The sequence below is a fragment of the Streptomyces sp. NPDC052101 genome, from assembly GCF_040680235.1.
Lineage (GTDB): Bacteria > Actinomycetota > Actinomycetes > Streptomycetales > Streptomycetaceae > Streptomyces.
This window is the reverse complement of record NZ_JBFAWH010000034.1, coordinates 1-57671: the sequence shown is the minus strand read 5'-3', so window position 1 is coordinate 57671 and position 57671 is coordinate 1. Positions and strand designations below refer to the sequence as shown.

Below are 57671 nucleotides of genomic sequence, written 5' to 3'. Positions count from 1 at the left end.
CGGGGCCCAGGTGCGGGTGTGCGATCGGCTCGGCTCCGCTGCCGGACGTGGCAGCCGGGCCCGGCGCTCGCTGCCGTGCCCGTATCCCGGGCTGCTTTGGCTCAGCCCAGCGCATACATCAGGGCGGTGACATAGGAATTCAGCCGCTCCTCCACGGTTCGCGTCGTCAGCTCTGTCCTGCCGGCCTCCCGCCATGGTTGCGCCACCGACTGCACTTCTTCTGAGAACGCCAGCGCGTCCCGCACCCGCCAGTACAGCCGCTCGTTCGCAGTCGCGGCCAGTACCCCGCCGGCCTCCTCATACGCCTCAGGGAACCGCAGACCCCACGCCGGGCCGTGCAGCAGCGCGAGATTGGTGGAGCAGTGCGCCACATCGAGGTCCGCCGGGCCCCAGGAGGTCGCTGCCCAGTCAACAACGCCGGTGATCCGTGCGCCTGCCGGGCTTGGGGGTGGCACGTCGAACAGCACGTTGCCGGGTTGGAAGTCCCGGTGCAGGAATCGCCCCTCATAGGGCGGTGCAGGCCGGCGGATCACGTCGATCGCCGCGGCCCATGCCGCCGCGTCGGCGCCCTTCGGAACGACGACGGTGTCGGCGGTCGTCAACGCCGCATACTCCCGGGGCCGCTCAGCGGGTCGCAACGCGTGGATCGCCACGAGTTGCCGGGCCAGCAGAGGGACGCGCGTCTCCCATCCCTCATCGTCGAGGAACGTCCGTCCCGCCAGATGTGTCATCAGGAGCGACGGATACTCGCAATGCGCGGCGGTCGGATCAACCGCGACCAGTCCAGGAGCCGGCACGCCGGTCCCCGTGAGCAGGGTCAGGGCGTCGGCCTCCCTTTTCAGCCAGTCCTCGGCGTGCTCCACGTTGACGAAGGTCCGCAGCACCAGGTCACGGGTGCCTCCGTCCCGCGTGCCGATGGTCAGCCGCCGCATTTCGGCAGTGATGCCGCCCTGCAGCGCCTCGGTTCTGACGATCCGTTCGCCGGCCTCCAGGTGCCGGCGCACCCAAGCCAGGGTCAACGGTCGGACGGCCACCGCCTCATCGTGGTTGGTCACCGTGCCACCTCATCATCCGGACGTCGGCACCCGGTCACTGAAGCAGGATCATCTTGCGAAGCAGCTCGAATCCGGCTCGTCCGTACAGCTGCCTTTTGATCTTCTTGATGCGGTTCACGGCGCCCTCGGTGCCACCAGGGCTCCATTCCAGGGTGAGTCCGGCTGTCACAGCGCCAGTCGTCGGAGTACTCCATCGTCGCGGCCTCGAACGCGGCGAACTCCTCGTCCGCCGTGATCGCGGTCAGGATCTCTTGGCCTTCCTGGGCGCACGGGGGAGGGCCGTGCACCTGCGGCCCGCTGCCGCTCGATGCCGCCGGGGTGGGGGAGCCCTGGGGACGGACTGCCCGGCGACCGTGATGTTCAGTCAACTGCAGGACGCGCAGCGTGAGTACGGTAGAGAGCGCACGGCACCGTGAGTTCCGTGAATTGCGGGGAGCGTCATGGCGGCACCCAGTGATCGTTTGGCAGCGCTGTACGAAGAGACCGGCTGGACCAGGGGCCAATTCATCCGGCAGATCCAACGCATCGGGGCGGAGCGGCACCAGGCCGTCCGCTACGACGACTCCTCCGTCCCGAAATGGCTCGGGGGCACCGTCCCGCGCCGGCCGGTCCCTGAACTGATCTGTGGAGCCCCGTCACGTAGGTTCCGCAGACCGGTCACCTTGTACGACGCCGGTTTCACGGACAGCCCGGATTTCACGGGTGCCGACGGCGATCTGGTGACGCCGCTGCTGAAGATGAAGAAGGCGGAGGCGGCGATGGACAAGGCGGAGTCGAGGGCGAAGACGTTCGGGTCCTACGACCCGTCGTCGCTGAACTACCACACCGGACAGGTCCGCTTCGAACTCTCGATGCTTGCCGAGCGGAAGCTACAGATCGGCCGGCTCGAAGGGGCCTGCGAGGACTGGCATGGAGTGCTGGACGACTACCGGCACGTTCAGTCGGGGCGGTGTGACGACCGGGTCAAGAACATGGTGTCGTTGCTGAAGCCGCATCAGCGCAACCTGTACACCGGTGCCGTGTACGAACGCGGCCGTGAGATGACGAAAGGAACCGCCGCATGACAGTACGGACGAAGAACGCGGCCGGAGACGACCGCCCCCGCAAGGAACTTCCGTACCGGCTGACGCCTCCGGAGGTGACGTGGCCCGAACGCGAGAACCTGACGGGCCCCGGACAGGATGCCTACGAGTGCGAGTTCGAGCCAGAAGACGACGATCCGGCCAGCGATGATGCGTGAGTTGCGCCCGTTTGCCGGGGATCCTGTGTGCGGTAGCTGTGGGGTGCCTGTGTGCCCGTAGCGTCTCCTGCGTCCGCTACATCCCATTCGGATGGGGGAGATCACATGCGCAACAGTCTGCGCAAGATCACCGTGTTAGCTGCCTCTGCCGCCCTTGCGGCATTGGGGCTGGGAGTAGGAACAGCGGGGGCGGCATCGGCCGCACCGGTGAAAGGATCGCTGCCGCCTCAGGTGCGGCAGGAACTGAAGAAGATCGAGGCCCGGGGCGGGCACGTCGACAAGGTCACCGTCACGCCCTACACGAAGAAGGGTCAGCCCCGGGCGAAGACCCGGACGGTGAACACGGCCGCCCCGGCGCAGCTGCCCACGGGCTGCGGTCTGTACGTGGTCATCTACAACATCGACACCGACGTCTACAGCTCGAACCTGACGTCCTGCCTGACACCTCAGGCGAACATCGACATGTTCTCCCAGATCGGGGAGGACTACTGGATCCTGTGGTTCCACGAGTACGACACCGTAGCCAACGACGAGAAGTCCGCCGGGGCCACGGAAGATCTCTCCCTGGACTACGACTACGACTGTCACGGGGACGGAACCCACGACTTCCAGACCGTGACTGAAGGAACGATCCTCAACGAGGAAGGCAGCTCCACCGCCCAGGCGTACGACGATGTGTCTCAGGTGAAGTGCGGCTGAGCCGTTCCGCCTGATACTGGCCCTGGTTCCCCCAGTCGTCGGGGGTATCAGGGCTTTTGATCCGGATACGTGCGCCGATGGAATGTGCCACGCGCGTCAGCCACTCCTCCCACGCCGCGCCCGCAGCGGCGCACCGCTCGGCCAACTGGGCGTCGGACAGGCTTGAGGTCTCTCGGTCAACACCGGCCTGGACATCGGTAACGCCCTCGCAGCAGGCGCGGTGGCCCACAGACAGCAAGTCATGCAGCGTGTCCGGGTCGCTCATGCGCTGGGCCCGGGCCGCGAGGTCGAGCAACAGGGCCGTGGGGTTCATCTCCAGCGGCTGGCGCCTCCCGGCCACAGCACCCGCACGGGGACGCAGGTTTGTTCCGCGTAGGCCACGACGTCCGCCGTCCCGCCGTAACCCCGCGCTGGTTTCCCGTCCCATACGGCGAGTAGTTCGTCCACCAGGCCGACGAGGATCTCGCTGCCTGCCTGGTGTGCTTGCGATGTCGACTCGGTCATGCCGGTCTCATGGATGTCAGCGGCGTGGGACAGGAGCCGGTCGTCGACGGGGTGGTGCCAGTCCGGCAGGCTCTCGCGGTACTCGGCGGCCGGCACGACTACCTCCAGGCGGCCGCCGTGCCTCAAGACGGCTTCAGCGAACCAGGAGTCGGGTCCGTCGGCGATGCACGACACGGCGACCAGCTCGGTGGCGTCGAAGCTGTTCACGGCCTCATCGAGCAGGGCGCGTACGCGCTCTTCAACCTCCGTGCTGAGCCCACGGTGACCGGTGATGCCCACCCGCATGCCTGTCCTCCTACAGGTAGACGCCGTGTAGGCGCTCGTCAAAGTCCCGCACCGCCTTGGGCGCCGTGGTCGTCGTGAGGGTACGGCGCACGTCCCGGGCACGTTCCACGATTCGCCCCGACCGGTACTTGAGTCCGGTGTCTAGGGCGCGACTGGCGAGGGCGAACGCTGCCTCTACCCGTCCGCCGGCAAGATGTCCGGCCGCGATGTCCAGGACGAGCAGCGCCCGCTGTTCGGCGTGTCCGGTGGCCAGGGCTTCTGTGTCTTCACTGAGTACCCGGTCGGGCAGTCCCAGACGTGCGCCGCAGGCGACGCGGGCGGCGGACACCTTGGTTTCGGCAAAGGTGAACACCCACGGCCAGGGCGGCGGTTCCTCGGTGGGGATGGTGGCAACGGCTGCCCGCGATGAGGTCAGGGCGCGGTCGGCGCGGCGCTGGTCTCCGGCTGCCGCGTGGGCAAGAGCCTCCACGTTGGACAGCCAGGCGTCGGCGACGGCGGGGCGGCGGTCGCCGAGCGCGCGTCGTGCCCGGGTCGTGAGGTTGAGGGCCTGGACGCCGTTCCCGGCGTGGGCCTCGAACTGGGCGAGCGATCCGGCCTGGTAGGCGGTCAGCAGCGGGTCGCCGGCGGAACGGGCCGCTTTGATCGCTGTTCCGTACCAGGTGCGGGCGGAGCCGTTGTCGCCCATGTACCGGGCGAGCCATCCGGCGAGGCTCGCGGCCTCGCTGACGACGGCGGTGAGACGTGATCGGTCGCTGTCCGTGGCCTGGTGGGTGATGGTCTGGATCAGCCGCAGGTGGGTCTTTACGGGCTCGGACAGGTACCGGGATGGCGTCGATCCGTCCAGCCGCCGATATGCCGACGTGCTCAGTCGCAGCGCGGCGGCCTGGCCGCTGGTCGGGTCGTGTGTGTCGGGCGCGGCGGCCAGGACGGGGGCCGCCATCGTGGCGACCGCGCCGCCGAGGATGGTTCGTCGGTGCATGGGATCGTCGTCTCTCGCCTGCGCCTGCAGCATGCGCCCATCTGCGAGACCCACCACCACCGGCAAGAAGAAGGGCCAACACCCCTCGCCCGCGACCGCGATGCGCGTGCTGTGCGAGCACGACGAACAGGTGGCTACAGCGGCTGAAGGCGCCCGACCAGCCACGATTCCTCAGCGTTCAATCCTGGAGGAATACCGGCGGGACCCCGGCCCCGGCGCCGCGGACCTTGCGATGGCGAAGCCGGGTCGTCAGCCGGGTGCGGCCGGTGCGCCGCAGCGCGGCGGCCGTCTGGCAGCCGGTCAGCAGGACCAGCGGTCCTTGGTCGTCCAGGCCGAGGGAGTACTCCAACTCCTGGAAGACACCGGCGAGTTGACCTCGCGGGCGGTTGATCCGGCGCTCGGCGGTCTGGACCATCCAGGAGGTCCCGCCGTCATCGTTGTCCCTTTCCATCGGGTTGTCGGGAATCGGGGACATGGGGTCGAGGGATGGGGGCCGGGACCGCCCGGGGGTTCACAGTCGGCGCAGAAGGGCCGCCCGGTCGACCTTGCCCGTGCTGGTCAGGGGCAGCTCGTCGAGCGCGACGACGCGCGTGGGGATCATGTACGACGGCAGGATGGTCCGCAGGGCGCGTACGACCTCGGCCTTCGAAAGCGGCTCGGCCGTCGGCACGTAGAAGGCGGCCAGCGTTCGCCCGCCCGGCCCCGTGGGCGCCACCACCGAGGCGGCCCGGACGCCCGGGCACTGGAGGAGGGCGCTCTGCACCTCGCCCAGTTCGATCCGGTAGCCGCGCACCTTGACTTGGTCGTCGAGGCGGCCCAGGAACTCCAGGTCGCCGCTCGGCAGCCAGCGGGCACGGTCACCGGTGCGGTACATGCGCTCGCCGGGGCGCAGGGCTCCCGGGTCGGGCAGGAACTTGGTGGCGGTGAGACGGGCGGCCACGGCGTAGCCCAAGGCCACGCATGTGCCGGCGATGTACAGATCGCCCTCCTCGCCGAGGGGGCAGGGCCGCAGGTCGCCGTCGAGCACGTAGTAGCGGGCGTTCTGCATCGGTTTCCCGTAGGGGATGCTCGGCCACGCGGGGTCGACGTCGCTCACCCGGTAGTGGTTCGACCAGACGGTACACTCCGTGGCGCCGCCCAGCGCCACCACCTCGGCGTTCGGGAACGCGGCCCGGATCTGGTCCGGCAGCGGAACCGGGATCCAGTCGCCGCTGAGAAGGACCAGGCGGAGCGCGTCGCGCCCGGCGGGCTCGCGGGCCTGGACGAAGGGCATGACCATGGCCAGGGCGGCGGGCGCCGAGTCCCAGATGGTGATGGCCTCCCGTTCGAGCAGGTCCACCAGGGCGTCCGGCTCGGCGAGTTCCGCCGCCGACGCCAGCCGTACGGTCGCGCCGGCGGCCAGCACGCCGAAGATGTCGTAGACCGAGAGGTCGAAGCAGAAGGACGTGACGAAAAGGATCTCGTCGGCGGGCCCGACCCCATAGGCGCGGTTCATCCAGTCGATGAGGTTCACCGCCGACCGGTGGGTGACGACGACTCCCTTGGGCGCACCGGTAGAGCCGGACGTGAAGATGGTGTAGCAGACGTCCTCGGCCGTCGGACCGATGGCGAGGGGGGCGGCCGGGCGGAGGCCGACATGATGGCCCGTCCACAGCGGCTCGCGGCCCGGCGCTGCGCGGTCCCGGGACGGCTCGACGCGGATGACGGCGTCGTACCGCTCGGCCAGTTCGCCTGTGAACTCCTCGGCCCGGCGACGCTGGACGCTCGCGTGGGCCACCCCGGGCAGGAGTTCGGGGAGGCGCTCGACGAAGCGGGGCGGCACCCGAAGGCCGGAGCAGGTGCTGAGCCCGGGGTCGATGAGGTCGGCGAGGACGATGACGCCGTCGTCGGCGAGCAGCCCGAGAAGCGAGTCGAGGACGCCGGTCAGGTGGTCGAGGTCCGGCAGGAACTGCACCGTACTGGCCAGCACGACGACGTCGAACGGGCCGTGTACCCGCTCGGCGGCCTCATCGGCGAAGCACACCACGCCGTCGACCTCGCCTCCGGCGCGGACCCCGGTCTCCTGGCTCCGGGCCACGGACACCGATGACGGGTCGACGACGACGTAGCGGGACGCCCATGGCGCCAGGGCCTCGACGATCAGGCCGGACCCGCACCCGATCTCCAGGACCGAGGGCCGTTCGGCGGACGTCGCGGCCCGTACGAACCGCGCCACGTGGTCCTGGTAGCCCCGGACGTCGTCCTCGTTGAAGGGCCGTTCCGAGCGGCGCATGTTGAAGCCGGCCGCTTCGAGCGGGTCGGGGGAGCCCGACACGTAGTCGAAGAGGTCCTCGACCTGCTCGCGCCGGAAAGTGGCCGACCAGGAGAACTCCTCCGGGATGTCGGGGCACAGCACATGGCGAAGCGACGGCACCTCCCACCGGAACTCCTGTACGGAGGGCAGGTGTACGCGGTCGGTCAGCACGGCCGCCACGCCAAGCTGGTCGAGCAGCCCGACCACACGGGACGCGGGCCATGACGGGTCGAGCGGGACGTAGGAGGCACCGCACTTGAGCACCGCGAGCAGTCCGACGAGGGCCGACGCGTCGCGCTCGCCGTAGACGCCCACGGTGGAGCCCCGGCCAAGTCCCAGCTCGCGCAGCAGCCGCGCCAGCCGGTTGGAGTGGCGGTCCAGTTCGCCGTGGGTGAGGACCTGCTTGTCGGAGGTCACGATCGCCGGGCGGTCCGGGTACCGCCGGGCGGCCTCGGCGACCAGCCCGGGGATCGTGGCGTCGTCGCGGAACGGACGCGCTGTCTTGTTCCACCCGCTCCAGGGGGCGCCCGGAACGGACGCCGGCGGGGCGCTCACCGGGCCGGCGCCCGGAAAGCCCCATGGGCCGTCAGCGCGCCGGTCAGTTCGTTCACCGTCGGGTGGTCGAAGAAGAGCCGGAGCGACAGGCGCGTGCCGGCCAGGGCCCCGAGCTTGGCCATGATGCCGGCGACCAGCAGGGAATTCCCGCCGGCCTCGAAGAAGTCCTCGTCGTCGCCGAAGCGGTCGTGCTCCAGTGCGTCGGCCCACTGAACCCGCACGTGGGCGCGCAGCAGCTCAAGGTCCGGGCCGTCGTGGCCGGCATGGTCCGGGCTCGCCACCCCGACCGATCCGAAGTTGTTCACCACTTGCTCCTGCGTTCTCTCTCGGTGCTCTGCGTCTTCAGCTGGCGTTCACTGCTTCCCTGTTGCCGGCCACGGCTTGCATACCGCACCGGCGGCGGATTCTCGTCGGCACGAGCGGGGGTCCGCGCTCACCCGGTCGAGGGGTCCGACCGGGTGTCAGTCTTGCCGTGGCGAGCGGCCGTTGTCCGAGGATCTTTCAGAGGTCAGTCAGGGTTGACGCCCGTGGGCCGCGGCCACTGGTCATCCTTGCCTGCATGGGAACAAACACGAAAAGTCGCTGGTTCGTCGGTGTCCCTCACGATGGCCTCAAAGAGTGCGCGTTGTACGCCTTTCCGCATGCGGGCGCCGGCGTGACCTCGGTGCGTCAGCTGTGCATCGAACTTTCTGACGCGTTCGACGCCTTCGGAGTACGCCTCCCGGGCCGGGAGTCCCGGCTCGGGGATCCAGTGGAGACCGTCATGCCCGAACTCGCCGACAAGCTTGCCGGCGAACTGCTCCAGCACGCCGAGGGACGGCCGGTGGTGCTGTACGGGCACTGCGCCGGCTCGGCGATCGCCTACGAGGTGGCACGGCGCCTGGACCCCGCCCGGGTGCGGGCGCTGGTCGTCTCCTCGCACCCGGCTCCTGGGAGCGTCCGCCGCGAGCCCACCTGGGCGTTGCCGCGGCCGGACTTCCTCCAGCAGGTCGTGACGGACGGGTACCTCCCGTCGCAGCTCCTCGCCAACGAGGAACTGCTCGACATCGTCGAGCCCGCCCTGCGCGCCGACTACGAACTGGTCGACTCCTACGAGCTGGAGCTGTACGAGGGCGGGGCCAACGAACCGGTCCCGGTTCCGACGGTGGCCGTGTTCGGCCGCGACGACCACACCGTCCAACGCGCCCAGATCGACGCCTGGTCGGCGCTCACCACCGGGCCGTTCCGGGTCGTGTCGCTGCCGGGCGGCCATGACATGCCGAGCAGCCGTCCGGCGGAACTGGCGGCGGCCATCCGCGAGGCCCTGGCGGCCGGCGTCTGAGCACGGGCGCAGGCCCGTCGCCCAACCCGCACCCGCCGGCCGGCAGCTCGCGGAGTGTGCCGGCCGGTGAGCGGCACGAGGCCGTACCGTTGCGTGACGCCGTTCAGACCGCCTCCCGGTCCAGCACGTCCGAGACCAGTCCGGCGACGTCGGTGGACACGTGGAAGTGCCCGCCCGGCCGCACCCGCAGCGTGAACGCGCCCGAGGTGACACCGGCCCACTCGGTCATCTGCTTCTCGTCCACCAGCGGGTCGCCGTCGCCGTGGTAGCAGCTCAACGGGCACGCCAGTGTCGTGGTCCCAGCGCCGGGCCGGTACTGTGCGTGGGCCCGGAGGTCCGAGCGCAACGTCGGCGTGAACAGCTCACGCATCTCCGCGTTCCCGGCGATCCCGGGGTCGATGCCCCCCAGCGCGCGGAGCGCCGCCCAGAACTCGTCGTCGGCCGCCAGGTGGATGTCCCGGTTCTTCATGTGTCCCGGGGGGAGGCAGGCGGAGACACACAGCCTCTGCGGCTCCTGGCCCATGTCCCGCAGCAGCATGGCGGTCTCGTAGGCCACCAGGGCGCCCACGCTGTGCCCGAACAGCACTTGGTCGAGGGAGGGCAGCCGGAGCAGTTCCGCCACGGCGCGGCCAGCCATCTCGGCCACGTCGTCCACGAGTTGCTCGGCGAACCGGTTGCCGTGTCCGGGGTACTGGACGGCCACCAGTTCCACCCTGGGCGGCAGCGCGGCCGCCCAGTCGTGGAAGGCGGTCGCCGAGCCCCCGGAGTGCGGGAAGCACACCAGGCGGACGACGGGATCCTCGACCGTGGTCAGCGTCCGTATCCGCCTCATCGGTCTCCTCTCGATAGCGCGCCGTTTGAAACTGCATCGTTTGTCCTTCCGGCGCCCCTCAGGTGTTTCGCGAAAGAGTTCGGTAATACATGGGTGGCGGTGCGCTCGGCCCGCAGCGAATCACGATGGTGCGTACATCGACGGTCGGCCCGCTTCGGAACAGGTGCGCTTCGCCGGTTTCGACGGCCCGCTGGAGATGACCGGCTCCGAAATCGCCTGCTCGGCGACGACGACCGCAACCTGACGGCCCTGCTCGACGCACAGACGCCACGCCTGAGGGCGGAGCCGTCGCGGGACGACTGGCACCGGGCGCGCCCGTACACGCGAACCGCCACCGGGCTGCTGTGCTGCCACTTCTGGATGGCCGACACCTCATCCGCCCGCCTGGGACGGCTGCTGGGCCTGCGGTATTCCATGATGGCCGCCAACCTGCTCGCCCCTCGCCGAGCGGCCCCGCCCTGGTGCACGCCCATAACGGGCACCTCCAGCCGGACAAGAGCGGTATGCGGATGGGCGAGTGGCGGCTGGAGCGGTGGAGCGCCGGGGCGATCGTCAGCGCTCGGCCGGGCGAGGAGTACGCCTTCGTGGCCACCACCCCGGCACGATCCGCCACCGCGGCGCGCAGACCCCGCCGGCGGACACCGTCGAAGGGCTCCAGTACGCGCTCCCCGAGGACCGGTACGCCGTCGACGTCCGCCGGCCGGCCGCCCCAGAGGGGCCGACGTGGGGGCCGGTGCCCCGGCAGGCAACGTTTGCCCGTCAAGGAGCGGCGTCCGGTGCGTGCTCTGGGGGTCCCCCCGGCCGTGGCTGGGGGAGTGCCGGCCGGAAGTCCTCGTTGGGCGTACGTGCGCTTTCGGCCGGTGCGGCGAGAGAGCGTGCCGGGCGTCGCGACGGGACGAACGTTGCCAGCCGGGGCACCAGCTGACCGCCCGCAGGCCGTGACCACCCTTCACACGTGTGCTTCCTCCTGCCCGACGGCCCCGGAGCAGCGGCCGGGTCGGCCGTGTCCGCGGCGCCCGGTCGGGTCTGGCCAACATCTTTCAGGCGGTCGGATGACTCAGGAATCCCTTCCTAGGGTGGGCTCACGAGTGACGGCGGTTTCCGCCGGCCATGCGGGGGAGCTGCGCACCGGACGACCGAGCTGCCCTCCGACGCGGGCCAGTGACGATCGAGAGTTTCTTCGGGGAGTGTGCATGGGTTCTGGCGGCGGTGTTTCTTCGCCCCCAGCGGACACTCGCTGCCGGCCACCCGGCTCGCGGCTCGGGTCCGCTCCGACATGGGTGCCGAGATCCTGATCCGCACCCTCTTCGCCGCACCGACCATTGCCCAGCTCACCCGGCGGTGGAGCGGTGCTATCGACCTCCGTCCGGAAACCCCTGCGCAGGATGACCGAAAGGTAACAGGAGCATGGCGCCCCTCTCGTACGCGCAACAGCGCATGTGGTTCACCGACCGCGCCACCGGGACGATCCCCGGGCGCTTCGCCGCCGTCGCCGCCGAACGGCCGGACGCCGTCGCGCTCGTGGCGGCCGACGGCGCCGACAGCTGGACGTACCGCGAACTCGACCTCTGGGCCAACCGCATCGCCCACCACCTTCGCGCGCAAGGCGCCGGCCCGCACCGCCGGGTGGCGCTGCTCATGGAACGGTCCCCGCTGATGGTCGCGGCGGTACTGGGCACGCTGAAGGCGGGTGCCTGCTACGTGGCGGTCGACCCCACCGTTCCGCGCGCACGGATCGACCTCCTGCTCGCCGACCTCGACCCGGCCGTCGTCGTCGACGAACGGCTGGCCGAGGAGGCCCTGGACGGTCATCCGGCGTTGCCGCCGGACCTCGATGGCCTCGGCGGCGACCACCTTGCCTACGTCATGTACACCCCCGGCTCGACGGGGACACCGAACGGCGTGGAGGTCAGCCACCGGAACGTGCTCGCCCTCGCGGACCACCCGTGCTGGACCGACGGCGCCCACGAGCGGGTCCTCGTGCACTCCCCGCAAACCCTCGACGCGTCCGCGTACGAACTGTGGGTGCCGCTGCTGCAGGGCGGGACGGCTTTGCTCGCACCACCCGGGACGCTCGACGCGGCCCGGCTCGCGGCGCTCGTGGCCGAGCGGGAGGTGACCGCGCTGTGGGTCGGCGGCGATGTCCTGTCGCCGGCCGCCGTACGCCGTCTGAAGGACGGCGACGGTACGCCCACCGTCGTGAACGGGTACGGCCCCACCGAGACCACCGTCTTCGCGGCCACGTACCTGATGGCCTCGCCTGACCGCTGCAAGGACCCGCTGCCGATCGGCAAACCCATGGCGGGCAGCCGCCTGTTCGTCCTCGACGGCCGGCTGCGGCAGGTGCCGCAGGGCGTGGTGGGGGAGCTGTACATCGGCGGCGACGGGGTGGCTCGCGGCTACGCGAACCGTCCCCGTGCGACGAGCGAGCGGTTCGTCGCCGACCCGTTCGGACGCCCGGGCGACCGGATGTACCGCACCGGCGACCTGGTCCGGTGGAACCATGACGGACAGCTCGAGTTCCTGGGCCGCGCCGACGACCAGGTGAACCTCTGCGGCCTCCGCGTCGAACCCGGAGAGGTCGAGGCCGCGCTACGGAAGCGGGACGGCGTGGCGCAGGCGGCCGTGGTCGCCCGCGAGGACCAGTTCGGGGAGCGGCGCCTGGTGGCGTACGTAGTACCCGAGGTGCCGGACGCGGATGTGACCGAGCACGTCGAGAAGTGGCGGGCGATCTACGACTCGATGTACGGCGACACCGCGCCGGATCCCACCGGGATCGGCGACGACTTCACCGGATGGAACAGCTCGTACACGCGCGAACCCATCCCTCTGTCCGAGATGCGCCAGTGGCGCGGGTCCACGGTAGAGCGGGTGCGCGGTCTGGAGGCGCGCCGGGTGCTGGAGATCGGGGTCGGCTCCGGCCTCCTGCTCGGGCCACTGGCCCTGGAGGCCGAGGTCTACTGGGGCACCGACTTCTCGGAGCCGGTCATCGAGCGCCTCGGCGCCCAGGTCGGCGCGGATCCGCGGCTGAAGGACAGGGTGACGCTGCGATGTCAGCCCGCCGACGTCGCCGACGGACTGCCGGCGGAGTACTTCGACACTGTCCTCCTCAACTCGGTCGTGCAGTACTTCCCCGACGCCGCCTACCTCTCCGGTGTCCTGGACATCGCCCTCGACCGGCTCGCCCCGGGCGGCCGGATCGTCATCGGCGACGTCCGGAACTACGGCACCCTGCGGGAGTTCCTGACGGCCGTCCACCACGCTCAGCACCCCGATGACGAGCCGTCCGCCGTGCGGGCGGCGGTCGAACGCGCCGTGGTCGGCGAGACGGAACTCGTCCTCGATCCGGGCTTCTTCACCGAGTGGGCCGACGCCCGTCGCGACGTCGTGGCCGTGGACGTCCGGCTGAAGCCGGGCGTGAACGGGAACGAACTCACCCGTCACCGCTACGAAGTCGTCCTGCACAAGCAGTCGAGCCGGCCGACGCACCTCGCGGACGTCCGCACGGTCACCTGGGGCTCGGACGTGCACCAGCTGTCCGGCCTGGAGGCTGAGCTGGCCCGGCACGGCGGCCGCCTCCGGCTGGCCCGGATACCGAACGCCAGGCTGGTGAGCGAGGCGGCCGAGTGCGGGGTTCCCGCCGCAGCGGAAGGGACGCCGCTCGACCCGCACGCGCTGGAGACCTGGGGCGAGGAGCACGGCTGCGCCGTCCTGTGCACCTGGTCGGCCGAGGCACCCGACTGGTTCGAAGCGGTGATCGTGCCCGCGGGGGGCACGCACTGCTACGGCGGTGTGTACCGGCCCATGGACACCCGGGCCAGGCAGCTCGCCAACGCGCCCGCAGTCTCCCGCCGGGTGTCGAAGCTGCCGGCAGCGCTGCGGCAGGACCTGGCGGCCGAACTGCCCGACCACATGGTGCCGGACGACATCGTGGTCATCGCACGCATGCCGATGACCGCCCGCGGCAAGGTCGACCGCGCCGCGCTCCCTGAACCGACGCTCGCCGTCCAGCGGTGATGACGGCTCGCCGCGCACGCCCGTCGAGGCGCAACTGGCGGCCGGCACGGACGTCGTCGAGCTCGGCCGGAACGTCAACGAGATCCCGAAATCGGCACGCTGAGCCGGCTTCCGCCACGAACCGGACCTGAAAGCAATGGAGGACAAATGACAGTGAACCCGTTCGACGACGAGAACGGCGAGTTCTATGTGGTGGTCAACGACGAGGAGCAGCACTCGCTGTGGCCCACGTTCGCCGACGTGCCCGACGGCTGGCACGTCGTGGCCGGACCCGCGGGGCGGGCGGAGAGCCTCGCATACGTCGAGGAGAGCTGGACCGACATGCGGCCCCGCAGCCTGCGTGAGGCGACGCCGGCGTCCTGAGGTGTGACCGCCGGCCACAGCTCACGGCGGCTGGCGTCCCAGCGACACGCGCCCCGGCCCCTGTGCGGCGCCAGGGCCGCAGGGCCACAGGCAGCCTCGCAAGGAACCACGCGCTCTCGAAGCACGACTCGACCGAGGCTCGTCCGTGACGACAGGGCCATGGGCTTTCGTGGCACGTACCGGGACGTACGTGGGGTATACAAGGAGGACGTGCTGTGGGCGGTCGAAATTCCGACGTCGTCTTCGTCCGATGGCCGGCGCAGGCGGATCTGAGGACCCGCTGCCGGAAAGAAGGGGTGCCGCGACTACTCGTCGTGGAGGCAGGTGCGCAGCCGCCGACCAGCAACGACCCGGTGGAGGACTGGGTACGCCCCCCGGTGTCCCGGGACGACCTGGAGGCCCGGGTCAAAGCCTTGCAGAACCGTTTCGACAGCTACCGGGCACCAACGATCGACTCGACCGGAACCCTGAGCTTCGGCCATCACTCCATCACCGTCTCCACCACGCAGACCGGGCTGATGCGGCTGCTCATAGACCGCTTCGGCGACGTTGTGCACCGCACCGAGTTCGTGCAGTGCTTCGCCAGGCGGACGCCCACACTGAACAGGAACTCGCTCGATCTGCACATCATGCGGCTCCGCCGCCGGCTCCTGCCCATCGACCTGTCCATCCGGACCGTGTGGGGACGGGGCTACATGCTGGAGAACGCGGTCCCCGCCGAGGCCGTCCCGGTGACGAATGCCTGCGGTATCTGACCGGCACGAGCGGAGAGCGGCGCCTCCGGGTGCGGTCAGCCCCGATCAGGAAACCGAAGATCTACTGCTGGCTCGCACACAGGGATCGAGTCAGATGCGAGAGGCACACCGCACGCTGTCGGGGTTACCGGCGACATCCTCTCGCGATCATGCGGGCTCCCTGAGCATCTGTTCTCAGGAGATGACGTCGTGCGGCACACGACAGGGCCCTGGGATCAGCCGACCACTCGACACCGGAGGTTTCATTGGACTCCTCGACGACCAGCACTCTTTACGAGGTGGGAGACCTGCCCCCGATCGGGACTGTCCCCAGTTCGATGTACGCGTCGGTAATCCGCCCGGAACGGTACGGGGATCCGGCAACGGCCTTCCGGACGGAAGTCGTCGACACACCTGAGGTTCCCCCCGGGTTCGTTCTCGTTGCGGTCATGGCCGCCGGTATCAATTACAACAACGTCTGGGCCGCCAAGGGGCATCCCGTTGATGTGGTGGCGGCACGTCAGCGACAAGGCAGCCCAGAGCCCTTTCACGTCGGCGGATCAGATGCCTCCGGAATTGTCTGGAAATTGGGAGCCGGTGTACGGCAAGTCAAGGTGGGCGATGAGGTCATCGTCTCGGCCGGCCTATGGGACGAGGACGATCCTGACATCAGGCTCGGCGTCGATCCCATGCTCGCGGCATCACTGAAAGCGTGGGGGTACGAATCGAATTGGGGCTCGTTCGCCCAGTTCGCCCTGGTAGCCGAGTTTCAGTGTCTACCCAGGCCTGCCAGGTTGAGCTGGGCAGAATCCGCGGGATTTCTGCTGACCGGTGCGACCGCGTACCGGCAGCTCAATGGCTGGGCACCCAACACGGTTCAACCTGGGGACGGAGTCCTCATCTGGGGTGGTTCCGGCGGCCTCGGCTCCATGGCCATATCCCTGACCCGGCAAATGGGAGGCAGGCCCATAGCCGTCGTGTCTTCGCCGGAGAAGGCCAAGTACTGCCTCGACCTGGGTGCCACAGGGGTGATCGACCGAACCAAGTACAGCCACTGGGGACGCGTGCCTCCGGCCGGCAGTGAAGAGCACAAGCGGTGGACTGCCGAACTCCGGGCCTTCGGGCGGGAGATCTGGGACATCCTCGGCGAAAAGACATCGCCCAAGATAGTTTTCGAGCATCCTGGCAGCGACACGATCCCCACGTCGGTCTACGTGTGCGGTACGGGCGGAATGATCGTGATCTGCGGGGCCACATCCGGCTTCAACGTTGACGTCGACCTCAGATATCTGTGGATGAGGCAGAAGCGGCTTCAGGGATCTCATTTCGCCAATCCGCGCGAGTGTCACGCCGTAACCCGTCTAGTCGACATGGGTCTCCTGGACCCGCACCTGGGACACACGTACACCTTCGAGGAAATCGGCCAGGCCCATCAGGACCTGCTTGAGGGTGTACAGGCACCTGGCAACTCGGCCGTACTGGTCGGTGCGAGCAACAGCCCTGGCGCCAGGTACTCCTGACAAGACTGCGCAGCTCGGCCGCCCTGGACTTCTCCCGGGCGGCCGTCGTCGTCTCCCCCCATCCGCATCGGTGTGCGGGTCATTGCGACAGGAGTCCTAAGAGAACGCTCAAGACGTGGTCGTGCCGCAATCGCGAGAAAGCTGCACACGACATGAAAAACGGATCGAGATCCGGGTTGTCTGGCACGATCGAGTCACGCCGGCCCGCGGTTCTTCCCGAAGTCGCAGGGAATTCGCTTCCGTGGCCGGGCGTGAACGAATCTCCTCCGAGCGGGGGTTCCGCCGGCCGGACGAACAGGCCCTGACAACCACGGAGTCGACGTGACCAGCACCGATCTGAAACCAGTGGAATTTCCCACCGAGCGCACCTGCCCGTTCAGCCCTCCCCCGAAGCTGACCGAGCTGCGTGACGAGCACCCGGTGAGCCGGCTGGCCTATCCGGACGGCAGCACCGGATGGCTGGTCACCGGGCATGCCGCGGCGCGGGCCGTGCTGAGCGATCCGCGGTTCAGCTCACGCGGTGAACACCGCAGGATGGCGGTCGGGGAGTGGGTCCCCCAGCCGACACGGCCGGGAGTTTTCATCTTCATGGATCCGCCGGAGCACACCCGTTTCCGGAAGCTGTTCACCGGCGAATTCACCGTACGGCGGATGAAGAATCTGGAACCACAGGTGGAGCGGATCACCGCGAACCGGATCGCGGCGATGCGGGAAAAGGGATCTCCGGTGGATCTGGTGCAGGAATTCGCCCTGTCGATTCCTTCACTGGTGATCTGTGAACTGCTGGGTGTCCCCTACGAGGATCACGAGTTCTTCCAGCGGCATTCGGAAACCATGCTCGACCACGAGCGCTCGATGGACGAGGCCTTCGAATCCTTCACCCTGATGGCGGAGTTCCTCACCGAGCTGATCCACAAGAAGCGCAGCAAGCCGGAGGACGACCTGCTCAGCAGGGTGGCCGCATCCGATCTCACGGATGAGGAGGCCGCGGGTTCGGCGATGCTCCTCCTCACAGCGGGACACGAGACCACCGCCAAGATGCTGGGCCTCGGCACCTATCTGCTGCTGTCCCGTCCGGAGCAACTGGCGCTGCTGCGGGCGAAGCCGGAGCTGATCAACGGCGCGGTCGAGGAGATGATGCGCTACCTGAGCATCGTCCAGTTCGGGATCGTCCGGGGAGCCACCGAGGACATCGAGCTGGAGGGTCGGCAGATCCGTGCGGGCGAGGTCGTGACGGTGGCGCTGTCCACGGCCAACCGGGACCCCGAGTTCTTCGACAATCCGGATGTGCTCGACCTGAGCCGCAACGCCGGAAGGCACCTCGCCTTCGGCTACGGCGTGCACCAGTGCGTGGGGCAGCAGCTCGCCAGGATCGAGATGCGCGTGGCGTTCAGCCAGTTGATCCGTGAGTTCCCCGGTCTGCATCTGGCCGTGGCGCCCGACGAGATCGAGACGGTCCACCTGGCGTCGATGTACGGCGTGAAGCGTCTTCCCGTCGGCTGGTAGCGGCGATGCGCGTTGATGTCGACCGGAACAGGTGCTGTGGTGCGGGCATGTGCACCCTGACCGAGCCTCAGGTGTTCGATCAGGACGCGGAGGACGGGACCGTCGTGCTGCTCTCTCCGCATCCGCCCAAGGAGTTGTGGGACAGCGTCGAGGAATGCGTACGGCTGTGCCCTTCCCAGGCGATCAGCCTCGACGGGAACGCGGAGTGATCCGGACGGTCGGTTCGTGAGCGACCGAAACAGCAGGCTGCGTGGGCGGGAAGCGCCCGCGCCGCCCGCGGACCGACCGTCCTGACTCCGGCGCCCTGTCGGCGCATCTCCCCTCGAATCTGCTCCCGCCGTCGGCCTCCTCTGCGGACCGCCGTGCCCTTCACCTGCGCGAATTGAGGATGCGTGATGAACGCTGACGACATTGCCATTATCGGACTCGGCTGCCGCCTCCCCGGTGGAATCGACTCCCCGGAAGCCCTCTGGCAGGGCCTGCTGGACGGGATCGACGCCGTCAGCGAGGTCCCCCCGCAGCGGTGGAGAGCCGACGACTGGCATGACGTCGACCCCTCGGCACCGGGCAAGATGACGACCCGCTGGGGCGGGTTCCTCGACGACGTCGCAGGATTCGACGCCGAGTTCTTCGGCATCTCGCCCACCGAGGCCCACCAGATGGACCCGCAGCAGCGGCTGGCGCTCGAGGTCGCCTGGGCCGCCGTCGAGGACGCCCGCATCCGTACCGACCGGCTCGCCCGGTCGGCCACCGGGGTGTTCTTCGGGACCATGTGGCAGGAGTACCACCTCGCGACCGGGGCCTCCGCCGGCGAGATCCGCACCCACACGGCCATCGGCACGGACACCTCGATCATTCCGGCCCGCATCGCGTACGCCCTCGGCCTGTGCGGTCCCGTGATGTCCATCGGCACCGGCTGCAGTTCCTCCCTGGTCGCCGTGCACCAGGCGGTCCGAAGCCTGCGGTCGGGGGAGTCGAACCTGGCGCTGGCCGGCGGCATCAGCCTCATCCTCCACCCCCACACCACTGTGGCGATGGACAAGTTCGGCACGCAGAACCCCGAGGGACAGTGCCGCGCCTTCGACGCCGACGCCAATGGATACGTCCGGGGCGAAGGCTGCGGCGTGGTCGTCCTGCGCAGGCTCGCGGACGCCCGGGAGCACGGTGACCGGATCTACGCGGTGATCCGGGGCAGCGCCGTGAACAACGACGGCACCACCGACGGCCTGGCCACCCCCGGCGCCGAGACACAGGCCGAAGTGCTGCGCTCGGCCTGGCTGGAGGCGGGAACCGCCCCGAGCCTGGTGTCGTACGTGGAGGCCCACGGCACCGGGACCCGCCGGGGCGATCCGATCGAGGCGGCGGCGCTGGGCCGTGTGTTCGGCCGGGACCGGAAGGACCCGCTGCGGATCGGCTCGGCCAAGACCAACTTCGGCCACCTCGAACCGGCCGCCGGAGTGCTCGGAGTGCTCAAGACCTCCCTGGCGCTGTTCCACGGCGAGCTGCCCGCCAGCCTGCACTTCCGGCGTCCGAACCCGGACATCGACTTCGCCGCGGCGAACCTGGCCGTGGTCACCGAGCGGCAGCCGTGGCCGCAGGGGCCGCGCCTGGCCGGCGTCAGCAGCTTCGGCTACGGCGGCACCAACGCCCACCTCGCACTGGCCGGCCCGCCGGAGCGGACCCCCGAGGCCCCGGAGCCCGCCGGGCGGACGCGCCTTCCCTGGGTGCTGTCGGCACGCTCCGCACCCGCCCTGCGGGAACAGGCCCGCCGACTGCGCGCCCACCTCGCCGCGCACCCCGGCCTCTCCCTCGCCGACGTCGGCTTCTCCCTGGCCACCACCCGTGCCGACCACGAGCACCGGGCCGTCGTCCTGGGGCGGGACGACGCGGAGCTGATCGGCGGGCTGGAGGCGCTCGCGTCGGGAGCCCAGGCGCCGAACCTGGTCGTCGGATCCGGCGGCGGGCGCAACCCGGTCCTGATGTTCGCCGGGCAGGGTGCCCAGTGGCCGGGAATGGCCGCCGAGTTGCTCGCGTCGTCCCCGGTCTTCGCCGAGCGGTTCGCCGAGTGCGAGAGGGCTCTCGAACCGTACGTGGACTGGAAGCTCAGCGAGGTGATCGGGGACGCCGACGCCCTGGAACGCGTGGACGTCGTACAGCCCGCCCTGTGGGCGATGATGGTGTCGCTGGCCCGGCTGTGGAACCACTTCGGCGTCGAGCCGACGGTCCTGCTCGGGCACTCGCAGGGTGAGATCGCCTCGGCGTGCGCGTCCGGAGCGCTGTCGCTCGCGGACGCGGCAGCCGTGGTGGCGCTGCGAGCCCAGGCCATCCGCCGGGGTCTGGCGGGCCGGGGCGGCATGGTCGCGCTGGTGTGCTCGCGGTCCGACGCGCAGCGGCTGACCGAGCGGTGGCCGGGCCGGCTGTCGGTGGCCGCGGCCAACGGGCCCGGGAGCACCGTGGTCTCCGGCGATCCGCAGGCTCTCGCGGAGCTGGTCGCGCACTGCGACTCCGAGGGGATCCGGGCCAAGCGGGTCCCGGTGGACTACGCCTCGCACTCGGCACAGGTGGAGGCGATCCGCGAGGACATCCTCACCGCCCTGGCGGGGATCCGACCGCGTCCCGGCGTGGAGGGCTTCTTCTCCACCGTCGACATCGGCCGGATCGACACCGCCACCCTGGACGCGGGCTACTGGTACCGGAACCTGCGCTCCACGGTCGAACTCGACGCGTGCGTACGCGAGCTGGCCGCCGAGGGCCACCGGGTCTTCATCGAATGCACTCCGCACCCCGTGCTCACCATGGGCGTGGAGGAGAGCGCCGACGTGCAGACCGTCGGCACGCTGCGCAGGCGGGAGGGCGACCGGTTCCTGACGGCTCTGGCCGAGGCGTACACCAGCGGGGTGGACGTCGACTGGAGCCGCGCCTTCGGGCGGGCGAACGCCGTGGACCTGCCGACGTACCCCTTCCGGCACCAGCGGTACTGGATCGACGCCGAGGCGGCGGGCGGCGGGTCGACCGCGGACGCGCCGTTCTGGGACGCGGTGGGCCGGCAGGACGTCGACGAGGTGGCCCGGACCCTGGGCCTCGACCGGGACGCCCTCGCTCCCGTGCTGCCCGCCCTGGCCTCCTGGCATCGGCGGCGCACCTCGGATTCCGTCCTGGACGACTGGCAGTATCGGATCGGCTGGAAGGAGGTCCGCGGAGCCGCGGTCCGCGAAGGTGTCTGGCTGGCCCTGGTGCCCGCCGGCGACGCGTGGGCGCACTCCGTGGTCCAGGCCCTGACCGGGCAGGGGCTGCACGTCACCGTCATGGAGGTCGAACCCGGCGTCGACCGGGACGCCCTGGCCGCCCGTCTGCGGGGCGCGACCTACGACGGCGTGCTCTGTCTGCCGGCCGCCGAGGACGGTCCGCACCCCGCGTACCTGAGCGTTCCCGCCGGCTACGCCACGACGCTGACCGCCGTACAGGCACTGGGGGACGCGGGGGTGACCGCCCCGCTGTGGTGCGTCACGCGCGAAGCCGTCGCGGTCGCGGACGAAGCGGTCGCGCCGGACATGAGCCTGGTGTGGGGGCTGGGCAGGGTCGTCGCCCTGGAGCACTCCGCGCGCTGGGGCGGTCTGATCGACGTGTCCCCCGCTTACGACGCCGAGGTACTGGCCGGGACGCTCACCGGCGGGCACGGCGAGGACCAGGTGGCGATCCGGGGTTCCGTCGCGTACGGCCGCCGCCTGGTGCGCGCCGTCGGCGGCCCGGCCCGCGACTGGAGTCCCCAGGGGACGGTTCTGATCACCGGCGGCACGGGCGCGCTCGGCGCCGCGGTCGCCCGCCGGCTGGCCGGGCAGGGCGCCGAACACCTGGTGCTGGTCAGCCGGAGCGGACCGGACGCCCCCGCGGCCGAGGCGCTCGCCGCGGACATCCGCCGGCTCGGGGCCGGGGTCGAGATCGTCGCCTGCGACGTCGCCGACCGGGAGGCGCTCCGGAAGCTCGTCGAGCGGACCCGGCCCGGAGCCGTGGTGCACGCTGCCGGGGCACTGCACGACGGACTCGTCGAGGACCTCACCCTCGACCAGGTCGACGCGGCGCTGCGGGTGAAGGCCCAGGGCGCGTGGAACCTGCACGAACTCACCACCGGACTGGACGCGTTCGTGCTCTTCTCCTCATGGGGCGCGACCGTCGGCGTCCCGGGACAGGGCAACTACGCGCCCGGCAACGCGTACCTGGACGGTCTGGCCGCGCTCCGGCACGCCCAGGGACTGCCCGCGACCTCCGTGGCGTGGGGTCCCTGGGACGGCGACGGCATGGCACAGGGGCCGGTGCGGGAGGTCCTCGACCGCCACGGCGTACCCCCGATGGCGCCGGACCTGGCCCTGCTGGCCCTGGACCGGGCCGTGGCGGCCCCGGATCCCTGCGTGACCGTGGCGGACGTGCACTGGGACCGGTTCCGCACGGTGTTCACGGCGACCCGTCCGAGCGCCCTGCTCGGCGATCTGCCCGATGGCGCGGAGGCGTCGTCCGTGCCTGCGGCCCCCTTCCGGCAGCGCCTGGCCGAACTGCCCGCGGACAGCCGGCCGCACGCCGTACGGGAGGAGGTCAGGGCGCAGACCGCCCTCGTGCTCGGGCACGCGGCGGCCGACGCGGTGGACGTCGAGCGCACCTTCAAGGAACTCGCCTTCGACTCGGTCCTCGGGGTCGAACTGCGCAACCGGCTGGGGGCCGCCACCGGGTTGCGGCTGCCCGCCACGCTGATCTTCGACCACCCCACCCCCGCGCGGCTCGCCGACCACATCCTCGACGAGTTCCTTCTGGACGGCTCCCTTCCCGACGCACTCGCCCCGGCCGCCGCCGACTTGACCCCCGCCGACCCGGCCGTCGGCGATCTGGCCGGCGGCGCAGCGGAACCCGCCCCTGACGGTTCGGCGGAGCCCATCGCCATCGTCGCCATGAGTTGCCGGTTCCCCGGCGGAGTACGCGATCCGGAGGGCTTCTGGCGGCTGCTCGCCGACGGTGGGGACGCCATCACCCCGTTCCCCGAGAACCGGGGCTGGGACCAGTCCGCGCTGTACCACCCGGATCCGGACCACCCCGGCACGAGCTACGTCCGCCAGGGCGGGTTCGTGGCCGCAGCCGAGTTCGACCCGGAGTTCTTCGGGATCAGCCCCCGGGAGGCGCTGACCATGGATCCGCAGCAGCGGATCCTTCTGGAGGGGTCCTGGGAGCTGCTGGAACGGGCCGGCATCGCCCCGGGCACGCTGCGCGGCAGCGACACCGGCATCTACCTGGGTACCAACGGCCAGGACTACGCCTTTCTGGGCACTCCCCACGGCTCCGAGGGGTTCGGGCTCACCGGAAGTGCCGCCAGCGTGGTCTCCGGCCGTGTCTCCTACGCACTCGGCCTGGAAGGGCCCTCGGTCACCGTGGACACCGCGTGCTCGGCCTCGCTGGTGGCCGTCCACCTCGCCGCACAGGCCCTGTCGAGGGGTGAGTGCGCGATGGCCGTCGCCGGCGGTGCCACCGTGATGGCCACGCCGCGGCTGTTCGTCGGGTTCAGCCGTCAGCGCGGCCTCGACCCGGGCGGCCGGTGCCGCGCGTTCTCGGACGACGCATCCGGCACTGCACTGTCCGAGGGCAGCGGGCTGCTGCTCCTGGAGCGGTTGTCGGACGCGCGGCGCAACGGGCATCCCGTCCTGGCCGTGATCCGCGGGTCGGCGGTCAACCAGGACGGCACCTCCAACGGTCTCACCGCGCCCAACGGCCGAGCCCAGCAGCAGGTCATCCGCAAGGCCCTGGCCGCGGCGGGGCTCGAAGCCTCCGACGTGGACGTCGTGGAGGCCCACGGCACCGGCACGACGCTGGGCGATCCCATCGAGGCACACGCCCTGCAGGCCACGTACGGCGCCTCCGGCAGGCCGGTGTGGCTGGGCTCGGTGAAGTCCAACATCGGACACACCCAGGCGGCGGCGGGCGTGGCCGGCGTGATCAAGATGGTGCTGGCCATGAACAACGGGGTGGTGCCGCGCACCCTGCACGCCGACACCCCCTCCCGCCACGTCGACTGGTCGACGGGCTCCCTGCGGCTGGTCACGGACGCCGTCGCCTGGGACGGTGACGGCCCGCGGCGAGCGGGCGTCTCGTCCTTCGGCATCAGCGGCACCAACGCCCACCTGATCCTGGAGCAGGCCTCCGAGGCCGAGGAGCCCGTGGCGGGCCCGCGTCCCGACGTGCTTGCCTGGCCCCTGTCCGCGCGGAGCCCACAAGCCCTGCGCGAGCAGGCGTCCCGGCTGGCCGTCCACGTCGGGACGGACCCCGGCACGGAACCCGCCGACCTGGGGTTCTCCCTGGCCACCTCGCGCACCTCCTTCCCGGAACGCGCCGTCGTCGTCGGCCGGGACACCGCGGATCTGCTCGCCGGACTGCGGGCGATCACCGAGGGAACGCCCTCGGCGTCGGTGGTGCAAGGGTCGGCGGACGACGGCCGGACGGCATTCGTCTTCGCCGGGCAGGGCACCCAGCGTGCGGGCATGGGAGCCGAACTGCGCGAGGCGTACCCGGTGTTCGCCGCCGCATGGGACGAGATCTGCGCCGCACTCGACCAGCACCTGCGCCTTCCGGTCGCCGAGATCATCGACGACCCGGACGCGCTGCGGCGTACCGAGTTCACCCAGCCCGCGCTGTTCGCGTTCGAGGTGGCGCTGTTCCGGCTCCTGGAGAGCTGGGGCCTGAAGCCCGATCTGGTGCTCGGTCACTCCGTCGGTGAACTCGCCGCCGCGCACGTGGCGGGCGTGCTCGGCCTGGAGGACGCCTGCGCGCTGGTAGCGGCCCGGGCCCGGCTGATGCAGGCCCGGCCGGACACCGGCGTGATGCTCGCCGTCCAGGCCACCGAGCACGAGATCGCCCCGCTGCTGTGCGGCGGGCGGGTCTCTCTCGCCGCGGTCAACGGGCCGCGGTCCGTGGTTGTCGCCGGTGACGCGGATGCCGTGGACGAGGTGGCCGCACGCTTCCCCGGGCGCCGCACCAAGCGGCTCGACGTGTCGCACGCCTTCCACTCCGCGCACATGGACGGCATGCTCGACGAGTTCCGGAGCGTGGCCGAGAAGCTCACCTTCCACCCGCCACGGATCCCGCTGGTGACGAACCTGACCGGGCGGATCGCCACCGCCTGCGACGCCGGCCACTGGGTGCGGCAGGTCCGGCAGCCGGTCCGGTTCGCCGACGGGATCCGCACCGCACTCGCCGAAGGCGTCACCCGGTTCCTCGACATCGGCCCGGACGGAACGCCCGCCGCCATGATCGGGGACTGCCTGGAGCGCGAGGCCGTCGTGGTCGCGACCCAGCGGCCGGACCGGCCCGGACCCGAGGCGCTGGCCCTGGCGGTCGCCCGGGCGCACACGGCGGGTGCGGAGGTCGACTGGCCCGCCTTGTACGGCGGCCGACGTCGCCGCGTCGGCCTTCCCACCTACGCCTTCCAGCGGCAGCGGTTCTGGCTGGACACCCCGAGCGCCGTCCATGCCTGCAGCACGGGACACGCTGGCGGCGCCGGGCACCCCTGGCTGACCGCGAGTACCGAACTGGCCGACGGGGGCTGGGTGTTGTCGGGCCGTGTCTCGGTCTCGTCCCAGCCCTGGCTGGCCGACCACGTGGTCTTCGGCACCGTGGTCGTCCCCGGCACCGCGCTGCTGGACCTGGTCCTGGCCGCGACCGGCCAGGCCGGTGCCGCCGGTGTCGGCGAACTGACCCTGGCACGGCCGATGGTGCTGGAGGACACGGCACACGTACAGGTCAGGGTCGGCCCCGCCGAAGACGGACGGCGACCGGTGACCGTGCACAGCAAGGTGGACGGCACGGGTGCCTGGAGCACCCACGCCGAGGGGGTGCTCGTGGACGCGTTCGGTGCGGAGCCCGTCGACTGGTCGATGCCCGAGCTGCCCGCGGTGGACCTCTCCGGCTTCTACGAGGGCTTCGCCGCCCAGGGCGTCGACTACGGCGCCGCCTTCCACGGTGTGGCCGAACTGCGCGGGCAGGACCGGACCGCCTCGGGCACGGTCCGGCTCCCGGTCGGTGAGGCGGGTGGCTTCGGTGTGCACCCGGCGCTGCTCGACGCGGCGCTGCAGGTGATGCGCGCGGTGGTCCCGGCATCCGTGGAGGCCCAGCTCCCGTTCCAGTTCACCGATGTGCGCCTGTACGCCACGGGCGCCACCGAGCTGCGCGTCCGGGTCGATGTCCGGGACGACGGGATCCGGGCCGCGATCACCGACAGCGCCGGGGCTCCGGTGGCGTACATCGGCGCCCTGGGGCTGCGTCCAGTCAGCGCCGACCAGTTGCGCGCCGCCCTGTCCGTGCCCGATCTCTACCGTGTGGTCTTCCGGCCCGTGCCGGACGTGCCCCCGGTGACCGAGCCGGTGCGGGTCCTGGGCCGTGGTCCGGTGTCCGAGGCCCTCGGGGTCGCACCGGCCGAGGCGGTCACCGGGGACGGCCCGCGCCGGATCCTGGTCGACGCCACCGGCTACCCCGACAGCGTCGCCGCCGCCCACGAGGCGACCGCGCACGCGCTGGACCTGCTGCACCGGCTGCTGCCCCGCAAGGACGCAGAGCTGGTGTGGATCACCAGGGACAGCGTCGCCGCCCGCCCCGAGGACCAGGTGCGCGGCCTCGCGGGGGCACCCCTGTGGGGTCTGCTGCGGGCGGCGCGGCGCGAGCACCCGGAGGCCGCCCTCCGGATCGTCGACTGCGACCGGATCGACGCCGCGACCCTGCTGTCGGCGCTGTCCGTGACCGGCGAACCGGAACTCGCCGTCAGGGACGGGGCGATCCTGGCCCCCCGGCTGACCGCGGTGGGCGCCCCCGGTGCGCCCACCGCCGCGGTGGCCGACGGAACGGTGCTGATCACCGGCGGAACCGGCGAACTCGGCAGGGCCGTCGCCCGGCACCTGGTGACCGAGCACGGGGTCCGCGACCTGGTCCTGACCTCGCGCAGCGGCCCCGAGCATCCGGAAGCCACGGGCCTGATCGCGGAACTGACCGGAGCCGGTGCACGCTCGGTCCGGCTGCTGGCCTGCGACGTCACCGACCGGACCCAGGTGGCCGACGTCCTCTCCACGGCGGACGACTGGTCGGCCGTACTGCACCTCGCGGGCGTGCTCGACGACGGCCTGCTGGTCGACTACGACCAGCGGCGACTGCGCGGGGTACTGGCCCCCAAGCTGGACGGAGCCGCGCACCTGGCGGAACTCACCGCCGGACTGGGCCTGTCGGCGTTCGTCCTGTTCTCCTCGGTCGCGGCGACCTTCGGTTCCGCCGGACAGGGCGCCTACGCGGCGGCCAACGCCTGCCTGGACGCCCTCGCGGCCCGCAGCGGCGGGACCAGTCTGGCCTGGGGGCTGTGGGAGCAGGCGGGCTCGGGCATGACGGCCCACCTCACCGAAGCGGAGCTGGGGCGTCTGCGCAGGCAGGGAATCGCTCCGCTGCCCGTCGACAAGGCCCTGCGGCTGCTGGACCGCGCGCTGCGCTCGCCGGACGGCAACCTCGTCCCGGTCCGGCTCGACCTCGCCGCGTTGGAAGGGGAGCCTCCGGCGCTGCTGCGCGGTCTCGTCCGGCCCTCGCTCCGCCGGGCCGGCGACACCCCCGCAGGCGGTTCGCTGCGCGAGCGCCTGAGCGGGCGGACGCCCGACGAGCAGGCCGTCTCGGTCACCAGGCTGGTACTGGAAGAGGTCGCCGTCGTCCTGGGGCTGCCCGGTCCCGGAGCGCTCAGGAGCAAGGCCGTGCTGAAGGACCTCGGCCTCGACTCGCTGATGGCCGTGGAGCTGCGGCGCCGACTCGCGAACGCCGCCGAGGTCCCGTTGCCCGCGAGCCTCGCCTTCGACCACCCGACACCGGCCGACATCGCGGATCTGCTGATGCGACGCATGGGGATCACGCGCCCGGAGGCCGCGACAGCACCGGAACCGGGGTCCCCTGCGGACCCGGAGGCACCGGCGCCGGCCCGGTCGGTCGCCGAGATCGGCGCCGAGCTCGAGGCCCTCCTCGAACTCTAGAAGCTTCCATACCTTGCACTTCCTGGAAGGAATTCCTGATGCCTGAACAGAATCGGTTGGAACTCGCCCTGCCCGCTATCCGGGAGCTGAAGCGGCGGGCGACCGATCTGGAGGCCCAACTGACCGAACCGGTCGCGATCGTGTCGATGGCGTGCCGGCTGCCGGGCGGCGTGGGGACTCCGGAGGACTTCTGGGAGCTGCTGTCCTCGGGCGGGGACGCGATCGAGGGGTTCCCGTCCCGGTGGGACGACTGGGACGTGTACGACCCGGATCCGGAGGCCGTCGGCAAGAGCTATGCGCGCGAGGGCGGGTTCCTGCGGGACGTCGAGGAGTTCGACGCCGCGTTCTTCGGGATCCCGCCGCGTGAGGCGCGGGGCATGGACCCGCAGCAGCGGGTGGTCCTGGAGACCTCCTGGGAGGCCCTGGAGCGCGCCGGCATCCGCTCCGAGGCCCTGGAGAACAGCAACACGGGTGTGTACCTGGGCACGATGAACGGCGACTACGGCAGCCTGGGGCACGGTCTCGGCGACCAGGACGGGTACGTCAACACCGGCCGGGCGAGCAGCGTGCTGTCGGGCCGGGTGTCGTACTCGCTGGGGCTGCGGGGCCCGGCGGTGACGGTGGACACGGCGTGTTCGTCGTCGCTGGTGGCGCTGCACCTGGCGGTGACGGCGCTGCGCCAGCGGGAGTGCGACGTGGCGCTCGCCGGTGGTGTGACGGTGATGTCGACGCCCTCGGTCTTCGTGGAGTTCTCCCGGCTGCGGGGCACCGCTGCGGACGGGCGGTGCAAGAGCTTCTCCGCCGACGCGGACGGTGCCGGGTGGTCCGAGGGCTGCGGAGTCCTCGTCCTCAAGCGCCTGTCGGCCGCGCAGGCCGACGGCGACCGGGTGCTGGCCGTGATCCGCGGGTCGGCGGTCAACCAGGACGGCCGGTCCCAGGGGCTCACCGCCCCGAACGGGCCCTCGCAGCAGCGCGTCATCCATGAGGCCCTGTCGCGCGCCGGGCTGTCCCCGTCGGACGTGGACGCGATCGAGGCCCACGGCACCGGAACCCCCCTCGGCGACCCGGTCGAGGCCGGGGCGCTCAGTGAGGTCTTCGGGCCGGGCCGCCCCACGGAACGACCGGTGTGGCTGGGCTCGTCGAAGTCGAACATCGGGCACGCCCAGGCCGCCGCCGGTGTGGCCGGTGTCATCAAGATGGTGCTCGCGCTGCAGCACGAGCAGCTGCCCCCGTCCTTGTACTCCGAGCGGCCCAGCGAGCACATCGAGTGGGACGGCAGCGGGCTCGCCCTGCTGGGCGAGGCCCGCTCCTGGCCGCAGGAGGAATCCCGGGTACGGCGAGCGGGTGTGTCGTCGTTCGGCCTGTCCGGGACCAACGCCCACCTGATCCTCGAAGAAGCCCCGGCGCGCCCGGAGCTGGCACCGGAGCCCGCGGACTCCGCCGGGCCCGCCGCCGCGGGCGTGTTCCCGGTGGTGGTCTCGGGCCGGGACGCCGGTGTGGTGCGGGCGCAGGCCCGGCGCTGGGCCCACTGGTGGCGCAACCACCCCGACATACCCCTGGACCGGGTCGCGTCCACCGCACTGTGGCACCGCAGTTGGTTCGACCGCCGCGGCGCCGTCCTCGCCACCACCCGGGAAGAGGCCATCGAGCGCCTCGAAGCCCTCGCCGAAGGCACCGATGCCACCGGCGTCATCGCCCCCCTCGAAGCTGCGGGCGAGGACATCCTGCAGACCGGTGACGGCAGTGTGTGGGTGTTCCCGGGCCAGGGCTCGCAATGGGAGGGCATGGGCCAGGCCCTCTACGAGCAGTCCCCCGCCTTCGCCGAAGCGGTGGCCGCCTGCGACGCGGCCCTCCTGCCCTGGACCGGGACATCGGTCACGGACCTCCTCACCGGCCGTCGCCCCCTGACCGGCGTCGAGGAAGTCCAGCCGGCACTCTTCACCATGAGCCTGGGACTGGCCGCATGGTGGAAGTCCATGGGCATCACCCCCGAGGCGGTGATCGGACACTCCCAGGGCGAAGTCGCCGCCGCAGTCGTTGCCGGCATCCTGACCGTCGAACAGGGCGCACGCATCGTCGCCACCCGTTCCCGAGCCGTCGCCACCCGCGACGGCCAGGGCGGTATGGCCGTTGTCGAACGCGCCCACGACTGGATCACCGAACGCCTCACGGGCACCACCCTGTCCGTCGCCGCCGTCAACACCCCCACCTCCACCGTCGTATCCGGCGACAACGACGCCCTGGACGCGCTCCTGGCCGACCTGCACGCCGAGGGCGTGTTCGCCCGGCGCGTCCAGGTCGACTACGCCTCCCACAGCGCCCACATGGACGCGCTCCTGCCCGGCATCGCCGAGAAACTCGCCGACCTGGAGCCCCGGTCCGGACACACTCCCCTCTACTCCACCGTCCACGGCCGCAAGATCCACGGCACCGAGATGAACGCGGACTACTGGTGCGCCAACCTGCGCCGGCCCGTCCGCTTCGACCAGGCCAGCCAGGCGGCCGCCGCCGACGGCCACCACACCTGGGTCGAGATCAGCCCCCACCCCGTCATGGCCATGGCCCTCGACGACATCACCCAGCAGCACGGCGGAACCAGTCACGCCACCGCTCACCGCCACCACGCCGACACCACCGACATCCTCACCTCATGGGTCCGCGCCGGAATGACCCGGGGCACCGCATGGCCGTGGGAGCGGGCCGTCCCGCGCACACCCGTGGAAGCCACGCTGCCCACCTACGCCTTCGACCGTCGGCGCCACTGGCACGCCGCGCCCACCGGCACCGTCGATCCGTCGGCGTGGGGCGTCGACGGCCTGGACCACCCGTGGCTCACGCTCGCCACCCCGCTCGTCGGCGAGGACGGGCTGGTCCTCACCGGAAGGATCGACGCCACCGCCCCCGGACAGCGCTGGCTGAACGACCACCATGTGTTCGACACCGTGGTCCTGCCCGGCACCGCGATCCTCGACATGGTCCTCACCGCCGCCGAACGCGTGGGCGCCACCGGGATCGACACCCTCACCCTGACGGCTCCCCTCGTCCTCCCCGAAACCGGCGGGCTGCGAGTCCAGGTCGCCGTCACCGGCATCGACGGCGACGGCCGGCGCCAGGCCTCCGTGCACACCCACCCCGACCCCGGCACCCACCCCGACACCCCCTGGACCACCCACGCCACTGCCCGACTGACGCACCAAGCCCTCTGCGCCACCGACGACGGGTTCCGGGAACTGCGCGACTGGCCGGTGGCGGGCAGCACACCGGTGGACCTGGAGGGGTTCTACGACCGGCTGCGGGAACGCGGCATCGACTACGGACCCGCCTTCCGCGGCCTGGTGGAGCTCTCCCGCAGCGGCGACACCGTGTACGCCGTGGCCCGCCTGCCCGAGGCCGAGGCCGAGAACGCGGCGGCGGGCGGCTTCGCGGTGCATCCGGCCCTGCTGGACGCGGCGCTGCACGCGATCTCAGCACTGGACTCCGACACGGACCGGGTGTCGCTGCCCTTCGAGTGGGCCGGTACGGAGGTGTACGCCACCGGTGCGACCGAACTCCGCGTAAGGATCGAGCGGGAGACCGGGTCCTCCGACACGGTCCGGGTGTGGATGGCCGACGCCCACGGCGAGCCGGTGGCCCACGCGGACGCGCTCGTCCTGCGGACGGCGACCGCACAGCAGCTGCGGCAGCGCACCCCCGGCCACCTCTACCGCGTCGAGTTCCAGCCTCCCCGGACGATCCGTGAGGTACTCGCCGAGACCTGGGTCCTCGGCGGCTCCGGTGACCTCGCGCCCATGGCCGGCGGACGGTCCGTCACCGGCGTGGACGCGCTGCACACCCGGCTCGACGCCGGCAAGGAGCCCCCGGCACGGCTCGTCCTCGACCACACCGCGGACACCGCGCGGGACCCAGGCGACCTGGCGGACGCGGTACGTGCGGCCACCACGGCCGCACTGCACGAGGCGCAGAGCCTGCTGGCCGACTCCCGGCTGGACGGGACGGAGCTGGTCTGGGTGACCCGCCAGGCCGTGGCGGCCGATCCGGGGCAGAGCGCGGACGGCCTCGTCCAGGCCGCCCTGTGGGGTCTGGTCCGTGCCGCGCGCGCCGAGTACCCGCAGCGATCGCTGCGCCTGGTGGACGTCGGCTCCGCAGCCGAGGACGAGGCCGCGCTCGCCCGGGCCGTGTCCGTGGCGGACGAGCCCGAGATCGCCGTACGGGAAGGCGAGATCCGGGTCGCACGGCTGGTCGCGGTCGAGGCGGAGCCGGAAGACGTCACCGCGGGACCGGCGTCGCGGGGCACGGCACTGCTCACCGGCGGAACCGGTGAGCTGGGCAGGGAGCTGGCCCGGCATCTGGTGCGCACCCGTGGGGTCCGGCGTCTCGTGCTGACCTCGCGTCAGGGTGACCAGGCCCCGGGAGCCGCCGACCTCGCCGCCGAACTCACGGAGGCGGGGGCCGACAGCGTACGGATCGTGACCTGTGACGTCACCGACAGGGAAGCCCTCGCCGGTCTGATCGGTTCCATCGACGATCTGGACTCGGTGTGGCACCTGGCCGGAGTCCTGGACGACGGCCTGCTGCCGGATCAGAACGCGGAGCGGCTGGACCGCGTACTCGCTCCGAAGCTGGACGCCGCGCTGCATCTGCACGAACTCACCCGAGACCACGCGCTGTCCGAGTTCGTCATGTTCTCCTCGCTCGCCGGAGTGCTCGGCAGTGCCGGTCAGAGCACGTACGCCGCGGGCAACGCGTTCCTGGACGCCTTCGCCGTATGGCGTGTGCACGCGGGCCTGCCCGCCAGGAGTCTGTCCTGGGGTCTGTGGGAGCAGGCCGGGACGGGGCTGACCGCGCATCTCGGCCAGGCCGAGCTGACCCGGATCCGGCGCATGGGCGTCGAGCCGCTGTCCGTGGACGAGGGGCTTCGGACCCTGGACGCGGCGCTGGCGACGGACTCGCCGGGGCATCTGGTTCCCGTGCGGCTCGGGCTGGCCTCGCTGCACCGTGGCCAGGACGAGGTGCCGGCACTGCTGCGCGCCATGGTCAGGACACGCCTGCGTCGGGCGAACGCGAGTGAGACCCCGTCGGGCCTGCGCGGCAGGCTCGCGGCGCTCTCCCCCGACCAGCGGCGGGAGTCGGTGACGCTGCTGGTGCGGTCGGCGGCGGCGAGCGTGCTCGGCCTACCGGACGAGGGTGCGGTCTCAGCACAGCAGGTGCTCAGGGACCTCGGCCTCGATTCGCTGATGGCCGTGGAACTGCGGCGCCGGGTCTCGCAGGAGACCGATGTTCCCCTGCCCGCGACGCTGGCGTTCGACTACCCGACCCCGTCCGCCATGGCGGAGTTCCTCCTGGAACGGATGGACCTGTCACAGGCGGCGCTGTCCGCCGCGGCCGTGGTCCGGGCTGCGGACGAGGACGACGATCCGGTCGCGATCGTGTCGATGGCGTGCCGGCTGCCGGGCGGGGTGGGCACCCCGGAGGAGTTCTGGGAGCTGCTGTCCTCGGGCGGGGACGCGATCGAGGGGTTCCCGTCCCGGTGGGACGACTGGGACGTGTACGACCCGGACCCGGACGCCGTGGGCAAGAGCTATACGCGTACGGGCGGATTCCTGCGGGACGTCGAGCAGTTCGACGCGGGGTTCTTCGGAATTCCGCCGCTCGAGGCGCAGGCGATGGATCCGCAGCAGCGGCTTGTGCTGGAAGCCTCGTGGGAGGCTCTCGAGCGCGCCGGGTTCCGCCCCGAAGCCCTTGAGGGCAGCAACACCGGCGTGTACCTCGGTGCGATGGGGTCGGACTACGACCGTTTCCACAGGCGGGACCTGAGCGCGCTCGACGCGTACGGCTCGATGGGCAGCGCGGGCAGCGTGCTGTCGGGCCGGGTGTCGTATGCGCTGGGGTTGCAGGGTCCGGCGGTGACGGTGGACACGGCGTGTTCGTCGTCGCTGGTGGCGCTGCACCTGGCGGTGACGGCGCTGCGCCAGGGGGAGTGCGATGTCGCGCTCGCCGGTGGTGTGACGGTGATGTCGACGCCGTCGTTGTTCGTGGAGTTCTCCCGGCTGCGGGGCACGGCTGCGGACGGGCGGTGCAAGAGCTTCTCCGCCGACGCGGACGGTGCCGGGTGGTCCGAGGGCTGCGGCGTGCTCGTCCTGAAGCGCCTGTCGGCCGCGCAGGCCGCCGGGGATCGGGTACTCGCGGTGATCCGCGGGTCGGCGGTGAACCAGGACGGCCGGTCCCAGGGGCTGACCGCCCCGAACGGGCCCTCGCAGCAGCGGGTGATCGAGCAGGCGCTGTCGCGTGCGGGGCTGTCCCCGTCGGACGTGGACGCGATCGAGGCGCACGGCACCGGGACCCCGCTCGGCGACCCGATCGAGGCGGGCGCTCTGGCGGCGGTCTTCGGGCCGGGGCGTTCCGCGGAGCGGCCGGTGTACCTGGGGTCGTCGAAGTCGAACATCGGTCATGCCCAGGCCGCCTCGGGCGTGGCCGGGGTGATCAAGATGGTGCTCGCGCTGCAGCACGAGCAGCTGCCCGCGACCTTGCACGCCGAGCAGCCCAGCGAGCACATCGCATGGGAGGGCAGCGGGCTGGAGCTGCTGGGCGAGGCGCGCTCCTGGCCGCGGGACGAGACCCGGGTGCGGCGCGCGGGTGTCTCGTCGTTCGGCCTGTCCGGGACCAACGCCCACCTCGTTCTCGAGGAGTCCCCCGCCGTCGAGGCCGTCACTGAGCAGCCGGTGGCGGATGGTGTGTTCCCGGTAGTGGTGTCGGGCCGGGACGCGGATGTGGTGCGGGCACAGGCCCGGAGCTGGGCCGCGTGGTGGCGCAAGCACCCGGAGGTCTCGCTGGACCGGGTGGCGTCCACCGCGCTGTGGCACCGCGGCTGGTTCGGCCACCGGGGCGCCGTCCTGGCCACCACCCGCGACGAGGCCATCAGCCGACTGGAAGCTCTCGCCGAGGGCACCGACGCGGCCGGCGTGATCGCCCCCGTCGAGGGACTCGGCCAAGAGGCCCTCCACGGGGCCGGCTCCGGCGGTGTGTGGGTGTTCCCGGGGCAGGGGTCGCAGTGGGAGGGCATGGGCCGGGTGCTGTGTGAGCACTCCCCGGTGTTCGCCGAGACCGTCGCCGCCTGCGACGCGGCCCTCCTGCCCTGGACGGGGTGGTCGGTCACCGAGGTCCTCACCGGGCAGCGCCCCCTCTCCGGCGTGGAGGAGGTGCAGCCGGCGCTGTTCGCGATGAGCCTGGGCCTGGCCGCCTGGTGGGAGTCCATGGGCATCACCCCGCAGGCCGTGATCGGGCATTCGCAGGGCGAAGTCGCCGCCGCCGTGGTGGCGGGCATCCTCACCGTCGAGCAGGGCGCGAAAGTCGTCGCCGTCCGCTCCCGGGCCGTGGCCACCTGCCGGGGCCAGGGAGGCATGGCCGTCGTCGAACGCGGCCATGAGTGGATCACCGAGCGCCTGGCGGGCACCGGCCTGTCGATCGCCGCGGTCAACACCCCCACGTCCACGGTGATCTCCGGGGACAGCGACGCCCTGGACACCCTGCTGGCCCAGCTGCGGACCGAGGCGGTGTTCGCCCGCCGGGTGCAGGTGGACTACGCCTCCCACAGCGCCCACATGGACCCGCTCCTGCCCGCTCTGGCCGAGGAACTGGCCGGCCTGCGGTCCCGGTCCGGACGGATCCCGATGTACTCCACCGTCCTCGGCCGCACGGTCCAGGACGGCGAGCTGGACGCGGACTACTGGTGCGCCAACCTGCGCCGGCCCGTACGGTTCGACCAGGCCGGCCAGGCGGCCACCGCCGACGGCCACCACACCTGGATCGAGATCAGTCCCCACCCCGTCATGGCCATGGTCCTCGATGAGATCACCCGGCACCACGGGGGAATCGCCTTGGCCACCGCCCACCGGGACCGGGCCGACACCACCGACGTCCTCTCCTCCTGGGTCCGCGCCGGTCTCGCCCACGCAGACGCCTGGCCGTGGCACCAGCTGGTCCCCCGGGCGTCGCCGGCGAGCGAGTTGCCCACCTATGCCTTCGACCGTCAGCGCTACTGGCACGCCGCCCCCGTCACCACTCCGGCGGATGCCTCGGGCTGGGGCGTGGACGGGGTGGACCACCCGTGGCTGACGCTGTCGACACCGCTGGCCTCCGGCGACGGACTCATCCTCACCGGCACGATCGACGCCACCGCCGGCGGGCAGGGCTGGCTGGGCGACCACCGTGTGTTCGGCACAGCGCTGCTGCCGGGCACCGGGATCCTGGACATGGTCCTCACCGCCGCCGAGCGGGTCGGAGCCGGCACGGTGGACACCCTGACCCTCGCCACCCCCCTGGTGCTGCCCGAGACCGGGCCGCTGCGCCTTCAGATCGCCGTCACCGACATCGACGGCAACGGGCGCCGCCAGGCCACCGTCCACTCCCATCCCGACCCCGACAGCCACCCCGACACGCCCTGGACCACCCACGCGATCGCCCAACTCACCCAGGGCGCGCCCGTGCGCGCCCCCGAACCCGTCGACTGGGCAGCGGTGGTCGAGTCCGCGGAGCACGTGTCCCTGGACGGGTTCTACGAGCGCTTCCGCGAGCGCGGCCTCTACTACGGCCCCGCATTCCGGGGCCTCAGCGAGCTGTGGCGTGAGGGCGACGAGCTCTACGCCGTCCTTCGCCTTCCCGAGAGCCTGCGGCCCGAAGGGTTCGGGATCCACCCCGCCCTCCTGGACGCCGCGCTCCACACGATCCTCACCGCAGAGGAAGCCGACGACGAGATCACCCAGCACCGCGACTCCGCTCGGGGCGGCAATTCCGTTCCGCACCGCGGGAAGCGCGTCCTGCTGCCGTTCGAGTGGAGCGACGCCCGGCTGTACGCGACCGGGGCGTCGGTCGTGCGGGTGCGCGTACGCCTCGACAGCACGCGCGAGCAGGCCGAGCTGTGGGTGACGGACGAGAACGGTGACCTGGTCGTCACCGCGGGCCTTCGCCTCCGGGAAGCCGACGCGGAGAGCCTGCGCACCGCGGCGGAACGGCACCTGTACCGGCTGGAGTTCCAGGAGTGCGCGTCGCCCGCCGCCGGGCCGACGGACACCGTGATCACCGGTGGCCCCCTCGCGGCCGCGCTCGGACTGCCCACGCTGGACCTGGAGACCGGGCCGGTTCCCTCCCGCATCGTGGTCGATGCCACGCAACCCTCCGGTATGCCGGAGGAGTTCACCGCGGCGGCACTGCTCCGTGCGCGTGACCTGCTGGCCGATCCACGGCTGGTCGGCACCGAACTGGTCTGGGTGACCCGTCAGGCCATGTCCGTGGACGAGGGCGAGACCGTCGACCTGGCCTCGGCACCCCTGTGGGGTCTGCTGCGTGCGGCGCGCGCCGAGGGACATCCGGTGCGGCTGGTGGACGTGGACACCGACGCCGATCCGGACACGGTACGGGCGTCGCTGACCGTCCCCGAGCCGGAACTGGTGGTCCGCGGCGGAACGCTACGCGTCCCCCGGCTGGTCCGGTTCTCCCCGCGCGACACGGCATCCGCGGACGATGGAGCGGCATCCGCCGCCGACACCCGTGACGCGGCCCAGGGCACGGTGCTGATCACCGGCGGCACCGGTGAACTGGGACGGCAGGTCGCACTGCACCTGGTGGACACATGGGGCGTGCGCAAGCTGGTGCTGGCTTCCCGCCGCGGTCAGGCGGCGGAGGGCGTCGACGAGCTGGTCGCCGAGTTGACCGCCGCCGGGGCCGACCGTGTGAGCGTGGTGGCCTGCGATGTCACCAGCCGCGACCAGGTGGCCGGACTCGTGGAGTCCGTCACCGATCTCAGCGGCGTGTGGCATCTGGCCGGTGTACTCGACGACGGGCTGCTCACGGACCAGACCCCGGAGCGTCTGGAACGGGTCTGGGCGCCGAAGGCCCGCGCGGCATGGTGGCTGCACGAGCTGACCGCAGACCGTCCGCTCACCTGGTTCGTGGTGTTTTCGTCCGCCGCGGGTGTCCTTGGCAGCGCCGGGCAGAGCGGCTACGCCGCGGCGAACGCCTTCGCGGACGCGGTCGTGCTCGAACGACGCCGGCGGGGACTTCCCGGACTGACCCTGTCCTGGGGACTGTGGGAGCAGGCCGGTACGGGGCTGACCGCGCACCTCGGCCAGGCGGAACTGGCAAGGATGCGCAGGCAGGGAGTGACCGCGCTGACCGGCCCGCAGGCGCTGGGCGCTCTCGACACCGCGTTGACCAGCCGGCGAGCGCATCTTGTTCCCCTGCGGATCGATCTGTCCGGCGCCGAGGACGCCCGCTCGCCGCTGCTGCGGGGCAGGACCCGGATGCGCAGGCTGGCGGACACCCGGGCGGACAGCGTCGACACCGGTTGGTCCGGTCTGCCGGAGCCGCAGCGCATCAGCGCGCTGACCGATCTCGTGCGGCGCGAGGCGGCCGTGACCTTGGGCCGCTCCGACGGGATCCACCCCGAGGCGGCGTTCACCGACCTCGGGCTGGACTCCCTGATGGCGGTGGAACTGAGGCGGAGGCTGTCCGCCGAGACCGGACTGTCCCTGCCCGCGACGGCCGTCTTCGATCACCCGACGCCCGCCGGCCTGGCGGAGTACCTCAACGACTGCCTTCGAGGCCAGGGGGACGACACGGGTCGTGCGCGCGTGGAACGCGTGGAGCGACGCGATCTCCATCCGGCGACCGAGGGGCAGCGCAGGCTGTGGTTCCTGGAGCAGATGCGTCCCGGCACGGCCGAGTACAACGTGACGATGCCGGTCCGGGTCGCCGAGCCGTTGGACCGCGCGGCGTTCGCCTCCGCCGTCGACCACGTGGTGCGGCGGCACGAGGCACTGCGCACCGGCCTGGAGAGCCGCGACGGTGAGCTGGTCCAGGTGGTGCACGAGGAGTTCTCCACCCCGCTGCGCTTCGAGGACGTGGCCGGTTCCGAGGAACTGGCCGACCGGATCCGCGGCGAGGCCGAGACGCCCTTCGACCTGTCCGGCCCGGTGTTGTTCCGCTGCCTGGTGCTGACCGGCGCGGACGAGCAGGTGGTCTCCTTCACCCTGCACCACGCGATCGTCGACGCCTGGTCGCTGGTCATGATGCTGCATGAGCTGTTCGCCGCGTACGGGGAGTTCCGCACGGGCCGCATTCCCGACAGCGGGAACGAGTCGCTCGCGCACCTCGGCGACTACGCCGCCTGGGAGCGGGACTCCCTCGAGCAGGGCGCCTTCGAGGCGGGACTCGGCTTCTTCCGCAGCGAACTGGCCGGGGCCCCGCGTCTGGAACTTCCCCCGAGCGACCTGGACTTCGGTGCGGGTAGAGTCAATTTCGCCGTGCCCGACGCCCTTCGGGGCGAGCTGGAGGCCCTCGCCTCCGATGCGGGGGTCACGCTCTACACGGTGCTGGCCGGCGCGTTCGCGGTGCTGCTCTCCCGGTACAGCGACCAGCGGGACTTCAGCATCGGCACGGTGTGGTCCGGGCGCGGTCTGGCCGGGTCGGCGGAGATCGTGGGATTCCTCGCCAACACCCTGCCGCTGCGCTGTGATCTGTCCGGCGACCCGAACGTGCCCGAGCTGCTGTCGGCGATGAAGTCGCGCGTGCTCGGCGTGATGGAGCACCAGAACGTTCCCCTGTCCGAAGTGGTCAAGGTCGCCGACGCCGAGCGCAACGGCGAGGAGAACCCGCTCTTCCGGGCGGTGTTCAACTACGGCCTGGGCGCGGAGCCGGACGACGGCACATGGCAGCCGTTCGCCGGGTCCTTCACCGGCAACGTCGCGGGAACCGCCAAGTTCGAGCTGACCATGAGCCTCGCACCCGCCGCGGAGGGACTGCGCGGGGAGCTGGAGTTCCAGTCGCACCTACTGGACCAGGAATCCGCACACCGCATGGTCGCGAACTTCGAGACCCTGCTGAACTCCTTCGTCCGGGACGGCGATCTGCCGGTCAGCCGACTGTCCTTGCTCCACGCCGAGGACGAGGGCTGGTTCCGGCGGCACGGCGACACCGTGACGCCGGAGCCGACCGCGCTGCCCACGTCACGGCCGGAGCCCTCCGCTCCGGCCGCCCGTGACGACCGGGTGTGGGAGACGGTGCTCTCGGCCTGGTCGCAGGTGCTGGAGCTGGAGCCGGCCGAGGTGGACCCGGACAGCGGCTTCTTCGACCTGGGCGGAACGTCGTTGACAGCGGTGCGGGTCCACGAGCTGATCCGCACCGGCCTGGACCGCGAGTTCCCGCTCTCCACGCTGTTCCGCCACTCCACCGTGCGGGAGCTGACCACGTTCCTGCGGGGCGACTCCACCCGTACGGTGACCGCGGCGCCGGCGCCGGCCGAGGAACGTCCGGACGAGGACGCCGTGGCGATCGTCGGCGTGGCGCTGCGTCTGCCGGGCGCGAACGACGCCGAGGAGTTCTGGGCGAACCTGCGGGGCGGTGTGGAGTCGATCCGCCGCTTCACCGACCAGGAACTGCTCGACGCCGGCGTACCCAGGAACGTACTGGAGGATCCCGCGTTCGTCCCGGCCAAGGGTTATGTGGAGGACGCCGATCTCTTCGACGCCGAGTTCTTCGGCTACTCGCGGTCCGAAGCGGAGAACATGGATCCGCAGCACCGGCTCTTCCTGGAGACGGCCTGGAAGGGCCTGGAGAACGCCGGCATCAAGCCGGGTTCCTACCCCGGCCGCATCGGAGTTTTCGCGGGTGCCGGATTCGGCGGCTACAACAGCGGAACGGTGCGCGGCGACGAGATCACCGAACTGCACGAGTTCTACCGCAACCTCCTCGGTAACAAGTCCGACTTCGTGTCCACGAGGGTGGCGCACAAGCTGAATCTGCGCGGTCCCGCGCTGACGGTGCAGACGGCGTGTTCCACCGGGCTGGTGGTAGCCCATCTGGCCAGGCAGAGCCTGCTGCGCGGGGAATCCGACGTGGCACTGGTCGGCGCCTCCGCTCTCACGTTCCCGCTGGAGTACGGCTACTACCACCAGGAAGGCTTCGTCTTCTCACCGGACGGCTCCTGCCGTGCGTTCGACGCCGACCGCCAGGGCACCGTGGTGGGCAACGGCGTGGTCGCTGTGGTGATGCGGCGGCTGTCCGACGCGGTCGAGGCCGGGGACCGCATCTACGCGGTCGTCCGCGGCAGCGCCATCAACAACGACGGGTCCGACAAGGTCGGCTTCACCGCACCCAGCGTCAGCGGCCAGGCCACCGTCATCGCCGACGCCCTCGCCGACGCCCGACTGTCGTCCGCCGACATCGGCTACGTCGAGGCTCACGGCACCGCCACCGCGATGGGCGACCTCATCGAGGTCCAGGCCCTGCAGGAGGTCTTCTCCTCCGACCGCGACGAGCCCTGCGCGGTCGGCTCGGTGAAGTCCAACATCGGCCATGTCGACGTGGCCGCGGGCCTGGCAGGGCTGGTCAAGGCGGCGCTCTGCGTCTACCACGGAGAACTGGTACCCACGGTGAACTTCGAACGCGTCGACCCCGAACTGGGCCTGGACCCGGCAATCCTGCGGATCAGCGACGACACCCGGACCTGGCCGGGCACCCGACGCGCCGGCGTCTCCTCGTTCGGCATCGGAGGTACCAACGCCCACATGGTCCTGGAACAGCCGCCGCAGCCGCCCACGCACCCCGCCCCGGCACAGGCCGCGGCACCCGTGGTCGTCTCCGGACGGACCCCGCAGGCCTTGAGGGACCAGGCCAGGCAGTGGGCCGACTGGCTCACCCGGCACCCGGACACCCCCCTCGCCGACCTGGCCCGGACCTCCACACAGCACCGCCAGCACTTCGAGCACCGGGCCGCCGTCCTCGCCCATGACCTGGACGAGGCGGTGCGCGGGCTGACCGCGCTCGGGGACGGACACGGCGACGACGCGGTGTGCACCGGGGTCGCCCAGGAGCATGGCAAGGTCGTGTTCGTCTTCGCCGGCCACGGTTCGCAGTGGCCGGGCATGGCCCAGCGCCTGCTCACCGAGAGCCCGGCCTTCGCCGACACGGTCGACCGCTGCGACGAGGCGTTGCGCCCCTGGACCGGCTGGTCGATGCGCGAGCTGCTGGAGGACCCCGAGGCGAGCGGGCGGAGCCTGGACGACGTCGAGGTGATCCAGCCCGCGCTGTTCACGGTCGCGCTCGGCCTGGCGGCGGTGTGGCGGTCCGTCGGTCTGGAACCGGAGGCCGTGGTCGGACACAGCCAGGGCGAGGTGCCCGCCGCCGTGGTCGCCGGAGCGCTGACCCTGGAGGAGGGCGCCAGGGTGGTCACCGTCCGCAGCCAGGCGTTCCAGCGCATCGAGAGCGGCTCGGGCGGCATGGCCCTGCTCGGCCTGCCGCTGCCCGAGGTGGAGGAACTGCTCGCCGGGTACGGCGGATCGCTGTCGGTGGCCGCGGTGAACACCCCGGGTTCCGTGGCGGTGTCCGGCGCGGCGGATGCGGTGGGCGGCCTGCTCGCGAAGCTGGCGGACCGCGATGTGTTCTCCCGCCGGATCAAGGCGGACCGGGCCGGACACTGCAGCCTGGTCGACCCCATGCTGCCCGAGGTGGAAGCGGCGCTGAGCGGACTGCGCCCCCGCGCGACGACCGTGCCGATGTACTCCTCGGTGACCGGTGCGCCGATCGGCGGGGAGGCCCTGGACGCCCGGTACTGGTGCCGCAACCTGCGTGAGCCGGTGCGCATGGACCTGGCGCTGGACGCGCTGAGCGCCGACGGCTTCGGCGTGTTCACCGAGGTCAGCCCGCATCCGCTGCTGGCCATCCCGCTGACCACGTTCACCGCCGACCGGGGCGGAGTGGTCCTGGGCAGCCTGCGCCGCGATCACGGCGGCCTCGAACAGATCGTGCGCGGCCTCGGCGAACTGCACGTCCACGGCCGTACGGTGGACTGGACCCGGGTCATCGACGGGCCCGGCCGCCGGGTCGACCTGCCCGGCTACGCCTTCCAGCGGCAGAGCTACTGGATCGACGGCGGAGCCCGTATCCGGCAGGAACGGCAGGCACCCCCCGCGGACCTGGCGTCCCGGCTGGCGGCACTGCCCGAGTCGGCCCGTGCCCTCACCGTGATGGAGGCCGTGCAGGACGTCGTCCGCGGCGTTCTCGGACTCGGTGAACCCCTGCCCGTGGACGAGCGGTTCCAGGACCGCGGGCTGGACTCGATGATGGCGCTGCAGCTGCGCAACCGGCTCAGCGAGGTGACTGGCACACCGCTGCCGTCCACGCTCGCCTTCGAACACCCCACGCCTCAGGCGGTCGTGGACCATCTGCTGGCCCATGCCTTCTCCGAGCTGCCGCCTCCTGGTCCGTCGATGGAACGCGCCGAGCGGCGCGACGTCCATCCGGCGACCGAGGGCCAGCGTCGGCTGTGGTTCCTGGAGCGGATGCGCCCGGAATCCGCTCAGTACAACGCCGTGTTCCGGCTAGAGGTGCGGACCCCGCTGTGTCCGGAGACGTTCGGCCGGGCCCTGCGCGCGGTGATGGGACGTCACGAGGCGCTGCGCACCGGACTGGAGGTCCGGGACGGCGACCTGGTCCAGGTGGTGCACCAGGACTTCACCGTTCCGCTGCGGCACGAACGGATCACCGACGCCGGTGAACTGGACCGGACGCTCCGTGCGGAGGAACGGACCCCGTTCGAGCTGGACGCCGAGACCCTGTTCCGCTGCCTGCTGGTGGACTCCGGCGATGTGTGGACCCTGTGCCTCACCCTGCACCACGCCATCACCGACGGCTGGTCGCTGTCCCTTCTGCTGAACGAGCTGTACGAGACATACCGGGCCCTGGCCGGGCAGGACACCCTCCAGCTCCCCGAAGTCCGGTACCACCTGGGTGACTACGCACGATGGGAGAAGCAGTCCATCGAGGAGGGCGCCTTCGAGCAGTCGCTCGACTACTTCGCGTCCGAGCTGGACGGTGTCCAGCGGCTGGAACTCCCCGCTCGCGACGGCGCCGAGGACGACGAGGGCGACGCGGTGCACTTCACCGTGCCCGCAGAGCTTCGGGCCGCCCTGGACGAGCTGGCCACCCGCAACTCCGTCACCGGATACACCGTGTACGTCAGTGCCTTCGCGGTGCTGCTCGCCCGCTACACCGACCAGTACGACTTCAGCATCGGCACGATCTGGTCGGCGAGGGAACTGCCGCAGGTCGCGGAGACCTTCGGGTTCCTGGCGAACACCCTGCCGCTGCGATGCGACCTGACCGGGGAGGTGTCCTTCGAGGACGTCCTCGCCCGCACGCACACCCGTGTGCGGGGGGTGTTCGAGCACCAGAGCGTCCCGCTGACCGAGGTCGTGCGCATCGCCGGCGGTGACCGGACCGGTGAGGAGAACCCGCTGTTCCGGGCGGTGTTCAACTACGGCGGCACGGCCTTCCCCGCGATCGGAACGGGCGAGGCGGCCTGGCGGCTTCCCACGACGGGAAGCGTGTCGGGCAACGTCCAGGGCGCGTCGAAGTTCGAGCTGGGCCTCACGTTGACCGCCGACGGTGATGTGCTGCGCGGGGAGCTGGAGTTCCAGTCCCACGTGCTGGACCGGGACTCGGCCCGCCGTATGGCCGCCAACTTCGAGACCCTGCTGGCCTCGCTGGCCGCCGACCCCGCCGGTCCGGTCCGGGAGACCGAACTGCTCTGCGCCGCGGAGCGCGGCTGGCTCGCCGAGCACGGCGGTGACGTCGGGGCCAGGCCTGCCGGGGAGAACGCCTGCCGGCGGATCCTGGATCAGGCGGCGCGGACGCCCGACGCGGTGGCCGTCGTGGCTGACGAGGGCGAGCTGACCTACCAGGAGGTGACGACGAGAGCCCTCGCGCTCGCCCGCGAGCTCGCCGGACTGGGCGTCGTACGCGGTGATCTGGTCGGTCTCTGCCTTCCCCGCACGGTCGATCTGCCGGTGGCGATGCTCGGCACCTGGTTCGCCGGGGGCGCCTACGTTCCGCTGGACCCGGAGTACCCGAAGGCGCGTCTGGACCATGTGGTGTCCGACAGCGGCATCGAGGTGGTGATCTCGAGCGGCTCCCTGGCGGACGTACTGCCGGCCGGCCTGCGGGTGCTGTCCGTCGAGGAGAGCACCGACCCCGGGCGACCCGGACGGCCGGACAGCACTGTGCCGGCCCTGCCGGAACCGTCCGACCCCGCCCTTGTCATCTACACCTCGGGCTCGACGGGCACCCCGAAGGGCGTGGTGGTCGAGCACGCGCAGTTCACCGCCTTCTGCGCGGCGATGGACGAACGCGTCGGCGGTGGCGCCGACGACAGCTGGCTCGCCGTCACCAGCGTCTCCTTCGACATCTCCTGTCTCGAACTGCTGTGGACCCTGACCAGGGGATACCGAGTGGTGGTCACCAACGGAGAGGTCGGCGGCTGGGCCGACTACCGGACGTACCGGCCGACGCACCTGCAGTGCACCCCGTCGCTGGCCAGGATGCTGCTTGCGGACGCGGGCGGCCGTGAGCTGCTCAGCGGGCTGCGGCTGCTCATCGTCGGTGGCGAAGCGCTCGATCGAGGCCTCGCCGACCGGTTGATGCGCACCTGCGGCGGCGACGTGATCAACGGGTACGGGCCTACGGAGACCACGATCTACGCGACGACCTGGCGGGTCGAGCCCGGGCCGGTGTCGCTGGGATCGCCCGTGCCCGGCACCCGGCTGGCCGTCCTCGACCGGCAGCGGCAGCCGGTACCGCGAGGCTGCCGTGGTGAGTTGTGGATCGGCGGGCGTGGTGTCGCGCGAGGCTACTTGAACCGGGCCGCGCTGACGGAGGAGCGGTTCGTGGTGGACCCGCTCGAGGGTGCGGGGCGGATGTACCGCACGGGGGACGTGGTCCGCTACCGCGAGGACGGTTCGCTGGAGTACTGCGGCCGCGTGGACAACCAGGTGAAGCTGGCCGGACACCGGATCGAACTCGGCGAGATCGAGTCCGTGGTCTCCGAGTGCACCGGCGTGCGGGAGGCTGCTGCGGTCGTACGTGCGGACGCCGGTCCCGCTGCCCTGTGGGTGTACTACTCCGGGGACGCCGACCAGCGGGTCCTGGCCGAGCACGCCGCGTCGCGGCTGCCCGTGTCGATGCTGCCCGCGCGGTGGATACGGCAGGAGAGTCTGCCGCTGACGCCGAACCGCAAGATCGACCGGCTGGCCCTGGCCGCCCTGCCGGCGCCGCAGCCCGGGCCCGTGCAACCGGCCGCAGGAGGCGACCGGGTGTGGGAGACAGTGGTCTCGGCATGGTCGCAGGTGCTGGGGCCGGACGAGGTCGACCCGGACCGGGGCTTCTTCGAACTGGGCGGCACGTCGATGGGAGCCCTGCAGGTCCACGAGCTGATCCGCACCGCCCTGGACCGCGAGTTCCCCCTCTCGACGCTGTTCCGCTACTCCACGATCCGGCAGCTCACCGCGTTCCTGCGCGGCGACACCACACGCGCGGTCACCGCGGCGGCGCCCCGGGAGCGTACGGACGAGGACGCCGTGGCGATCGTGGGCATGGCCCTGCGTCTGCCGGGCGCGAACGACGCCGAGGAGTTCTGGGCGAACCTGCGCGGCGGTGTGGAGTCGATCCGCCGCTTCACCGACCAGGAACTGCTCGACGCCGGCGTGCCCAGGAACGTACTGGAGGACCCCGGGTACGTCTTGGCCAAGGGCTATGTGGAGGACGCCGATCTCTTCGACGCCGAGTTCTTCCGCTGCTCTCCGTCCGATGCCGAGAACATGGATCCGCAGCACCGGCTCTTCCTGGAGACGGCCTGGCAGGGCCTGGAGGACGCCGGCATCGTGCCCGGTGCCGACCCCGGCCGCATCGGAGTCTTCGGCGGAGTCGGCTTCGGCGGCTACGACCAGGGCGATCCCGAGGACGTATCGGAGGTCTTCCGTTCGGCGATCGGGAACAAGAACGACTTCCTCGCGACCCGCCTGGCGCACCTGCTGAATCTGCGCGGTCCCGCGCTGACGGTGCAGACGGCGTGTTCCACGGGGCTCGTGGCCACGCACCTGGCCCGGCAGAGCCTGCTGCGCGGGGAATCCGACGTGGCACTCGTCGGCGCCTCCGCGTTCACCTTCCCCCTGGAACAGGGCTACCAGTACCAGGAAGGCTTCGTGGCCTCGCCGGACGGGCACTGCCGGCCCTTCGACGCCGACGGCGCGGGCACGGTCCTCGCCAACGGCGTGGTGGCTGTGGTGTTGCGCCGCCTGTCCGACGCGGTCGAGGCCGGGGACCGCATCTACGCGGTCGTCCGCGGCAGCGCCATCAACAACGACGGGTCCGACAAGGTCGGCTTCACCGCACCCAGCGTGAACGGCCAGGCCACCGTCATCACCGACGCCCTCGCCGACGCCGGACTGTCGTCCGCCGACATCGGCTACGTCGAGGCTCACGGCACCGCCACCGCCATGGGCGATCCGATCGAGATCCAGGCCCTGCAGGAGGTCTTCACCCCCGACCGCGACGAGCCCTGCACGGTCGGCTCGGTGAAGTCCAACATCGGTCACACCGACGTCGCCGCGGGCCTGGCGGGACTGGTCAAGGCAGCACTCTGCGTCTACCACGGGGAACTCGTCCCCACGGTCAACTTCCGGCGCGTCAACCCCGAACTCGGCCTGGACCCGGCGGTCCTGCGGATCAGCGACGACACCCGGGCCTGGCCGGGCACCCGACGCGCCGGAGTGTCGGCGTTCGGCGTCGGAGGGACCAACGCGCACCTGGTGCTGGAACAGCCACCGCAGCCGGCCGCACAGGCCGCCCCGGCACAGGCCGCCCCGGCACAGGCCGTGGCGCCGGTGGTCGTCTCCGGACGGACCCCGCAGGCCTTGAGGGACCAGGCCCGGCGGTGGGCCGACTGGCTCACCGAACACCCCGACACCACCCTCGCCGACCTGGCCCGGACCACCACGCGGCACCGCAGGCACTTCGCCGAGCGCGCGTCGGTGGCCGGAGCTGATCTGCCCGCGGTCGTCGAAGGACTGACCGCCCTGGCGGCCGACCGGCCGGACCCGTCGGTCACCCTTGGCACCGCACGGCCGGGCAAGGTCGTGTTCGTCTTCCCCGGCCAGGGTTCGCAGTGGCCGGGCATGGCCCAGCGCCTGCTCTCCGAGAGCCCGGCCTTCGCCGACACGGTCGACCGCTGCGACGAGGCGTTGCGCCCCTGGACCGGCTGGTCGGTCCGCGAGCTGCTCCAGGACGAGGACCGCATCGCGTGGGACCGCCTGGACATCGCCCAGCCGGTGCTGTTCACCATGTATCTCGGCCTGGCGGCAGCCATGCGGGATCTGGGCCTGGAAGCGCAGGCCGTGGTCGGACACAGCCAGGGCGAGATCGCCGCCGCCGTGGTCGCCGGGGCCCTGACGCTGGAGGAGGGCGCCAGGATCGTGGCCGAACGCAGCACGGCCCTCGCCGCGCTGTCCTCCGACGGTGAGATGGCCACGGTGGAACTCCCCGTCTCCGAAGTCGAGGCGACACTGGCTCCGTACGGGGACGCCGTCTCGGTCGCCGTGGTGAACACACCGGGATCCACGGTCATCTCGGGGGACCGCACGACCGTGGAGGAGCTGCTCTACGCGTGGGACGACCAGGACGTGATGTGCGGCTTGCTGAACGCCGCCTGTGCGTCCCACAGTTCGCACATGGACGCGCTGCTGCCCGGCCTCCGGGAGAAGCTCGCCTCGCTGCGTCCCCGCCCGTCCGACATCCCGCTGTACTCCACGGTGCTGGGCCGCCGGGCCGCGGGTGAGGAGCTGGACGCCGGCTACTGGTGCCGGAATCTGCGCGAACCCGTACGGCTCGACCTCGCACAGCAGGAGCTGCTCGCCGACGGATACACGGTGTTCGTCGAGATCAGCCCGCACCCCGTGCTGGCCATGCCGCTGGCCGATGGCGGCGCGGAGCAGGACGCGGTGGTCCTGGCGGCCATGGAACGCGAACGGGGCGGCCTGGACCGGCTCCGGCGCACCCTCGGCGCCCTGCACGTGCACGGTGTCGAGATCGATTGGTCGGCGGCCGTGCCCGACGGCCGCTTGGTCGGTCTGCCCGGCTACGCGTTCCAGCGGCAGCGCCACTGGAAGGAGCCCGCTCGCCGCAGGACGACCGACCAGCGGTTCTGGGACGCCGTCGGTGCGGGCGAGGTGGACTCGCTCGCCGAGTTGCTCGGAGCGTCCGGACAGCACCGGGACAGCGTCGTGGACCTGCTGCCGTTGCTCCGGCGCTGGTACGAGGGCCGCGACGACCACGCCGAGATCGCCGACTGGCTGTACGAGGAGACCTGGCAGCCCAGCGAGCCCGACCCGGCACCGGCGGACGGGGTCTGGGCCGTCCTCGGGGACCCCGCGTCACCCGCTGCGGAGCTGGTGACGGCCCTGCGAGAGGCAGGAGCCGACACCCACCGGGCCGGCACGCATCCTGACGGCCTGGCCTCCCTGCCGGCGGCGTTGCAGGGTGTGATCATCCTGACGCCACTGGACGAGGACGCCGGCGCACGGCAGGGCTTCCTCCGCACCGTACGACTGCTGCAGGAACTCGGAACACGTCACCCGAGGACTCCGGTGTGGCTGGTCACCCGGGGCGCTGTCGGTGTGGACGAGGCAGATCCGGTCACACGTCCCGAGCAGGCTCTGATCAGCGGGCTGGGCCGGGTCGCGGCACTGGAACGCCCCGAAGGCTGGGGCGGTACCGCGGACCTGCCCGAACTGCCGCACCCCGACTGGGCCGGGCAGCTCGTCCGCGCCGTTCTCGCCGGTGACGACGAGGACCAGATCGCGCTCCGCGCCGACGGCCGTTATGTGCGAAGGCTGCGTCGCACCACGCTCGCACCGCGGGCGCCGTGGACGACGAGCGGCACCGCCCTGATCACCGGCGGCACGGGAGCCCTCGGCCGCCGGCTCGCCCGTCGGCTGGTGGAACGCGGCACGCGACGCGTCGTGCTCGCCTCCCGCTCCGACGAGGTCTCCGCACAGTTCCGCCAGGAACTCGAGGCGACCGGGGCGCAGGTCGTGACGGCGGCCTGCGACGTCGGTGACAGGAGGCAGGTCGCCGACCTGATCGACCGGATCGACGCCGACGGCCCGCCGCTGACGGTCGTCGCGCATCTCGCGGGAGTCTCCGGGACGGCACTCCTGGCAGAGCTCGACGGTGCCCGGGCCGCCGAGGAACTCTCCGCGAAGGTGTCCGGCGCCTGGCACCTGCACGAACTGCTCGGCGACCGGCCACTGGACGCGTTCCTGCTCTACGGCAGTGGTACCGGTCTGTGGGGTGCAGGCGGCGGAACGACCAACGCGGCGGGTGACGCCGCGCTGGATGCCCTCGCCCGTCACCGGGTGGCGGGCGGCCGCACGGCCACCGTGGTGCACTGGGGTGGCTGGGCCGACGGAGGCATGGTGACGGAGGAGGCCGCGGAGCAGTTCCGGGCACGGGGTCTGCGGCTGATGCCACCGGACCGCGCACTGAGCGCACTGGACCTGGTGCTCGGAACGGATCGGGTGGCGCTGGGGGTGGCCGACATCGACTGGGCCCGCTTCACCCCCACGCTCTGCGTCGCCGGGCGGCGTCCGCTGCTGCTGGGCGTCCCGGAGGCGCGCGCGGTGATGACCGGCGAGCGCCAGGAGAGCGGACTCGCGGAGCGGCTGGCGGGCCTGGGACGGGAGGCGCAGTTCGACGCGGTGCTCGAACTGGTCCGCGTCGAGGCCGCGGCTGCTCTCGGGGTGGCGGAGGTCCCAGTCGAACAGCCGCTCCAGCAGCTCGGGATGGACTCGCTGATGGCGGTCGGCCTGCGCGCCCGGCTCGCCAGGCGAAGCGGCCTGCCGCTCAGCACGGACGTGCTGTTCCGGCACGGCAGTTGTGCGGGCATCGCGCACCACCTGGTCGACCGACTCACCGGGCGGCAGCCCGTCGCCGAGCCCGCGAACGACGCGTTGGTGCGGGTGCTCAAGCCGGCGCGAAAGCCCAGGGCACGGATCCTGTGCATGGCGGGAATGGGGGGCACGACCACCTCCCACGTCCCGCTCATCCCGCACCTTCCCGAGGACGTGGAACTGCTCGGTATCCGGGTCCCCGGCCGTGAGGGACGCAACGGGGAGGCTCCGGTGAGCGATGTCGACACCCTCGTCGACCGGGTCGTGGCGGAGATGTCCGACCGTCTCGACGTGCCGACCGTCCTGTACGGACACAGCCAGGGCGCATGCGGGGCATGGGAGATCGCTCACCGGCTGGGCAGCAGGGTGGGCGGACCGGAACTGTCTCTCGTCGTCGCCTGTGCGCCGCCGCCGTTCAGCGAGGCGCCGGAGACGCTCAAGCAGTTCCTGGAGGTGTCGACGCTGTGGGACACGGCGGCGCCGGAGACCTTGATCGAGTTCTTCCGGGGTGTGCTGCCCGACGAGATCCTCGCCCACGAAGAGGTCTTCGCCGGCTACCTGGAGAACCTGCGGAACGACTCCGCGATGTGGAACCGGTATCAGCTGATGCTGGACGCCGACCGCAGGGGTCCGCTGGACATCCCGATCACGGCGGTGTCGGCCACGGCCGACCCGGTGCTGCCCAAGAGCACGATGGAGGGCTGGTCCGCGCTGACCAGGGGCACGTTCGTGGCCCGCAACATCGAGGGCGCCCATTCGGCGCCGCTCGAGAACCCGCAGGCCATGGCGCAGCAGTTGGCCGCGGCCATCCCTGCCGCCATCACACTCGACGCGTGACCGCACGTGGCGTCCGTCGTCACCCGACGACGGACGCCACGATCGCGGTTCCTGATGGAAGGGCCAGCGGGGTGATTCGGATTCCCTGACAGACCTTGTTGGACGAGGTGGTACGAGGTGGTACGAAGTGGTACGAGATGGTGCACATCGATTTCGCCGCAGGGGTTCACGGGGGTGCTCGCGCTCAAGCCGGACTGCTCGACGTTCTCGGCACAGCTGTCCCCGAGGCCGAAGCGGGCTGCGAGCTGCGTCCGCGATGACGAGAGCCCGGACCTCGGCCCGGTCAAGGACTCGGCGGGAGAACTGACGAAGGCGTGTACGAAGTAGTCCGGCACAGACTCTTCACCGAGAACAGGACCTCGGCCCGGCACCGTACGATCCGCGCACCCAGGCCGGCCGGCGGCTACCACGAGGTGGCCGAATCCCTGCCGCGCCTGGCGGACTTGGGCCTGGCCACGCTCGTGGTCGATTCGCCGGCCGACGTGGCGGCGTACGGCCACGGGGCGCGCGTGCTGGAAGCGGCCGGCGTCGTTCCTGTGCACAGCCGGCGTTCCTTGTCAGAGGCTGCGGGCGGTGATGTCGCCGTAGGCGGTGGTGGCCCGGATGCTCAGGCCGGCGGCGGCGCCGTCGGTGTTGTTCGTCTCAGAAACTGTCCACGCTGACGGCCTGCGGCATCGCCGCTACCACGGCCTGGCAAAGACACACGTCCAGCATGTGCTCACCGCTGCCGGAGCCGACATCATTCGCCTCAGCGAATGCTTCCCGCCCGGCACTGCACCGGCATCTCCCTCACGACCACCCGGCCACTTCCAGCAGCTCTGCCAAAAGCTGACGGCCTAGAGATCACCAACAGCATCCAGAAGTTGGACCAGAACCCGAGTTTCGAGAACACCTCGATGCTTGCTTCGGGACCCTGGATGCGCTCTGCACGACGAGGGGGCCCGGGTGCTACCGAAGTCCAAGGCCGATGTGTACGCGGCGATCCGTCGTGACGCCAGGACCGGCATGTCGACGCGCGCGCTCATGCGGAAGTACGGCATCGGCTACGAGACCGTGCAGAGGGCTTTGGTCTCGGCCCTGCCGGAGCCGCGGAAGAAGATGAGGCCGCGGGCGACGCGGCTGGACCCCTACAAGCCGGTGATCGACGCCATCCTGAAGGCGGACCTGACCGCTCCGCGGAAGCAGCGGCACACGGTCAAGCGGATCTACGACCGGTTGCTGGACGAGCACGACGCCGTCGGCATCTCCTATCAGACGGTCCGCGCCTATGTCACCGCCCGGCGCGAGGAGATCCGCCTGCAGGCCGGCAAGGGTGTGGTCGACGCGTTCGTTCCGCAGACCCACAGGCCCGGTGCCGACCGTTTGGCCTGCCGATGTGGGGGATGCGGGCTGTCGCAGCGGAGCTGCTAGCCCGTCCGTTGCGCAATCACGTGTCGGTCGGCCGGAATGAGGTGCACCTGTGCTCACAGTGACGCTCGGGGTGGGGTTGTGCTTGCCCTGTCCTGAAGGAGCGTCATGCGGGTGCGCTTGATCAAGTCGCTGACCGCGGCTGCTGTGGTTCTGGCGAGTCTGGTCGCCGGTTCTACGACGGCTCAGTCACAGACCTCGCCAGCCAGCGACGGGCCCCGGCCCTCACGCGCGGCCGGTCCGGCCGAAGGGCGCCCGACAGCCCGGCGTGTCTGCCCGGACACTCACGACCCTCACCGGGCGTTCTGCCAGGCGATGGTCCGTACCGATGTGCCCGCGAGGCGCGCCCTGCAGCCGGGCCAGCAGCCGGGCGGCTTCGGGCCGCGGGATATTCACCTCGCCTACCACCTGCCCCCTACCGGGGCAGGCCGGACCGTCGCCATCACCATCCCCTTCCATGACCCGAACCTGGAAAGTGATCTGGCCGTCTACCACCGCCAGTTCAACCTGCCGACGTGCACGAAGGCCAATGGTTGCCTGCGTGTGATCAACCAACGTGGCGGTACCGACCTCCCCACAGCCACCGATCGCACTTGGGCGCTCGAGGAGTCACTGGACGTGGACGCGGTCAGCGCGGCCTGCCAGCACTGCAGGATCCTGGTCGTCGAAGCCGACGACAACAACCTCGGCAACCTGTTTCAGGCGACCCTCCAAGGTGCTGCCGAGGGCGCCAAGTTCGTATCCAACAGCTGGACCGTCCCCGAGTTCCCGGGCGAGACCTACGGCGACACCCTCCTCCGCAACCTCCCCGGCGTCGTCTTCGCCTTCGCTTCGGGCAACGCCGGAGGCCAGACGTTCTACCCTTCCGCCTCGCCCTATGTCACCTCGGTGGGCGGTACCACGCTGCCCAGGGACTCCATGGGGCACCTCCTCCCCGAAACTGCCTGGGCGGGTAGCGGCTCCGGCTGCTCTGCATTCGAACCCAAGCCGTCCTTCCAGCACGACACCTTCTGCCCCAACAGCCGCACCACCGCCGATGTCTCCGCGGTCGCGGACGACGCCACCGGCCTGGCCGTCTACGACACTTACCCCCCTCCCAACAACGCCACCGGCTGGCTGGTCCTCGGAGGCACCAGCCTGTCCACCGCGCTGGTCGCTGGCATGTATGCCCTGGCCGGCAATCCCGCGCCAGGCACCTTCCCCAACTCCTACCCCTACGCCCGCCCCCAGAACTTCAACGACATCGTCACCGGCTGCGCCGGCACCTTCTGCGCGGGCCCGGGATACGACCCGCCCACCGGCATCGGCACCCCCCACGGCGTCCGCGGGCTGAGGCTGGGCGGTCACCACAACTGGGACGCGCCCGCGCGATGGCCGTTCACCGCCAGTGGGGGCGGGGCAGCGTCGGGTCTGGTGCCTGCGACCTGCGCCGCCATGGATATTCGCTGCCTCGGTGCGTTGGCTGCCCGGTATTTCAGCCATCGTTCGTGATTTTGTTGGTCGGTCAGGTCCGCTGACAGGGACGGCCGCAGTCGATCACCGGGGGGTGTGCACTCCACAAGATCAGCCGGTGGCCGTCAGCCACAGCATCGACCCTGCGCTCTGGCAGTCGATATTCGACGGTCTGATGACCCGTGTGGCGGGCCGATTCGCCAGGGTCGAGGCCCGTCGGCAGGCCCGGGCACTCGTTCTGGGCCTGCTGGTGGACCTACCCCCCGGGCAGCCTCGATCAGGTTCGATTGACCGAGGCCCTCAGGGCCATCTATTGGTCTTCGTCACACCACGACACGCCGACGAGGCGTTCTCGGAACTCGACGACATTCTGGACCCACTTGATCATCACCTGTTGCCCGAATGTCCTGTCGCACTCGATCGAGTCGTTTTCTCAACGAACCGAGTCGTTCGGGCTTCTGTCTCAGCGACCTAGTCGCACCGTTGAGGGTGCCGGGGTGCCGGGGTGCCGGGGTGCCGGGGGTGCTGGATGGCTGTACCGGCTGGGGTGGATCAGGTAGGGACGTGCATCGAGTGGTCCTGCGTGGACCCGGTGCACGGGCGTCGTCGGCGTCCGCTGCGGGACTGTGTGACGGGCCCGGCTCCATCCACCCGAATGCGGTCCGTGTCGTCCACAGGGTCCGCGGCCAAGGCATGCAGATTCTGAACTGCACCCCGCTGGACGCTCGGACCGAGGCGTCCCGCCCTCTTCCGCTCCGGTGCCGCCCCGGCCGGAGCCTCGGCCATGCCCTGGAGAACCTATGGCACGCATGCCCGGCGCCGCCTGGCGGCCCGTCGTCAACGCCCACAAGAACGGCGTCCTCGAACACCGAGGCCTGGTCCTGCACGTCCAGGATGGCAACAACAGCCCCTACGGCTACTTCAACAATCCCGCCAAGCCGGTCAGCTCCGACTTCTGGGTCAGCACCATGGGCCGGATCGAGCAGTACGTCGAGACCGGCGTCGACTACGCCTTCGCGCAGCATCTGGGCAACCCGTACTACGCCAGCGTGGAGACCGAAGGCCACCCGGACACCCCGCTCACCGCCGCCCAGGTGGAGGGGGTGGCGCACATCTACGCATGGGGGAACTCCACCTTCGGCTGGCCGCTGCACGTCGTGGACAGCACGACCCAGCCCGGCCTGACCTGGCACGGTGTGGGCGGCGACGCCTGGGGCGGGCACCCACACTGCCCCGGCGACAAGCGCAAAGCACAGCGCGGCCGGATCATCGCCCGCGCGACGGAGATCCTGGCGCTCGACACAGACGGCGAGCCCAGCATCGACCTCGGCCGCCTCATCACCCTGACCCGCTCCGACCGGGGTGCCGCGCAAGACCACCCGCCCTACCTCGACGGCGTCCGCCTCGTCGAGGGGGCGCTGCATGCCGAGGGCCTGCTCGACAGCATCAACAACGCCGGCGACTTCGAGTGCCTCACCATCACGGCGTACGCGGCGTGGCAGCGGCGCCTCGGCTACGAAGGCGCCGCGGCGGACGGCGTCCCCGATCAGCTGTCCCTGACCGAGCTCGGCCGACGGCACGGCTTCACGGTCACCGCCTGACCTGCTCTACCTGACGGCCGGGGTGTGGTAGGGGAGACGAACGGGCATGGTGCCGGGGTCTTCGGCCGTTTCAGTGATGGTGACGATGTGCGCAGACCGTCGGGAAGGGCGGCCAGAAGCCGCTGGACCGCGGCTTGGTCGTGGTGGACCCGTTCCAGCGAGACAAGCAGGCCGCGCTCGCGCAGGAATCCGATCAGGCGTCGGCCGGCTCAGCCACTGCCGCTACCAGCTCGTCGAGCTGGAGACGAAGCAGGCGATCGTCCGTGAGCCGGGCCGGGCGAGAGGTATCCGGCTCGTATGACCGGTCCGGGCCGCTACCACCTGCTGCTCACGACCGATGGCCGGCCGACCTCCACCGCGCATCAGCATGTCTGCACGCTCCCGGTGGCCAACAACAAGCCGGGCTTCTCAACCCACAAGAGGGCGACGGGCTACGTCATCAATTCGATGTGCGGATGCTCGGGTGCCGCCGGGCAGACGTAGAGCTGCTGCCTGTAGCCGCTGCCGATCTGGACCGCGGTGGGCTGGTTGGGATCGAAGTGCTCCGATCCGGAGGACGGTTCAGCAGCTGGGTCCTCGGACGAGGACCAGCTGCGTCCATCGTCGTCCCCTTCTTCGAACGTGGCGATGGTCAGCAGGACTTCCATCCCAGTGCCGCATTCGGGGCAGGGCCGCGGGACGGGGTCAGTGGAGTCCCAGGCGGGCCAGCCGCCGACCTTCCAACCAGGCGCACTGGACAGCACGCAGTCGTAGTACGTCCACGGGTCCATGTCCTCCTCGGCTGCCTGCGGCAGACTCCACTGCCTGAGCTGCTCCTGCAGTTCCGCGCTCAGCTCCAGATGGTCGGGGTATTCAGTGACCTGTTCCGGGTGGAGCAGGCACGGCTCGGGCAGGTAGGAGGCGAACTGCATCGCGGGTGGTTCGGGGGGCGCGGTGAGGATGTCGGTGACAGTCGCTGCCGACCGCCAGACCAGCACGGTCCTCGGCATGATCGGATGGTCGAAGGGGCACCACAGAACCTGCAGCAGGTCCGCCCCTTCAGGGGTGCGCAGATCGGGCACATCCCGTGCGTACAGCTGCGCGACGGGCAGCATCGCTATGGAACCGTCGTACGGCTGGACCGCCACCCTCACCGGATATGTCCGAGGGGGCCGGATTCGCTCAAGGGTCTCTCGTTCCTGCGGGGTCAGGCTCCTGCCGCGCGAGGCGGCACGGATTTGTCGTTCCAGCCGTACATCAGCTGGGGACAGGGCCGGGTTCATCCCGTCCACCACATGAGGGCCCTCGCAATGGGGCCACGGCTCGTCGGCGGGCCACAGCAGAGGCCCGCTGACCGAGCTGTCCCACCACGTCGGTGCCCCGGGGCGGGGATGCAACCGGGTCGCCGTGCGTGCCAGCGGGACCAGTTGAGGAAAAACCGCGGCAACATCGAGCGGCCGCGGCGGAGTGACAGGAGTGCCATTCATAGCCACGATCTTGCCAACTGCCTCTGACAACGGCTCTCGCAGCCTCCCATGCGGCACTCTCCAACCGCTCCATAGCTGTCTTGTCCTGCACTTCTCAGGTACTCAAATACTCACTTAGAGGTCGTTTTCATCTGCAGTGTGGTAATGCATCCATGTTTGTGCGGGGCAGTGGTCTGGTGTTGATGAGGGTGCTGAGTCGGTCGTGTTT

The 57671-nt window shown here is 71.2% G+C and carries 25 protein-coding genes and 1 pseudogene; 17 read left to right on the top strand and 9 right to left on the bottom strand.

Features of this window, described 5'->3' with window-relative positions:
• Positions 1–101: 101 nt before the first annotated feature.
• Together AB0L75_RS36760 and AB0L75_RS36755 are read right to left on the bottom strand one after the other, a co-directional pair.
• Positions 102–1055 (bottom strand): aminoglycoside phosphotransferase family protein, encoded by a 954-nt coding sequence (locus tag AB0L75_RS36760; protein ID WP_365190204.1) that lies wholly within the window; start codon positions 1053–1055, stop codon positions 102–104.
• Between the two features lie 34 nt (positions 1056–1089).
• Entirely contained in the window at positions 1090–1224 is a 135-nt protein-coding gene (locus AB0L75_RS36755; protein ID WP_365190201.1) for a hypothetical protein, read from the bottom strand.
• Positions 1225–1717: 493 nt separating this feature from the next.
• On the opposite strand from AB0L75_RS36755, the gene AB0L75_RS36750 reads away from it, so the two are divergent.
• From AB0L75_RS36750 to AB0L75_RS36740, 3 genes are all read left to right on the top strand, one after another.
• Entirely contained in the window at positions 1718–2119 is a 402-nt protein-coding gene (locus tag AB0L75_RS36750) for a hypothetical protein (protein WP_365190198.1), read from the top strand.
• Positions 2116–2295: a hypothetical protein gene (locus AB0L75_RS36745; RefSeq protein WP_365190195.1), complete on the top strand. Its 180-nt coding sequence runs from the start codon at positions 2116–2118 to the stop codon at positions 2293–2295. Before AB0L75_RS36750 ends, AB0L75_RS36745 begins: the two co-directional genes overlap by 4 nt.
• A 231-nt stretch (positions 2296–2526) precedes the next feature.
• A complete protein-coding gene (locus AB0L75_RS36740) occupies positions 2527–2994 on the top strand; it encodes a hypothetical protein (RefSeq protein ID WP_365190192.1) in 468 nt (155 codons plus the stop codon).
• A gap of 309 nt (positions 2995–3303) precedes the next feature.
• On the opposite strand, the gene AB0L75_RS36735 is transcribed toward AB0L75_RS36740, so the two are convergent.
• From AB0L75_RS36735 to AB0L75_RS36715, 5 genes are all read right to left on the bottom strand, one after another.
• The gene (locus AB0L75_RS36735) at positions 3304–3783 is read right to left on the bottom strand and encodes a hypothetical protein (protein WP_365190189.1); all 480 of its coding nucleotides are present in this window, start codon (positions 3781–3783) and stop codon (positions 3304–3306) included.
• 10 nt (positions 3784–3793) lie between these two features.
• Positions 3794–4762 carry a DNA-binding protein gene (locus AB0L75_RS36730; RefSeq protein ID WP_365190186.1) on the bottom strand — a complete coding sequence of 323 codons (969 nt, stop codon included), beginning with the start codon at positions 4760–4762 and terminating at the stop codon, positions 3794–3796.
• A 178-nt stretch (positions 4763–4940) separates the two neighbouring features.
• Positions 4941–5237 (bottom strand): hypothetical protein, encoded by a 297-nt coding sequence (locus AB0L75_RS36725; protein WP_365190241.1) that lies wholly within the window; start codon positions 5235–5237, stop codon positions 4941–4943.
• Between the two features lie 36 nt (positions 5238–5273).
• Positions 5274–7610 (bottom strand): amino acid adenylation domain-containing protein, encoded by a 2337-nt coding sequence (locus AB0L75_RS36720; protein WP_365190183.1) that lies wholly within the window; start codon positions 7608–7610, stop codon positions 5274–5276.
• Positions 7607–7915, bottom strand: coding sequence for a phosphopantetheine-binding protein (locus AB0L75_RS36715; RefSeq protein ID WP_365190180.1), 309 nt, complete (start codon positions 7913–7915; stop codon positions 7607–7609). Before AB0L75_RS36715 ends, AB0L75_RS36720 begins: the two co-directional genes overlap by 4 nt.
• Before the next feature lie 254 nt (positions 7916–8169).
• Between AB0L75_RS36715 and AB0L75_RS36710 the strand changes: the two genes are divergently transcribed.
• The gene (locus AB0L75_RS36710; protein ID WP_365190177.1) at positions 8170–8931 is read left to right on the top strand and encodes an alpha/beta fold hydrolase; all 762 of its coding nucleotides are present in this window, start codon (positions 8170–8172) and stop codon (positions 8929–8931) included.
• A gap of 103 nt (positions 8932–9034) precedes the next feature.
• Here the strand turns inward: AB0L75_RS36710 and AB0L75_RS36705 are convergent, their stop codons facing one another.
• Positions 9035–9763: an alpha/beta fold hydrolase gene (locus tag AB0L75_RS36705; protein WP_365190175.1), complete on the bottom strand. Its 729-nt coding sequence runs from the start codon at positions 9761–9763 to the stop codon at positions 9035–9037.
• A gap of 503 nt (positions 9764–10266) precedes the next feature.
• Here AB0L75_RS36705 and AB0L75_RS36700 point away from each other — a divergent pair.
• From AB0L75_RS36700 to AB0L75_RS36640, 13 genes and pseudogenes are all read left to right on the top strand, one after another.
• Positions 10267–11058, top strand: a complete 792-nt coding sequence (locus AB0L75_RS36700) for a hypothetical protein (protein WP_365190174.1) — start codon at positions 10267–10269, stop codon at positions 11056–11058.
• Between the two features lie 112 nt (positions 11059–11170).
• A complete protein-coding gene (locus AB0L75_RS36695) occupies positions 11171–13780 on the top strand; it encodes an AMP-binding protein (RefSeq protein ID WP_365190172.1) in 2610 nt (869 codons plus the stop codon).
• 147 nt (positions 13781–13927) lie between these two features.
• A complete protein-coding gene (locus AB0L75_RS36690; RefSeq protein ID WP_365190170.1) occupies positions 13928–14143 on the top strand; it encodes an MbtH family protein in 216 nt (71 codons plus the stop codon).
• 296 nt (positions 14144–14439) lie between these two features.
• Complete coding sequence (locus AB0L75_RS36685; RefSeq protein WP_365190167.1) at positions 14440–14898, top strand: winged helix-turn-helix domain-containing protein; 459 nt, start codon at positions 14440–14442, stop codon at positions 14896–14898.
• A gap of 245 nt (positions 14899–15143) precedes the next feature.
• Complete coding sequence (gene ccrA / locus AB0L75_RS36680) at positions 15144–16397, top strand: crotonyl-CoA carboxylase/reductase (protein ID WP_365190165.1); 1254 nt, start codon at positions 15144–15146, stop codon at positions 16395–16397.
• Positions 16398–16718: 321 nt separating this feature from the next.
• On the top strand, positions 16719–17903 hold the full coding sequence (locus tag AB0L75_RS36675) for a cytochrome P450 (RefSeq protein ID WP_365190163.1): 1185 nt from the start codon (positions 16719–16721) through the stop codon (positions 17901–17903).
• A gap of 5 nt (positions 17904–17908) precedes the next feature.
• Entirely contained in the window at positions 17909–18112 is a 204-nt protein-coding gene (locus tag AB0L75_RS36670; protein WP_365190160.1) for a ferredoxin, read from the top strand.
• Between the two features lie 186 nt (positions 18113–18298).
• Positions 18299–27928, top strand: a complete 9630-nt coding sequence (locus AB0L75_RS36665; protein ID WP_365190158.1) for a type I polyketide synthase — start codon at positions 18299–18301, stop codon at positions 27926–27928.
• A 38-nt stretch (positions 27929–27966) separates the two neighbouring features.
• Positions 27967–51537 carry an amino acid adenylation domain-containing protein gene (locus tag AB0L75_RS36660; RefSeq protein ID WP_365190156.1) on the top strand — a complete coding sequence of 7857 codons (23571 nt, stop codon included), beginning with the start codon at positions 27967–27969 and terminating at the stop codon, positions 51535–51537.
• 945 nt (positions 51538–52482) lie between these two features.
• A complete protein-coding gene (locus AB0L75_RS36655; protein WP_365190238.1) occupies positions 52483–52947 on the top strand; it encodes a hypothetical protein in 465 nt (154 codons plus the stop codon).
• Positions 52948–53259: 312 nt separating this feature from the next.
• On the top strand, positions 53260–54435 hold the full coding sequence (locus tag AB0L75_RS36650; RefSeq protein ID WP_365190153.1) for a S8 family serine peptidase: 1176 nt from the start codon (positions 53260–53262) through the stop codon (positions 54433–54435).
• Between the two features lie 79 nt (positions 54436–54514).
• Positions 54515–54658, top strand: a pseudogene (locus AB0L75_RS36645) (IS701 family transposase); the annotation flags it as partial.
• Between the two features lie 538 nt (positions 54659–55196).
• Positions 55197–55997 (top strand): N-acetylmuramoyl-L-alanine amidase, encoded by an 801-nt coding sequence (locus tag AB0L75_RS36640; protein WP_365190151.1) that lies wholly within the window; start codon positions 55197–55199, stop codon positions 55995–55997.
• Positions 55998–56428: 431 nt separating this feature from the next.
• Here AB0L75_RS36640 and AB0L75_RS36635 read toward each other — a convergent pair whose 3' ends face one another.
• Entirely contained in the window at positions 56429–57124 is a 696-nt protein-coding gene (locus tag AB0L75_RS36635; protein ID WP_365190149.1) for a hypothetical protein, read from the bottom strand.
• Positions 57125–57671 lie beyond the last annotated feature (547 nt).

What these genes read in the sequence shown, in the direction of transcription:
- AB0L75_RS36745 (WP_365190195.1), top strand. Translation starts at nt 2,116, where the DNA reads ATGACAGTACGGACGAAGAACGCGGCCGGAGACGACCGCCCCCGCAAG.
- AB0L75_RS36735 (WP_365190189.1), bottom strand. Translation starts at nt 3,783, where the DNA reads ATGCGGGTGGGCATCACCGGTCACCGTGGGCTCAGCACGGAGGTTGAA.
- AB0L75_RS36730 (WP_365190186.1), bottom strand. Translation starts at nt 4,762, where the DNA reads ATGCACCGACGAACCATCCTCGGCGGCGCGGTCGCCACGATGGCGGCC.
- AB0L75_RS36725 (WP_365190241.1), bottom strand. Translation starts at nt 5,237, where the DNA reads ATGTCCCCGATTCCCGACAACCCGATGGAAAGGGACAACGATGACGGC.
- AB0L75_RS36710 (WP_365190177.1), top strand. Translation starts at nt 8,170, where the DNA reads ATGGGAACAAACACGAAAAGTCGCTGGTTCGTCGGTGTCCCTCACGAT.
- AB0L75_RS36705 (WP_365190175.1), bottom strand. Translation starts at nt 9,763, where the DNA reads ATGAGGCGGATACGGACGCTGACCACGGTCGAGGATCCCGTCGTCCGC.
- AB0L75_RS36700 (WP_365190174.1), top strand. Translation starts at nt 10,267, where the DNA reads ATGCGGATGGGCGAGTGGCGGCTGGAGCGGTGGAGCGCCGGGGCGATC.
- AB0L75_RS36695 (WP_365190172.1), top strand. Translation starts at nt 11,171, where the DNA reads ATGGCGCCCCTCTCGTACGCGCAACAGCGCATGTGGTTCACCGACCGC.
- AB0L75_RS36690 (WP_365190170.1), top strand. Translation starts at nt 13,928, where the DNA reads ATGACAGTGAACCCGTTCGACGACGAGAACGGCGAGTTCTATGTGGTG.
- AB0L75_RS36670 (WP_365190160.1), top strand. Translation starts at nt 17,909, where the DNA reads ATGCGCGTTGATGTCGACCGGAACAGGTGCTGTGGTGCGGGCATGTGC.
- AB0L75_RS36665 (WP_365190158.1), top strand. Translation starts at nt 18,299, where the DNA reads ATGAACGCTGACGACATTGCCATTATCGGACTCGGCTGCCGCCTCCCC.
- AB0L75_RS36660 (WP_365190156.1), top strand. Translation starts at nt 27,967, where the DNA reads ATGCCTGAACAGAATCGGTTGGAACTCGCCCTGCCCGCTATCCGGGAG.
- AB0L75_RS36650 (WP_365190153.1), top strand. Translation starts at nt 53,260, where the DNA reads ATGGTCCGTACCGATGTGCCCGCGAGGCGCGCCCTGCAGCCGGGCCAG.
- AB0L75_RS36640 (WP_365190151.1), top strand. Translation starts at nt 55,197, where the DNA reads ATGGCACGCATGCCCGGCGCCGCCTGGCGGCCCGTCGTCAACGCCCAC.